Genomic DNA, 56,765 nt, shown 5'->3' on the forward strand with positions numbered 1-56,765 from the left:
GGCCCAGCGACACGCGCACCAGGATTTCCTGCTGCTTCATCACACGCTGGCCGTCTTCTTCCTTGTAGGAAGGGTTGCGGCCACCGTTGACCACCACATGCACATCATCCAGATGCAGATCAATTTTGGTCTGATCCAGATCGGCAATGCCCGCATAACCCACTGCGGCCAGAATGCGGCCCAGATTAGGGTCGGAAGCAAAGAACGCGGTCTTGACCAGAGGCGAATGAGCGATGGAGTACGCAGCCAGTCGGCATTCCTCTTCGTTCTTGCCGCCTTCAACCTTCACTGTAATGAATTTCGTAGCGCCTTCCCCATCACGCACAATAGCTTGAGCCAGTTTTTGTGCAACTTCCAGCAGCGCAGCCTTGAGCTGTTCGCCTTCGGTGCTGGTCAGCGACGCGATCTGCGCATTGCCCGCCTTGTGGGTGGCGATCAGCACAAACGAGTCATTGGTGGAGGTATCGCCATCAATGGTCACGCGGTTGAAGGAGCCATCGGCCAGTTGCTTCACCAGCGGCTGCAGCAACTCAGGTGCAATGACGGCATCTGTCGCCAAAAAGCCCAGCATGGTGGCCATATTGGGGCGAATCATGCCCGCGCCCTTGCTGATGCCGGTGATGGCGATGGTCTTGACACCAATGCTCACACTGCGGCTGAAGGCCTTGGGCAGCGTGTCGGTGGTCATGATGCCTTCGGCAGCCGTGCCCCAGTTATCGGCCTTGGCGGCAGCGATGGCTTTGGGCAGACCGGCGACAATGCGGTCCACGGGCAGCTCCTCCATGATCACGCCGGTGGAGAAAGGCAGAATCTCGCCCGCCTTCAGGTTCAGCTCCTTAGCCATCGCATCGCAGGTAGCGCGCGCATTGGCCAGACCTGCAGCGCCCGTGCCCGCGTTGGCATTACCGGTGTTGATCACCATGGCGCGGACGGCGGTAGTCGCAGCCAGATGCTCCTGACAAATCTGCACGGGAGCCGCGCAAAAGCGGTTCTGCGTGAACACACCAGCGACCGATGCACCTTCATCCAACAAGAACACCGTCAGGTCCTTGCGATTGGCCTTGCGCACACCGGCTTCGGTAATGCCGATGCGAACGCCATTGATCGCCAGCAGATCAGCAGCAACAGGGGCGGAGAGATTCACGGGCATTGCAATAGTCCTTGTGATTGAGAGAAAATGCGCTCCATTATCGGAACAATCGAGGGCACGCCGGGCTTTATTCGCATTGCCTATGTAAAAAGCCACGGCACAAATGCAAACACGGGCCTGAGCCCGTGTTGTAAGTGTCGCCTGCCCCTTGATCAACCACAGGCCCAGGCCAGAGGCACCAAGCAAGGGCCGCACTGCAGCGAAGCTGTCATCACCTTCCCGCGTAGCGAGAGAGTGGGAAGGCGCAAAGCGCCTCAGGGTTGATCAGGACAGCTTGCCGTGGCAAAGCTTGAACTTCTGACCGCTACCGCAAGGGCAAGGGTCGTTGCGGCCCACGTGCACGCCTTCTGGCAAGGCCAGAGGTTCGGCCAGCGTCATATCGTCCTCAATGCTCATGGCTTCGGTTTCCGAAGGCGAGGCATAGCTCATGTGTCCCAGACTCTGCGCACCACGCTCGTTCATGGCCACAGCGGCTTCGTCCATCTCTTCGGGTGAGCGCACCTGCACGGTCATCAGCACGCGCGTGACTTCGGTCTTGACCTGATCGATGAGCTGACGGAACAGCTCGAACGCTTCGCGCTTGTATTCCTGCTTGGGCTGCTTCTGGGCATAGCCGCGCAGGTGAATGCCCTGGCGCAGATAGTCCAGCGCCGCCAGGTGGTCACGCCAATTAGTGTCAAAGCTCTGCAGCAGCACAGCACGCTGGAATTGCGTGAAGTTTTCCTGACCGATCACAGCCACCTTGGCTTCGAACATGTCGTGTGCAGCCTTGACGACCTTTTCCAGAATCTCTTCGTCAGTAATGGATTCAGAGGCCGAGACTTCTTGCTGCAGCGGCAGCTCAATCTGCCACTCGCTGGCCAGTACCTTTTCGAGACCGGGGATATCCCACTGTTCTTCCATGGACTCTGCAGGCACGTAGTGACGCACCAGATCGGTAATCACGTCTTCGCGCATAGCGGCCAGCATGCCGCTCAGATCGGTCGAATCCAGAATGTCGTTGCGCTGTTGGTAGATGACCTTGCGCTGGTCGTTGGAGACGTCGTCGTACTCCAGCAATTGCTTGCGCATGTCGAAGTTACGGGCTTCCACCTTGCGCTGGGCCGATTCGATGGAGCGGGTCACGATACCCGCTTCAATCGCTTCGCCCTCGGGCATCTTCAGGCGATCCATGATGGCCTTGACGCGGTCACCCGCAAAAATCCGCATCAGCTGGTCATCCAGGCTCAGATAGAAGCGCGAAGAACCGGGGTCACCTTGGCGGCCCGAACGACCACGCAACTGGTTGTCGATACGGCGCGACTCATGGCGCTCGGTGGCAATGATGCGCAGACCGCCCAGAGCCACGACCTTGTCGTGAGCCACTTGCCAGTCGGCACGCAGCACTTCGAGCTTGCGCTGACGCTCAGACTCGCTCAGCGACTCATCGTTTTCAATGGCCGCGACTTCCTTGTCGATATTGCCGCCCAGCACGATGTCGGTACCACGACCCGCCATATTGGTGGCGATGGTGATCATGCCTTCGCTGCCAGCCTGGGCAATGATGTCCGCTTCGCGGTCATGCTGCTTGGCATTCAGCACCTGGTGCGGCAGGCCTTCCTTTGTGAGCAGATCGTCGATGATTTCGGAGTTCTCGATCGACGTTGTACCCACCAGCACGGGCTGGCCGCGCTCGTAGCACTCACGGATATCCATGATTGCGGCAGCGTACTTTTCCTTGGTGGTCTTGTAGACGCGGTCGAGCTGATCTTGACGTTTGCTGGGGCGATTGGGCGGAATCACCATGGTCTCCAGACCATAGATTTCCTGGAATTCGTAGGCTTCGGTATCGGCCGTACCGGTCATGCCCGACAGCTTCTTGTACAGACGGAAGTAGTTCTGGAAGGTGATCGAGGCCATGGTCTGGTTCTCGGCCTGAATGACCACACCTTCCTTGGCTTCCACGGCCTGGTGCAGACCATCACTCCAGCGACGGCCAGCCATCAGACGGCCGGTGAACTCGTCCACGATCACGATTTCATCGTTCTGCACCACATAGTGCTGATCACGGAAGTACAACTGGTTGGCACGCAACGCTGCGTACAGGTGGTGCACCAGAGAAATATTGGAGGGGTCGTAGAGCGACGAGCCTTCAGCAATCAGGCCGGCATGGCTCAGCAGGCGCTCAGCCGCTTCGTAACCCTGATCGGTCAGGTAAACCTGATGCGACTTCTCATCCACAGTGAAGTCGCCGGGCTTGGTGACTCCTTCGCCCGTGCGAGGGTCAGCCTCGCCTTCTTGGCGCACCAGATTGGGCACAATTTTGTTCATGGCCACATACATGGCCGTGTGATCTTCGGCAGGGCCAGAGATGATCAGTGGCGTACGGGCTTCATCGATCAGGATGGAGTCCACCTCATCGACGATGGCGTAGTTCAGCACGCGCTGCACACGATCATTGGGCTCATAAACCATGTTGTCGCGCAGGTAGTCGAAGCCGTACTCGTTGTTCGTACCGTAGGTAATGTCGGAGTTGTACGCCTGCTGCTTGTCTTCACGCGACAGGTTAGGCAGGTTGATACCGACCGACAGACCCAGGAAGTTGTACAGACGCGCCATGGTCCGGGCATCGCGGCTGGCCAGGTAATCGTTGACGGTCACCACGTGCACACCTTCGCCAGCCAGAGCGTTCAGATACACGGGCAGCGTGGCGGTCAGCGTCTTGCCTTCACCGGTACGCATTTCAGCAATCTTGCCGTAATGCAGCGCCATGGCACCCAGCATCTGCACGTCAAAGTGACGCATCTTCATGACGCGCTTGGAGCCCTCGCGTACCACGGCAAATGCCTCTGGCAGCAGGTCATCCAGGGCTTCACCCTTAGCGACGCGATCTTTGAACTCCTGCGTCTTGGCGCGCAATGCCTCATCGCTGAGCTTTTCGTACTCAGGCTCCATCGCATTGATGCGAGCGACTGTTTTACGGTATTGCTTGAGCAACCGGTCATTGCGGCTGCCGAACAGTTTGGTGAGGAAATTGGTGGCCATGCGTACGTAGGCACATTACTTCTTGCTTCAAATGCAACAAGCAATGTGTCCAGAATCCCTTGATTGTTGGTCTCAGATGGGGCCGTCCCAAAGACAGTCAAGAGCCACACACAAAAAGTGATGAAAACCTCTTGGCACGCCAAATACAGGAACAGGACCAAAAAATGATTCTAACCGCGCAAACCTGCCTTGGTTTTTCGCTGTTTTAGCGTCTGCTAAGGGATTGCGCTGGAACGTGGGAATAGCCAGCCCCACAGCCTTCATTCAGGGCTGGGATAAGCTTGGACCCACTCGTTGATCAAACTATCCCCAACCGTCAGCCCTTCGCATGACCATTGTTCGCCGCCATCACGCTGTTACCGCCATCAATGCCATGGAGTCTTCTCCCACATTGGCGCGCTTGGCTGCGCTAACACAGGACTCCAGTAACCGACTTAAAGCCGTGCTCCCACTAATCCCGCCAATGCTTCGCATGAGCTTGCAGGCCGGGCCTATTGAAGATGACAGCTGGTGCGTGATCGTGAAAAATAATGCCGCTGCCGCTAAAGTGCGCCAACTACTTCCAGCAATGGCCGCTCATCTGCGCACCAAAGGCTGGGACGTGAGAACCATCCGTATCAAGGTACAGACCCAATAAAGCTGTTTTAGAAGCAAGAAAACGCAAAAGGTCTCCAAAAAGACCTTTTTATTGTTTGAAGCAAAGAAAAAGCCCACATGCTTTCACATGTGGGCTTATCTATTTGGTGCCGGTTGTCGGAATCGAACTGACGACCTACCGCTTACAAGGCGGGTGCTCTACCAACTGAGCTAAACCGGCGAAGTCTGAATTCTAACGTAGAAAAATAGACCTAAAAGAAGAAACCCGAAAAATCTTGAATTTGGCAGTAAAAACTAGAAATTCTGGATCTCATGCATTCCTTTACTTCACGCGCGTCAGCGTGGGGCGACCACCTGCGGGTGGAGGGGTACGAGGCGTGTCATCGCCATCCGCCCCATCGGCATCTACCTTGACGGGAACCAACTGCACCACACGTTCATCAACTGCATGCTCTTGGGCAGACTCGGTGATCTGCTCAGCATCTTGCTCCGAAGCATCCGTGACTTTTTCGTCCTCATCGTCTTCCAGCTCATCACCTTCAGGCTGGAAAGCCATGCCTTGGCCAGTCTCGCGTGCATAGATGGCCATTACGTTCGCCACGGGAACCATGATGTCTCTGGGCTTGCCACCGAAACGAGCCTTGAATTCCACGTATTCGTTGCCGATCAGCATGCCGCTGGTAGCGTCATAGCTGATATTGAGCACGATTTGTCCGTCGCGCACAAACTCGATGGGCACCTGAGTCGTGCGATCCACGCGCACGGCAATGTGCGGTGTGAGTCCATTGTCGTTACACCACTCAAACAGAGCCCGCAGCAGATACGGACGGGTTGAAGTCGTTTCAGGGGCTGTCATATCGTTTCCTGACGAGTCAATTCCAAAAGATTGCGAAGACAAAAAAGCGGGCAGATGAAGGAACTTCCTTCAGCATGCCCGCTCGGCGCTCATGTGCAATTACTTGCGCATGACCTTTTCAGAAGGTGTCAGCGCTTCAATGTAAGCGGGGCGCGAGAAGATGCGCTCGGCGTACTTGAGCAGAGGGGCTGCGTTCTTGGACAGCTCGATACCGTAGTAATCCAGACGCCACAACAGAGGAGCGATGGCCACGTCCAGCATGGAGAAGTTCTCGCCCATGATGAACTTGTTCTTCAAGAAGATGGGGGCCATCTGAGTCAGGCGGTCACGGATATGGGCGCGAGCCTTCTCCAGAGCCTTTTCATTGCCCTTGACGTTGCGCTCTTCCAGCGTGTTCACGTGAACGAACAGCTCTTTTTCAAAGTTCAGCAGGAACAGGCGCACGCGGGCGCGGTCCACTGGGTCGCCAGGCATCAGCTGAGGATGTGGGAAGCGCTCGTCAATGTACTCATTGATGATGTTGGACTCGTACAAAATCAGGTCGCGCTCGACCAGAATTGGCACTTGACCATAAGGATTCATCACGGCGATTTCTTCGGGCTTGCTGAACAAGTCCACATCGCGGATCTCGAAATCCATGCCTTTTTCAAACAGCACAAAGCGGCAGCGGTGTGAGAAGGGGCAAGTCGTTCCCGAATAAAGCACCATCATGGTGGAGACTCCTAAAAATCAAAAAGAGTGGGTTGCCCACGGCACCCCACTCTGCACTAACACGGTTTGGTGCAGATGGCATCTGCACGGCAGCAAAACTTACTTCACGTCTTTCCAGAACGCAGCATTCAGGCGCCAAGCCACAAAGATGAAGAAGCCCAGGAAAATCAGAACACCCACGCCGATACGGGTACGAGTATTCTGGGCTGGTTCTCCCATCCATTGCAGGTAATTGACCAGATCGCCAACGGTCTGATCGTACTGCACTGCGGTCATCTTGCCAGGGGACACCTGCTCCCAACCCTTAAAGACTTGGGTCTTAGTGCCATGGTCGTCATGCTCTTCAAAGATGGCGCGGCGCTCGCCTTGCAGCTCCCATAAGGCATGCGGCATACCTACGCTTGGAAAGGCGAGATTATTCCAGCCTGTGGCCTTGGTGTCATCTTTATAGAAAGTACGCAAGAAGGTATACAGGTAATCGGCACCTGAACCACCCGAGCCTGCACGCGAGCGCGCAATCACGGTCAGATCGGGCGGATTGGCACCAAACCACTCCTTGGCCTCCTTGGGGTCAATCGCAGCCTTCATGGTCTCGCCCACTTTGGTGGTCGTAAACAGAAGGTTGTCCTTGATTTCCTGCTCGGTCAGGCCAATGTCCTTCAGGCGGTTAAAGCGCATGAAAGCGGCAGAGTGACAGCTCAGGCAGTAGTTAACAAAGATCTTGGCGCCATTTTGCAAAGACGCCATGTCCGTGGTGTTGACCGGCGCCTTGTCCCAGTGAATGCCGCCCTCGGAGGCGTGAGCGCCCCCCACGATACCCAAGGCCGCAACCAGGGTCAGAATCAGTTTCTTCATTCTTATTCTCTCCCGCTTCAGTGTGGCTTGAAAGTCACGCGATCAGGCACCGGCTTGGGTTCACCCAAGCGGCTCCACCAAGGCATGAGCAGGAAGAAGCCAAAGTAGAACAGTGTTCCGACCTGAGACACCTTTTCACCAATGGGCGATGGAGGCTGAACGCCCAGGTAGGCCAGGACCACAAAGTTCACTACGAACACTGCGTACACATACTTGTGCCAGCTTGGACGGTAGCGAATCGACTTGACCGGGCTGCAATCGAGCCATGGCAAGGCAAACAGGATGATGACCGCACCACCCATGACCACGACGCCCCAGAACTTCGCATCAATGGACAGCATCATCGCAATCGCGCCCAGCGCAACCACGGCAACAGCGCCCTTGGCAAAGCCCGGCAGACGCGACTTCAACACACCGAAGCCAGCACCCAGCACCACGCAAGCGATCAGAACGTACATCATCTCGCCAGTAATGGCACGCAACATCGAATAGAAGGGCGTGAAGTACCAGACAGGCGCAATGTGATTAGGTGTCTTGAGCGAGTCAGCGGGGATGAAATTGTTGTACTCCAGGAAGTAACCGCCGAACTCAGGCGCAAAGAACACCACGGCCGAAAACAGAAACAGGAACACAGTGACGCCAAAAATGTCGTGCACGGTGTAGTAGGGGTGGAAGGGAATGCCATCCAGCGGGTTACCTTTGGCATCCTTGGGTGCGTTGGGACCCTTGATCTCAATGCCATCAGGGTTGTTGGAGCCCACATCGTGCAGCGCCAGCAAGTGCGCAACCACCAGACCCAGCAGCACCAGAGGCACAGCAATCACGTGGAAACTGAAGAAGCGGTTCAGCGTCGCATCACCCACCACATAGTCACCACGGATCAGCAAAGCCAGATCAGGACCAACGAATGGAATGGCCGAGAACAGGTTCACAATCACTTGGGCACCCCAGTACGACATCTGACCCCATGGCAGCAAGTAGCCCATGAAGGCTTCAGCCATCAGCACCAGGAAGATGGCGCAACCGAAGATCCAGACCAATTCTCGCGGTTTGCGGTAAGAGCCGTACAGAAGCCCCCGGAACATGTGCAGATAGACAACGACAAAGAACGCTGAGGCACCTGTCGAATGCATATAGCGGATCAGCCAGCCCCAGGGCACATCACGCATGATGTACTCGACCGAAGCGAACGCTTTATCAGCGTCTGGCTTGTAGTGCATCACCAGGAAGATCCCGGTGACGATCTGGATCACCAGCACCAGCAGCGCCAGCGAGCCGAAGATGTACCAGAAGTTGAAGTTTTTAGGAGCGTAGTACTCCGACATGTGGACGCGGTAGGCGTCGAACGCTGTCGGAAAACGGTTCTCCATCCAGTTCATAGCCTTCGCTCCAGTGGTGGAGTTCGGGTCAATTTGCTTGAATTCGTGGGCCATTGTTCTTGTCTCCCTCAGGCAGCCTTGGTGTCTTCACCAATCAGCAGCTTGGTGTCGGACAGATACATATGCGGCGGCACTTGCAGGTTGTCAGGTGCTGGCTTGTTCTTGAACACCCGGCCGGCCATATCAAAAGTCGAACCATGGCAAGGGCACAGGAAGCCGCCCTTCCAGTCAGCTGGCAGCGATGGCTGGGGGCCGGCTACAAACTTATCGGTTGGAGAGCACCCCAGGTGAGTGCAAATTCCCACCACAACCAGAACTTCTGGTTTGATAGAGCGCACGCCGTTCATCGCATAAGGCGGGGTGAACTCCTCAGGGTGGCGAGCGGAGGCCGGATCGGCCAGCTCGGCATCCAGAGTCGGCAACTCCTTGAGCTGCTCGGGTGTGCGCTTGATGATCCACACCGGCTTTCCTCGCCACTCAACAGTGAGCTTCTCACCGTCCTTGAGGTTAGAGATATCAACCTCTACAGCGGCACCTGCCGCTTTGGCTTTTTCAGAAGGCTGAAAGGAGCTCACAAAAGGGACGGCTGTCGCCACACCGCCCACGGCACCAGCACATGCTGACGTGATGATCCACGTGCGCTTGCTGGAGTCGACTGGAGAGTCACTCATGGATTTCCTCGAAGTACATCGCTTGATTTGGGGTCAACTGGGAATTCTAGCGGCGGGGTCATGGTTATTCCAGCCCCAGTCCGACGTTGACAAGTGCCAAAGTCACGCAATACTGCGCTATCTCAAACTCTCAGTGACTGGAACTGCTTATGGGCATGATGCAAGAATTCCGCGAATTCGCAATCAAGGGAAACGTGATGGATCTCGCCGTGGGCGTGATCATTGGCGGCGCATTCGGCAAGATCGTGGACTCGGTGGTCAGCGACTTGATCATGCCTCTGGTGGGCCTGGTCTTTGGCAAGCTGGACTTCTCCAACCTGTTCGTCGTGCTGGGCACGATTCCGGATGGAATTCCGCGCACCCTGGACGCCCTCAAGAAGGCCGGCGTCCCTGTATTCGCCTATGGCAACTTCATTACCGTGGCTGTCAACTTCCTCATCCTGGCCTTCATCATCTTCATGATGATCAAGCAGGTGAACCGCCTCAAGCGCGAAGCGCCTGCCGCAGCAGAGGAAGCACCCACTACGCCTGAAGACATTCAACTGCTGCGCGAAATCCGCGACAGCCTGAATCGCAAGCAATAAACGCTAGCGCCCATGAAAAAAGCCTGCCGGAGTCACTGCGGCAGGCTTTTTTCATGCTCTTTGCGATCTGAATCCTCCAGAAGACCTCTTATCGACTAACGGCTAAGGCTGCGCGCCATATGCACGGCTTCGAGCAAACTGGCTGCATCAGCCACGCCCTGCCCGGCAATATCAAAGGCCGTTCCGTGGTCTGGACTGGTGCGAACCAGCGGCAATCCAAGGGTGACGTTGACTCCTTTTTCCACACCCAAATATTTGACTGGGATCAACCCTTGGTCGTGGTACATCGCCAACACAACGTCGAATTCACTGGGATTGGAAGCGGTGCTGCGGGCTCGCATGAACACGGTATCGGGGGCAAAAGGGCCAGCAACGTCCATGCCTTCAGCCTGCGCCTGCGCAATGGCCGGGGCGATGATCTCAATCTCTTCTCGGCCAAAAATACCGCCCTCGCCTGCATGTGGATTGAGCCCCGCCACTGCAATGCGAGGAGAACGGCCCAAACTTTTACTCAGCGCCTGATGCGTGATGCGCAGAGTTTGCAGAACCTGCGGCTGGGTGACCGCATTGATGGCATCGCGCAGCGACACATGGATACTGACCAGCACGGTGCGCAGCTCATCGTTGGCCAGCATCATGCGTACGGGCATCTGCTCAAGGCCCACGCCCGCATGGGCTGCCGCCTCGGCCTGCAGCAGCTCGGTGTGGCCGGGGAAGGTCACGCCCGCCAGATGCAGTGCCTCTTTATGCAAAGGTGCTGTCACCAGCGCTGCAATGTCGCCCCGCAAAGCCGCCTGTGCAGCCCAGACCACGCATTGCGCTGCCGCCTGCCCTGCCTCTGCTGAAATTTGACCATAAGGCTGCGGCCCGGCCAGCCCCGGCAGGCTCAGCAAAGGGATAGTGCCTTCGGGTACAGACCAGACATCGGCAGGTGCACCAATCACCGCGACAGTCTGGGCCATGCCCGGCTCGCCGTTGGCAGCTCTGGCCGCCAGTGCCGTGGCGCGGCGCAGCGTCTGCAACTCGCCCACCACAAAGCAGCCGCGCATGGCCTGCGGTGTTGCCTTGAAGGCCTTGGCAATGATTTCCGGGCCAATGCCTGCGCAGTCACCTTGGGTGATGGCAATGGCTTGGGCAGTTGTTGATTCAGAAGCAGACATATAGATCAAAATTGCTTGTAGCCCATTATTGATAAGCGCAAGCAGCTATCAAAATGATGAACACCCGTTCTTATGCAGGGTTGTCAATCTCAATAAACTGGTGCTCCAGCCCGCACTCGCTGGCCACATGTGCGGCCACAGCCGGTGCTCCATAGCGCTCAGTCGCGTGGTGACCTGCGGCGATAAAGCTCACGCCCATCTCGCGGGCCAGATGCATCTGGGGCTCTGAAATTTCGCCAGTCACGTAGGCATCCGCCCCCGCTGCAATGGCGGATTCAAAAAAGCCTTGTGCGCCACCCGTGCACCAAGCCAGCTTGCGAATCGGCTTTTGTACATCACCACTCACCAGCGTGGCCTTGCGCCCCAGCACTGTCTGCACATGCTCAGTCAGCGCTGTGGCATCGGCAAAGTCCACATCAGCGAGCCAGCCAAGATTTTGATCGCCAAATGCAGCTTGGCCTTGGACGCCGAGCTTTAAGCCCAGTTGCGCGTTATTGCCCAGCTCAGGGTGCGCATCCAGCGGCAAATGATAGGCAAACAGATTGATGTCATGGGCCATCAACAGGCGGATTCGCTCTTTGAGCCAGCCCGTGATGCGCCCATCCATGCCTTTCCAGAACAGGCCATGGTGTACAAAGATCGCGTCTGCCTTGGCCTCAATCGCCGCCTCGATCAAGGCACGGCTGGCAGTCACGCCGCTGACGATGCGGCGAATTTCGCTCTTGCCTTCAACTTGCAGGCCGTTGGGCCCGTAGTCTTTGAAGCGCTCAGGCTGCAGCAGCCCATTGAAGACGGATAACAGGTGGTTTCGCTCAATGCTCATGCAGCAATTGTGACCGACAGAGCATGGCCCTGAGTGCACTCAGCCAAGCACAAAAAGGGCAGCCAAAGCTGCCCTCTTGCAAGTTTCCGTGCGGCTTAAGCCTTCTTGGCTTGCCAGCCCTTGCAGGCCAGCGGCCAGAAGGCCATGAGGACACCCAGCACACCCATGGCTGCCACGTAGTGCGCAGGAGCCATCACATCGCGTTGCTGCCACACAGACACCAGCATGGGAGTCAGGCCACCAAACACGGCATAGGCCATGTTGTAGGCGAAAGACAGGCCGGTAAAGCGCACATCCGCAGGGAAGGCGCGCACGCCCACCACGGGCAGCAGCGAGATGGAACCGACAAAGAAGCCTACAGTGGCATAGGTGCAGATCAGCGAGGCTTCAGTACCGGGCAGGTTCAGATAGAACAGGTAGGCCGTCGCTGCCATGCCGCCCCATCCCAGAATCATGGTGAGCCTGGTGCCCAGCTTGTCGGACAGCCAGCCCCAGAACACGCAGCCAATGGTCAGCGTCACAGTGGCCACGGCATTGGCCTTGAGCGCCATTGCCGGTTCAATATGGAAGTTCTTTTGCAGATAACCGGGGGTCATCAGAACCACCACCACCACCGCAGTGGAGAGAATCCAGGTCATCAGTGCAACGACAACGCAGGCTTCGCGGTGGTCACGCAAGATGGTTTTGAGAGGCAGCTCGCGGTCAGCCGCCTTGCGTGCCTGGAGCTCCTTAAAGATAGGCGTTTCATGCAAAAACTTACGCATGTAGACCGAAACCAGACCAAACACGCCACCCAGAATGAAGGGGATGCGCCATGCCCAATCGTGGATTTCGCTCTGGCTATAGGTGCTGTTGAGCCACACACCGATGATGGAACCCAGGAAAATACCGCCGGTGATGCCAGACGTCAGCGCACCAATCGCAAAGCCATAGCGCTTTTCAGGTGCGTGCTCGGCCACAAAAATCCAGGCACCGGGCATTTCGCCGCCGATTGCGGCTCCTTGCAGCACACGCATGAGCAGCAGCAGAACAGGAGCGGCAATGCCAATAGAGGCATAGGTGGGCAGCAGGCCAATGATGAGCGTAGGCACGGCCATCAGGAAGACGGACAGAGTGAACATCTTTTTGCGACCCAGAATGTCGCCATAGTGGGCAATCAAAATGCCGCCAATGGGACGTGCCAGATAGCCGGCCGCAAAAATGCCCAGCGTCTGTAGCTGGCGCATCCACTCCGGCATTTCAGCCGGAAAGAACAGGCGGCCAATCACGTTGGCAAAAAAGACGAACACCACGAAGTCATAAAACTCCAGCGTTCCGCCCAGAGCTGATAGGCCCAGGGTCTTGTAGTCCTCCCGGTTCAGGGGACGATTCTTCGCAGCGGCCGGCGCGGTAGCCGGGGCAGCGTGGTCAAGCGTAGTCATGGTGTTTCCTAGATCGAACAGCAGGACAGCGCAGATAAGGCCGCAAATCACGGGTCAACGTGCAGAGGCAAACCGATTGAGGTGGATTCCTGATACGGAGCCACACCCATCTGGCACGAATGCCTTGTGGGCAATCACTTCAGAAAACGGCTACGTAAGCGCGGTCGAAATTCATTCTAGGGTTTACACGCACATCGACCGCTGGCGCAAAACTTTAGATAACAGTCCCCCTATGCCCCTGCTTCGTGCAGCACCTGACACTTTGGAGTAAGCAAATCAACAAGTTCAAGCGGAATCGCTGCACTGCGGCGACTTGCCATGCCGCACAATGTGGATTAATCCCCTCACTCTCCAGACCCATTACATGAAACGCACCTGGTTGCTGTTTTCGCAGGTAGTCACCGCCCTGGTTGCTATCTATTTTGTAGTAGCTACCCTACAGCCCAGCTGGCTTCAGCGCGGAAGCATCCGTAGCAATGCCGGCATTGCGCTGCTGCAGGCTCCATCGGCCCCGGCAGGTGAAGTTGCTCCCGGCAGCTTCGCGCCTGCTGCACGCAAGGCATCGCCGGCCGTTGTCAGTATCAATACCAGCAAGGCGGTGCGGCACCCTCGTGCCAACGATCCGTGGTTCCAGTTCTTCTTTGGCGAGCAAGGCCCACAGGAGCAATCTGGTTTGGGTAGCGGCGTCATCATTAGTCAAGATGGCTACATCCTCACCAACAACCATGTGGTGGAAGGTGCAGACGACATTGAAGTCACGCTGACCGACAGCCGCCAGGCCAAGGCCAAAGTGATTGGCACCGATCCAGAAACCGATCTGGCCATTCTCAAAATCGAGCTGGACAAGCTGCCCGTCATCGTTCTGGGCAACTCCGACCAGGTCGCCGTGGGCGACCGCGTGCTGGCCATCGGCAACCCCTTTGGCGTGGGCCAGACAGTGACCAGCGGCATCATCAGCGCGCTGGGTCGCAGCCAGCTGGGCATCAACACCTTTGAGAACTTCATTCAGACCGATGCGGCCATCAACCCCGGTAACTCCGGCGGTGCACTGGTGGATGCCAACGGCAATCTGCTGGGCATCAACACCGCCATCTATTCACGCTCGGGCGGTAGTATGGGCATTGGCTTTGCCATCCCTGTCTCCACCGCCAAGATGGTTCTGGATGGCATCGTCAAAGACGGCAAGGTCACCCGCGGCTGGATTGGCGTGGAGCCCAATGAACTCTCGCCCGAGCTGGCCGAGACCTTTGGCGTCAAGGCCGATGCGGGCGTCATCATCACCGGCGTGCTGCAAGCCGGTCCCGCCGCTCAGGCAGGTATGCGCCCCGGCGACGTGATTGTGAAAGTGGGCGAGACGGCCACCCGCAATGTCTCTGAGCTGCTGACCGCAGTTGCCTCCCTCAAGCCCGGCGAAGCCGCCAAGTTTGATGTGCGCCGTGCAGACAGCGAAGTCATGCTGGAGATCACTCCCGGGACCCGTCCTGCGGCCAACACGCTGCAGCAGCAAGGTCGCCGCCGCTAAGCGACTGGCTCACAACAATAAAAGCCAGCATCTTTCGCTGGCTTTTTCATTGGATTTTATGCATCAAATATGCCTCAAGCTCTTATGCATAAAGCGCTACTAGCTATCAAAAAAAAAAGCCCTTGAATTGCTTCAAGGGCTTTTTTCATGAGGCTTAGAAAACGATCAATTGCCGTCTGTGGGCTTATCGGCTGCAGCGCCTGTTTCACCTTCAGCCTCTGGGGCACGCGATGCCTTGCTGAACCAGCCTGCACCCAGAATGCCAATCTCATAAAGCAGGCACATGGGAATCGCCAGCGCCAGCTGAGAGATCACATCGGGTGGCGTGATGATGGCGGCAATCACAAAGGACAGCACCACAAAGTAGCCGCGGAAGGACTTGAGCTTTTCAATCTCGACCAGACCCAGTCGCACCAGCAGCATCACCACAATCGGCACCTGAAAGGCGGCGGCAAAAGCGATGTACAGCGACAGTATCGCTTCAACATACGAGGCAATATCAGGCGTAGCCGCGACGCTGGCAGGCGTGAAGTGCTGAATGAACTTGAACATATTGCCAAGCACAAAGAACTGCACAAAGCCAATACCGACATAGGCCAGCAAGCTGCCAAACAAAATCAGCGGCAGGGCAAACTTTTTCTCGTGGCTATACAGGCCAGGGGCCACAAAGGCCCAGACCTGATACATGAGCCAAGGCAGAGCCATCAGCACAGCCACCATCATCAGCACCTTGAGCGGCACAAAGAATGGCGAGAAAACGCCCACCGCAATCAGCTTTGCGCCGGGGGGCATGTGTTCTTTGATGGGTATGGCGATGAAGTCGATGAGTCCATCCGGGCCGGGCCAGAACATCAGCAGTGCAACGCAGATCAGAACGCCATAGAGGCTGTAGAGCACGCGATCGCGCAGCTCCATCAAGTGCTGCACAAATGGCTGCTCCGTGCCTGAGAGTTCGTCTTCTTTAGAGGGTTCGGACATGGTGCAAAACCGCGCCAGAGCCTGAACAGCTCTGCACGCTTGAAACAACAACGCCCGCAGACACGGGCAAGGGGCTACATACCAGAGGCAAACCTGCGCCCAAGATGGGCAACGGCCTCATGGCCGGCAGGCTGCAGCTGAGCATGCTCAATGGAACTTCTTGGGGCGAAAACGCGCCACGCGCGCCGCACCCGACTGAACTTTGCTACGCACTCCAGCGCGCGACTTGTACCACTGGGGCACGGCACCGCGCTTGAGGCGCCAGTTCTTGCGCGGATGGCTGTAGCTGGGCACCACGGCGCTACTCGTATCAAAACCGGTATAGCCGCCGTCCGCGTCATAGGAATCAAACGACGAAGCCGAAGTCATGTGCGCGTCGTCACGCAGATCCTTGGTCGCATCGCCCCAGTCCTTTTCAAGGTCCGAGGCCTGATTGCGAACGCCGGATTCCACATCGCGTGCCGCGGTCTCGACCGTTTCCTTCATCTTGCGCAGCTCATCCAGCTCCATGGAGCGGTTGACTTCTGCCTTGACGTCGGACACATAACGCTGCGCCCGCCCAAGCATGGTTCCCACCATACGGGCCACGCGCGGCAGTTTCTCGGGACCGATGACCACCAGGGCCACGGCACCGATCAGCGCCATTTTGGACAGGCCAATATCAAACATCTAGATGTCAGTCCTGCAGCGTTCAGCTTTTTTGCTTGGCTTCCACGTCAATGGTGGCCTTGTCAGTGGCTTGCTGGTTGGCCACTTGGCCTGCGGCGGCGCTGGAATCAGCATTCGTTCCGCCTTCCTTCATGCCATCTTTAAAGCCCTTGACGGCACCACCCAGGTCGGAGCCGATGTTCTTGAGCTTCTTGGTGCCGAACACCAGAACCACGATGAGCAGCACGATCGCCCAGTGCCAGATAGAAAAAGAGCCCATGAGAATCTCCTAAGAATTGCAAACCATTTTAGACGGGGCTTTTGACAGATTCGTAACAATCACCCAAAAAGCCTGCTGCTGGCAACTCTATAGCCGCCCGGAACGCATCGTCCAAGATGCGAAGTTACGCAGTTTCTCAGCCTTTGAGCCAGGGGCGCGCACCGCCCATGACATGCAGGTGCAGGTGATGCACTTCCTGACCGCCCTCGGTGCCGGTATTGACCACGATGCGAAAGCCTCCATCAGGATAGGGATTGCAGCCTTGCTCCAGCGCCAGCCTAGGGGCCAGCGCCATCATGCGGCCCAGCAAAGGCGAGTCTTCAGCGCTCAGGTGCGCCATCGAGGCAATGTGCTTCTTCGGGATCATCAAAAAATGCACAGGTGCTGCAGGATTGATGTCGTGGAAGGCGAACACTTCTTCATCTTCATAGACCTTGCGCGAAGGGATCTCACCCTTGGCGATACGGCAAAAAATGCAGCTGGAATCGTAATCGTGGTTATGCATGGTCAATCTTGTATTCAATAAGGGCGCACCTGCACAGCAAGCAGCTCATGCTCTCGCATGCCCTTGATTCATGGACACCGGGCAATAGCCGTCTCACAGCGAGGTGCCGTCCCCCTTGGGGCAAGGCGCAAAGCGCCTCAGGGGGTTATCCTACATTTTCGTTGAAGCGCATTGTCTGCTTCACACCCAGATGCTCGCGGTTCTCCTGCAGCCACTGCTGGCCACGCTCGCGCCCCAAATCAAACAGCTTTCGCACCATGACCATGTCTGCACGCACCTTGCTGGATGCGCCAAAGGGCTTGAGCACCTCACCGCCATCAATGCGGTGCATGAGCACATGCTTGTAGCGGTCAGCATCCAGCCGCTTTTGCTCCAGCAGGCGCACCACAAACCCGATGGCCCGCAGCTCGGCCAACAGGCAAGCATTGAAGGTGATCTCGTTCATGCGATCCATGATGTCGCGGGCCGTGTCGGGCGACACATCAGACTCTTTGGGATTGATCTGCACCAGCAAGATATCGCGGCTCTTGGTCTCGTAGATCAGCGGGTACAGGGCCGGGTTGCCTGAAAAACCGCCATCCCAGTAGCGCTCGCCATTAATCTCCACCGCTTTGAACATCTGCGGCAGGCAGGCCGAAGCCATGATGGCGTCTGCCGTCACCTCCTCGCCCGAGAAAATCTTGCCCCGCCCCGTGCGCACATTGGTGGCGCAAACAAAGAGCTTGGGAACCGCCGTGGGGTGCGCGGGGTTAGCCAGCGTCTCAAAATCCACCAACCCAGTCAGCAACTGGCGCAGCGGGTTGATATTGAGTGGATTGGTCTGATAGGGCGACAGAAACTGATTGAGGATGCCCATGAACTGCTTGCTGCCAGGCAGGGGCGCAGCCCAGAACATCTTGCCCACGCTGCCCATGGTGCCCACACCTTCCCAGAGCTGCTTCAGGGCTTGGCGAGCCAGTTGGCGACCCAAATGTCGGGCGTCGTCCACCTTCTTTTCCTGCGCGGCGGCCTGGGCAAAGCCGTGGGCCAGCACCACGGCGTTCATCGCGCCGGCACTGGTGCCGCTGATGCCCTCGAAGATCAGGTTGTCGTCTTCCAGCAACGCATCCAGAACCCCCCAGGTCAACGCGCCATGCGAGCCGCCTCCTTGCAAAGCCAGATTGATGGTGTGAGAGGTTTCTGAAGCCATTGAACAATCCTGTGAAGCGTTGATAACCCATATCGCGAGCTTATTCAGCCTCTATAGCATCGCACAGACGCTAGAGGCCTATCTGCGTGTCAGCCTGAGTCTGTTGCAGTGCAGCAAAATTCCCTGAAAAAACAAAAAAGCCCCTGCCAGAGAGCAGGGGCTTGGTATCGAATCAGCGCCAATCAGACCTGAATCGCGCGATTTTTGTTCATGGCGATCATGCCGCTGACAATGCGGTAGAGGAACCAGATGGAAATCACTACCCAGGCCGGGTTGAAGATCAGCAGGCCCAACAGGAAGAACGGGAAGGTGATGGCATACATCACCGCCGCCCAGAGAACGCTGCGCAGGCGCCAGGAAAAGTGACTCTCCTGCCAGGTACCGCGCGCATCATCGCGCTTGACCAAATCAATGATGACCGCAATCAGCAAGATGAACACACTGACCTGCGCGCCAGGCAGAACGGCGGCCACAGCCACCAGCAGATGCAGCAAATAGCTGACCCAGCCCCAGGCCTTGAGGCCTTCAATCTCGGCAGAGTTGCTGCTGTGTACGTCAATGATGTCACGATCGTCATTCATCAGGCGTTCCCTTTCTCCTGCGCGGCGCGTTCAGTCGCCTTGCGCAAGGCTTTTTCTTCAAGACCGCTGGTGCCTTCACGGCGCTCCAGCTCGGCCACCACTTCGGTGGGCGTCAGCCCATAGTGAGACAGCGCAATCATGGTGTGAAACCACAAATCCGCAACCTCATAAAGGATTTTGCCTTTGTCGGCCCCTGCATCTACATCCTTGGCAGCCATGACAACTTCGGTCGCCTCCTCGCCAATTTTCTTCAAAAAGGCGTCCGGGCCTTTGTGCAGCAGGCGGGCGACATAGCTCTTCTCAGGATCGCCACCATTGATGGTTTTACGGCTTTCGATGACAGCGGCCAGACGGGCCAGTGCGCCTTCAACCGAGGCGGTGTTTTGTTCAGACATGGCTTTATTTGTAGATGGAAGCAGGATCTTTCAAGACCGGATCAACAGCAAGCCATTGCCCATCCTTGAAAACGCTGTAGAAGCAAGAGTGGCGACCGGTATGGCAGGCGATTCCGGGATCATGCCCCTCTTGCGTAATTTTGAGCAACACCACGTCGTTGTCGCAGTCGATGCGGATTTCATGCACGGTCTGCACATGGCCGGACTCTTCGCCCTTGAACCACAGCTTGTTGCGTGAGCGGCTGAAGTACACGGCGCGCTTGAGCTCGGCCGTTTTCTCCAGTGCCTCACGGTTCATCCAGGCAAACATGACCACATCGCCGCTGCCTTGCTCCTGCGCAATCACGGGCACCAGCCCTTGCGCATCCCATTTGACTTGATCGAGCCAGCTCATAGCAGACCTTTGTTTTGTATAGCTGCTAGCGCAGGCCAGCAGCCAACCTTAAACACAAAACACATCAAAAGCCGCTAGTAACCTGCGCAAGCCGCTCTCAAAATTCATTTACAGGCGTACGGGAATACCGCGTGCGCGCATGCATTCCTTGGCCTGCTGCACCGTGTATTCACCGTAGTGGAAGATGCTGGCAGCCAGCACCGCATCTGCGCCGCCAATGGTCACGCCATCGGCCAGATCTTCCAGGTTGCCCACGCCGCCCGATGCAATCACGGGCACACCCACGGCATCGGCCACGGCACGGGTAAGCTTCAGGTCAAAGCCGCTTTTGGTGCCATCGCGGTCCATGCTGGTCAGCAAAATCTCGCCCGCCCCGCGTTGTGCCATTTCAGCAGCCCAGCGAACCACATCCAGACCCATATTCTTGCGGCCACCGTGGCTGTACACATCCCAGCCCGGACCCATGGGCGTGCCGCCCGGGCCCATGCGCAGCTCGTCTTCAGGCGTGCGGCGCTTGGCATCAATGGCCACCACAATGCACTGCGCGCCGTATTTATCGCTGCAGGCGTTGATGGTGTCGGGGTTGGCAATGGCGGCGGAGTTAAAGCTGGTCTTGTCTGCACCGGCATTGAGCAGGCGGCGCACATCTTCCACCGTGCGCACGCCGCCACCCACCGTCAGCGGGATAAAGACTTGCGAAGCAACGGCTTCGATGATGGGCAAGATCAGATCGCGGCCATCGCTGGTGGCGGTGATATCCAGAAACGTCAGCTCGTCCGCGCCCTGCGCGTTGTAGCGCGCGGCGATTTCCACCGGGTCGCCCGCATCGCGCAGCTCCATAAAGTTGACGCCCTTGACCACGCGGCCGCCGGTGACGTCAAGGCAAGGAATGATGCGTTTGGCAAGCATGGACGAGTCTCGGTGTATCTAAAAACAGAGGGCAAAGATACCACGGCCTCATCATCTCTCTGAGCGATTCCCGATGTCGAACACCATTGCCCCTATTGCAAAACCAATGTAGTGTTTGGTCACCAATATGTGAGGAATGCAAAAAAACTAACACTTCAAATCTACCCACCTAAACCTCTAGAGTCTCAACGAAAACTCATTGATCAATAGAATAAAACTATTAATTATTGACAAACGCCACCCGTTGAAAGGAATGCTCTGTGAATGCTTTGCTGCGAAGCTGTCTGATCTGCTACGCCCTCGTTGCCTCCATGTGGGCCCAGGCGGCCGCACCTTCGGTAGCGGTGTATTACGGCAAAGACGCCTCCATGAGCGAGCTGGCCTTGTTCGATATCGCCGTAGTCGAAGCAGAGCAAGGCTACGACCCCGTCAAGTTCCGCAGCACCTGGCCCTCCAGCGAGCTTTACGCCTACGCATCGGTGGCAGAGGCAGGAGATGAGCGCGCTTATCTGAAAAAAATCCCCTCGGCCTGGAAGATGGCTCGCAACGGCGCCTGGAAATCGGTGGTGATTGACCAGACACCAGAGCCGTGGCCCGCTTTTTTTGCGGATGAAGTCATTGGCCCGCTTTGGCAAAAAGGCTTTCGCGGTTTCTTTCTGGACACGATGGATTCATACCGTCTGGCCGAGAAATTTAACGAAGCCGAGCAGCAGGACGGCTTAGTACGCGTCATCAAGACACTGAACGAGCGCTTCCCCGGCATCAAGCTGATACTGAATCGCGGCTTTGAGATCGTTCCGCGCGTCAAAGATCAGATCCAGATGGTGGCTGCAGAGTCTCTATTCCGCGGCTGGGATGCCAACCTCAAGCGCTATATCGATGTCCCGGCCAAAGACCGTGAATGGCTGCTCGCCCAGCTCCAAACCATTCGCGAACGCGACAAGCTCCCCGTCCTCGCCATCGACTACGTGCCGCCCAATGACCGCGACGCCATGCGAACCACCGCCAAGCAGATTGCCGACCTGGGCATCATTCCTTGGATTAGCGACTCGTTGTTGTTTACTTTGGGCATGGGCACCGTGGAAGCACAGGCTCGCCACATCCTGATTCTCTATAACGGCGCCGACTACCCGACACTGAATGAGGCGTCGGCACATCGTTTTGTGGAAATGCCGCTCAATTACTTGGGCTACATCGCTGATTACGTCGACGTACGCAAGCCACTTCCGCAGAATATTTCGAGTGATCGCTACGCCGGAATCATCACTTGGTTTGGTGGAGCCATCCCGGATCAACGAGTCAAGGACGTTCGCCAATGGCTGGCAAACCAGTCACGGCAAAAAATGCCGATTCTGGTGCTCAATACTCCAGGCTTTCCCATTGACCGCACACTGCCGTTCGATGTGCGCAGCTCCGAGGCGATCCCGGCCCTGCCACTCAAAAAAGCCGAACAAGCCAGCATGTACGGTTTTGAAATGCAGCCTCTTTCGCCACCTATCGATTACGAAGGCTGGACTCTGAACGCGGAGGCTCTGCAAAAAAGCCAACAGTTGCTATCTTTTGACGACGCCAAGGGAAAGCGTTTTGTCTCTGCCGCCATCACTCCTTGGGGTGGCTTCGTCCTCATGCCATATCTGGTGGAGGAGGTGCCCGGCACGGATCAGTCACGCTGGGTGATCAACCCCTTTGCGATGCTGAAGCAGACACTGCGACTGGCTGATTTTCCCGTGCCGGACGTAACCACGGAAAATGGCCGGCGCCTGCTGCTCGCCCATGTGGACGGAGATGCCTTCCCCTCCAAGGCAGAAGTTCCCGGATCGCCATTTGCAGGCGAGATGCTGCGCCGTGAAATCCTTGAGCGATACCGTATTCCTCACACCATCTCGGTCATCGAAGCCGAAATATCGCCCCAAGGTCTATACCCGCAGTGGAGCAAGCAACTGGAGAGCATCGCCAAGCAGATTTTCGCCATGCCTCATGTCGAAATTGCCAGCCACTCTTATTCGCACCCGTTCTTCTGGGACCGCACCGTCTCGCGAAAGGAAGAAGGCAAGGAAGTTGACCTGAACCTTCACATTCCCGGTTACGTGATGGATTTGCATCGAGAAATCAATGGCTCAGTCGACTACATCCAGAAAAATCTGGCCCCCCCGGGCAAGCCTGTAAAAGTCTTTCTCTGGTCGGGCGATACCGCCCCCAGTGCAGAGGCCCTGGCCATCTCGGATGCTGCAGGACTTCTCAACATCAATGGCGGCGACACCTCCATCACGCGCAACAATCCATCGCTGACCGAAGTCAGAAGCTGGGGGATTCGCAAGGGCGGGCATCTTCAGGTTTATGCCCCCGTCACTAACGAAAATATCTACACCAACCTCTGGCATGGCCCGTTTTACGGTTTTGAAAAGGTCACTGAAACCTTTGCGATGACTGACACTCCGCGACGCCTCAAAGCCATCAATATTTACTACCATTTCTACTCAGTCAGCAAAGTCGCAAGCATCAAGGCCTTGCATACCGCCTACAAATGGGCACTGAGTCGGCCAGTTCATCCGGTTTTCGCATCCGAATATGTGCGCAAAGTGCATGATTTCTATGAATTTGCAGTAGGCAAGGATGAGCAAGGTTGGCGCATGCGTGGCCCCGGCCAGCTGAGAACCTTGCGACTGCCCAGTACCTTGGGTACTCCTCTCATGCAGGACAGCGTCAATATCGCCGGGTATCAAGAAGGCCCGGACGGCTACTACGCGCACATGGCTTTCAACTCCGCTCAGATGCAGACCCAGCCGAATGCTGCTCCGTCCAAGCAACCTTATCTGGTGGATGCCAATGCACGCATCAGCGAGTGGAAAGCCCAGGCTGACGGCAGCGTGATCTTTAGCCTTCAGGGGCACCTTCCCCTCGAATGGCGCATGTACCTTCCACAAGGCTGCAGCCTGACCGCCGTTCAGGGTGCCGCTCCGACCAGTGCGGCCACAGATCGATCTTTCATCCGCTCCTTCAAAAGTCCTCAAAACAGTGCCGAACTCAAAGCCCAATGTCGCGCGCTCTGATCGTCCGTCGACGATCCCCTTATGGCTGATCGCGCTGCTTGCGGTGCTGATCAGCGGTGCCCTGTGGCTGCTTTTCCCCAAAGAGAGCCTCGAACGTCAGCTGGCGAATACTCTTGACGATTCCGAGTTGTCGCTGAACTATTTGACGAACCTGCTGAAGAGCGACCCAGGCAACGAGCACCTGCAGGCTTTGCTGATAGCCAAGCAGCAACGCCAGATAGAAATCAAGCGAGCCGCCGAAGAAGCCAGCCGGCAGGTCCTCCCCAGCGCGGCTGAAATGGCGTGGAAACGCTGGCAAGAGCTTTATGTACGTTACCAGGAAGCCGAGAAGCTCAGCTCCAAATCCACACGGCAAATTGAGCAGTTACGCCCCGAAGTACTGCAAGCTTTGCGCGGCATTCCACGACAAGGCTTGAGCCAGGAACAGATGCTTTACCTCGCATCCTCCTCGCTGGTGCTGCACGACATCCCATTGGCAATGAACCTGTACGAGGAACTGGCCGCACTACACCCGGAAGCTGATTCCAAATCCAAGGTCTACGCCGATGCCTCGCGACAACTTCTGGGCTTCTCCGAATACGAGAGTGCCTCGCAACTGCTGCAAAAAGCCAGCAAGACTACGCAAGACTCCAAGCAAGCACGCCAGTACCTGATTGAGGCCTTGCAAGTGTTGCAGTCCGGCAACCGGGCCAAAGACGCATTGGCATTGGCCGAGTCCAATGCCGATATTCTGGGCAATGACCCAGAAACACTGCGAAAGCTGATTGATCTGGCCCGTGCAGCAGGCCAGCCCGCAGCCGCCGAAAAGTATGTCAAGCAATTGCTCAAGTTCTCGCTTTTGCAGCAATGGCAAGGTCTTGAAACCGATGTTGTCGCCTTCAGCATTGCCCCCACGCAAGCCTTTGACGACGGTGCATGGTCGCTTCAGCCTGTCATGTGGCAGTACGCTGGATGGTCAATGCAGAAGACGGCAGCCGCCACAGAAAAACCCAAATCGCCAGCACCATTGTTAGCGTTTGACGACAAGACTTATAAGCTGGCTTACGACGTCTTCCTGGAGAACAAAAATCTGGAGGACGCTTGGCGCATTGCACAGGCAGCCGTCAAACAGGCGCCTCAAGACGCAGCATGGCGCGAACGTCTGGCCAAGGTATCTGAATGGCTAGGTCGCCCTCAAATTGCCTTGGATAACTGGTTGTTTATTGCACAGTCCACGCAGCGTGAGGATGCGTGGCAGTCTGTGCTGCGTTTGTCTCCAGGCCTGTTTGACAACAACGCGCTGGCCGCGGGCATCAAGCATCAATTAACAAAGCGTCCGAATGACCACGCGCTGCTGCTATCACTGATCCAAGCATATGAGCGGCAAGGCAACCCTCAGCTTGCCATCGATTATCTGCAGCGCCATACCGAGACCCCCGAATCTCTGGCGGCTTTGGCACAACTGGCCACGCGCGCAGGGCAGAACAAGCTCGCACTGTCGACCTGGAAGCGCCTGCTGCAAGACCCGGCGCAACGGACTCCAGCCAATGTCATGCCTGCCGCATCCATTGCTCTGCTCGAGGGAGAACCTGACCTAGGCCTGCGATGGCTGGAGGATTCTCAGTCACGCGTGCCTCCGCAAATGCAAGACGAGGCCGACTACTGGCGCTTCATGGGCAGCCTCGCACAAAGACAGCGTGATGAGCGTGTAGCAACACTGGCCTATCGCAAGCTATTGGATACGTCGAGTGCCGATATCAGTGACTACGACGCGCTGATCAACATCATGCTGCGCAACAACCGCGAGGAAGCTGCCCAATTGTCTCTGCGCGCTTGGGAGAAATTTCATGACCTGCGTCACCTGACCCAAGCGTTCTATTTACTGGAAGACAAAGATGATTGGTCACAGTTGGGCAATCAACTGAGGCAGGCCTTGGCGACTCCAGAAACCGCTGAGCGCCTGAAAAAGCAGCCGGCATTCTTTCATGTTCAGGGGCTGTATTACGAGCGAACAAATCGCCCCGCGCAAGCTCGTGAAGCCTTTCTGAGCGGATTAGCCTTAGCCCCGGACTCCACGCAGCTGCAGCAAGCACTGCTCTGGCTTTTGATTGACACGCAGGATGCCGCATCGCTCAAACCATTGCTCGCACGCGTGGAGGAAGTCTGGGCCAAAGATCCAAGTATGCACAGCGCACTGGCTGCTGCCAATCAAAGCCTGTCCAGACCCGCCATCGCTTTGCAGCGCTATCTTCGCCCTCAAGCCCAAGATCACCATGATGACTTTTTGTGGATGATGAATTACGCAGATGCGCTGGAGCAGAACCAGCAAGCTGACTTGGCTTGGCGGTTGCGCCGCAAGCTGTGGATTCGCCAACTGCAACAAACATCTCTCCCCCCTCAAAAGAGTCCAGTGCGCGAGTGGTTGACGCCACAGGGGCTGAACAAGGTTCAGCAACAAGCCCGTAACCGCTTGCTCCTGAACCAGTCTTATGGCGATGACGAGTTGGTACTCCTGCGTGAGCTGATGCGTATGGACCTGGCCTCTTCCGAGCGCAAAGAGTACTCAGCAGCAGCCGCTGAACTAGCCATCGCCTGGTTGCAGGACAAGGGCGAATACGCCGCAGAGCGCGGCTACCTCTGGCAGCAATACGCTCGCAGTCGCAGCAAGCAGGCCAATGCCCCCTTGTGGGCTCAGATTACTGCGGCCCTGGCTGAAAAAGATACCGCTCAGGCAGGTGCACTGCTGGAGCGCCACGGAGAGAATCTTCCCCGTCACGATCACGTCAATGCTGCCGTGATGGTTGGAGATCTGCGCCTCGCGCAAACCGTCGGCTTTGAGGCCATGGTGAATCAACCCGATGACGATGAGCAGCACAGCAGCCTGACCGAGCAGCTCTTGGCAGTCAGTCCCTTTGCCGAATATGGCTTGACTCAACGCCACCTAACGGGCATCAATGAAACAGAGCAGTCACTGAGCTGGCACCTGCCGATCAACTCGCGATGGGCGCTGGAAGTGGATAGCGATTACATCAGGCGCACAGTCAACAACCGCGACTTCATCCAGCAACCTTCCTCTGAACATGCCATTGGACTAAGGTTGCGTCGCATAACGCAGAGCTCGACCACAGATTTTCTGATAGGTGAACGTCGCAGTCTTGACACCTACCACCCTGTGCAGGCCTCGCATAGTCGATCTTTTGGCAATCGCTGGACGCTTCGGGGCTCGCTCGGTAAAGATCTGAGCATGCAAGATTCGCTGGCCATGCGCATGGGCGGCATGAAAGACCGAGCCTCAATGGGGACCACATATCAGCTCTCGCGGCAAGATCAGCTGGGGCTGGAGTTTGCAAGCGAACGCTATTTCGTTCAGACCGGGGCACGCGTAGGGTCTGGCCGGCACACCACGCTTCAATACACGCACACCTACCGAAGCGAAGCCCCGAACATTGAGTTTGGTGCCTTCACCTCGTGGCATAGCTACAGCCGCACAGACCCTGCGTTGCTGACTGGGCGTGATGCCAGCATTCTTCGCTACCTGCCCAATGAGACAACCCCCAGTATTGATTACCTGCTACCCAACAATTTCCGATTCTCGGGGCTACAGATATCCACCAATATGCGCTATTCGCAAGACTACACGCGCAGCCTGCGCCCCTTTGCCAGCCTCGCGTTGACGAATCACAGCCTCAACGGCTCCGGGTATGACTTTCGACTGGGTGTCGCCGGCAGTGTCCTGGGCTCTGACCACCTGATGGCTGCTATCAACTTTTCCAAATCCGGTCTCAACACTACCGGCACCACCCGTGAACTGCAGCTCATCTACCGACTTCACTATTGAGACTTTAAGGAGCCAACTATGAATTCCCTCCCCACCTTCGCATCACGCATCCGCATGCTCGCTGGTGTCAGCCTCCTGAGCCTCCTGACTGCCTGCTCCACCATCGACCGGGGCAGCTCTCCCAGCCTCGTTAAAGATGCGTCCTGGGCCGTTCTACCGTTTGACAATCACACAGAAACGCCTATGGCCGGCAGTCGCGCCGAAAGCATTGCCACAGCCTTGCTTCATGCGCGCGGTGTGGGTTCAGTCAAGCGCTATACCGGTGATGCTCAACAGGAGTCATTGTTTGACGGCCAGAACGGAAAACGCCGCGAAGATGCGTTGAGCTGGGCACGTAGCGAGGGGGTTCGCTACGCATTGCTAGGTGCAGTGGATGAATGGCGCTACAAGGTAGGAGTGGATGGCGAACCTGCCGTCGGCGTGGCGTTAGAAATTGTTGATGTCAGCGAAGGAAAAACCGTGTGGAGCGGTGCAGGTGGCAAAAGCGGTTGGAGCCGCGAAGCTTTATCCGCCGTCGGCCAAAAATTGATCCGGGATTTGCTGGGCACCGGCATCGCCAACGCACGCTAAGAATCGGTTCAATCAGGACAGCAGACTATGCATTCTCAAGAAATACCTGTAACCGCCAATGCAGCCGACTCAGTACAAAGAATCCGAACCTCCGATGAGTTCAAAGGCTCCCCACTTGGCAAGCTCACGGTAGTCAGCGAGAAGCCTTGGGTCATCGTTGCCGAAACTGTCCTGATTCCCGCATTCGCCCTGCTCCTGGGCTATCTCGTGAATCGCCCGGATCCTTTGTGGATTAATGCGGATTTTCCGTGGGCCTGGTTCGCACCCATGATTATTGCCCTGCGCTACGGCCCTATTGCGGGCCTTTTCTCGGCAGGCATTCTTCTGCTGGGGTGGGCTGGTTTGAATCAGCAGGATTTCAGCCAATTTCCACAGCAGTATTTTCTCGGCGGCCTGATCATGGTCATGATCGTCGGCGAGGTATCCAGCGTCTGGCGCAACCATCTGCGCAGAGCACAGACGGCTCGTCATTATCAGGATCAGCGCCTGGAGCAACTCGTTCGCCAGCACTATCTGCTGCGCCTGTCGCATGACCAGCTGGAGCAGCAATTGATTGGTCAGCCTGTCTCCATGCGCGACGCACTGCACCAGCTGCGCGACCTCAAGGGCACGACCAGTGATGCGCAAACGCTGCTGAACTTGCTCTCCCAGTTCTGCCAAATCAATGTGGCGAGCATTGTGCCTTTTCGCAGCGGCCGCCTGAGCGATCAAAGCATCGCTCAAATTGGCGGTGCCCGATCCATCAATCAAGATGATGCGCTGGTTCAGCAAGCCCTCTCCACACAATCTCTGTGCCATATCTCTCGCAGCTTGAAAGATGGCCAGAACACCAGCTATGTCGTTGCCGCCCCCCTGCTTGATCTCTCGGGTGAGATGTACGGCATGCTGGTCGTGGAAGAGATGCCCTTCTTCGCCCTGCAAGAAGAGACTTTGCAAACCGTCAACCTTTTGCTGGGCTACTACACCGACAGCATTGCGGCCAACAATCTCGCCCAGCCCTTGTTGCAAGTACACCCAGAGTGCCCACCCCAGTTCGCCTTCGAGTTGCAGCGCATGGAGCATGTGCTCCAATCGAGCCAGCTGCCCAGCATCGTCCTGGCACTACAGCTCTCACCCAAAGCCATCGCGTTGGACATGCCTCAGTTCATCATGCGCATGGAACGCATGCTGGATCAATCCTGGCTCCTTGAGGGCCGTGAAAAATCCGTGCTGGCCATCCTCATGCCGCTTGGATCCTTCGCTTCCAGCGAAGGCTTTCTGAACCGCCTCTCAACCCGACTCGAGCAACGAGGCTTTCACTCTATCGAGGAGGCCGGGATTATTCCCCACACTCTCCCGATTCAAAAAAATGGTTCCATGCGGGTTCTTGATGAGATTGTCAGAATCGCCCATGCCTAACATCCTGTTTTTCATCTCAGCCGTTCTGCTTGAAATCCTTGCATGGAGCGGCCTGCAGCTGTTCAACAAGGCTGCAGACAGCGTACTGATGACTTACTTCATCGTGCACGCTGTGGCTAGCATTCTTTTTGCATTCAGCATGCGCCCCCTGATCCTCGCATCACACCGGCTGCGCGAGCACCGACTGGCCTTGCTCGGTCTTGTTGCCCTGGTGTCGTTCACTATCCCCATTGCAGGAGCGGCAGGCTGCCTTATCGCAACTCTTGTCCTGTATCGCTACCGAAATCAAGATTCATTCACGAAGTTCCCTTCGGTGACTTTGCCTGAATTTGATCAGCACCAGTCCAGCAGCAACAGCCGCAGACCTTCGGGACTGAAAACGTTTTTGTCCAATCAAAGTGTTCCGACTCCATCGCGCATGCGCGCCATGGTGGCATTGAGCAATGTCTCTGGCCGACTCGCATCGCCCATGCTGCGAACAGCCCTCAGTGACTCCAACGATGATTTGCGCCTGCTCGCATACAGCATGCTTGACAACAAAGAGCAGCAAATTAGCCAAGCTATTCATGATTCGCAGCAAGCTCTGGAGCGCGCACATAAAAACGAAGGTGTCTCTCCACTCGGACCTCAAGGCATTCAGGCGTCTTGGGCTCTTTCAGATCTTTACTGGGAAATGATTTACCAAGGCATCGCTCAAAGCGATGTCCGTGAGCACGCAATCGCCCAGTCTCTGCATTACTGCCTTGCCGTTCTGCAGGAGCAGCCCGACAACGCATTGCTCACCCTGCGCAAAGGCAGGTTGATGCAATTGCGTAAAGACTACAAGCAGGCACAAGACGCCTACGAAGCCGCACTGGAGCAAGGACTGCCTGCAGCTCGCGTCATTCCCTATCTGGCTGAGATTTATTTTCTGCAGCACGACTATTCAAAAACTCAGCGACTCATGCAAATGCTTGACCCCGCTCAAGCCCCGCAAAACCTGCGATCCAGCATGAAGTATTGGAGTGCTGCATGAACGCCCCCATCCCCAAAACCCAGCAGGCCGATATTGCGCTGCTGCTGGAAGGCACCTACCCGTATGTCAGCGGAGGCGTCTCCAGCTGGGTACAGCAAATTTTGCAGGCATACCCGCAATACAAGTTCGCGATCGTTTTCCTCGGTAGCAAGCGTGAAGACTATGCAGAGTTTCGCTACAAATTACCTGCCAATGTCGTTCATTTCCAGGAACACTTTCTCTACGATGGTCTGAGCAGCACGGAAGAACCAGTGACTGTCAAAGGCAGTGCGCAAGAGTTCGAAAAAATCAGAAAATTCCTGTCCTCTCTTGCAACCTGCGACGAATCGAGGGAAGCCAGGCAGAAAATCCTGGATGAAATGCTGGCTATCACGCAAGCAATCCGTCCCAACGGCGGCATACCGCTGGACGATTTTCTGCACAGCGAAGAAGCCTGGAACCTGATCCGGGACAGCTACCGGCGCCACTGCACTGATCCGTCCTTTGTCGATTTTTTCTGGACAGTGCGCATCATGTTCAAGCCCCTGTGGCTACTTTCAGAAATTGCCGAAAACCTGATTCCCGTACGTATTCTGCATACCGTTTCCACCGGCTACGCTGGCTTTCTGGGAGGGCTGTTGCACCACCAGCGCCAGTTGCCCCTGATTCTTTCGGAGCACGGCATCTACACCAAAGAACGACAAATCGACTTGCTGAAAAGCTCCTGGATTAGGGACAACCGCAACCTCTTTCAGCGCGACCCCATGGAGGTCTCGTTCTTCCGTCAGATGTGGATTCAGTTCTTTGAATGGATGGGACGCTTTTGCTACAACGCCGCCAACCCCATCATTGCGCTCTACGAAGCCAACCGCCTGCGCCAGATCAGTGATGGCGCCGAAGCCAAGCGCACACGCAACGTACCCAATGGAATACGCCTCGAACGATTTGTGCCCTTGCGCAGCATGAGAGCCGCGACGACTCCACCGGTGCTGTGCCTGATCGGCCGTGTCGTTCCCATCAAGGACATCAAGACCTTTATCCGCTCCATGCGCCGCATCGTAAACAAGCTGCCTCAGGCTCAGGCCTGGATTGCAGGCCCTACGGATGAAGATCCCAGCTATGTGCAGGAATGCAAAAACCTGGTCGCCAGCCTCAGCTTGCAAGATCACGTCAAATTCCTGGGCATGCAACGCATCGAAGACCTGATGCCTCTCGTGGGTCTTGTCGTCCTGTCTTCAGTCAGTGAAGCACTCCCCCTCGTCATCCTTGAAGCTCAGGCCTCTGGTGTCCCCGTGGTCAGCACCGATGTGGGCTCCTGCAGTCAGTTGATCAACGGCCTCGACGAAGCCGACCAGGCTCTGGGCAGTTGCGGCCGCATTGTTGGTATTGCCAACCCTGAAGCACTTGCCGATGCGTCGCTGGAGTTGCTGACGGACTCTCAGAAATGGCAGGAAGCCAGCGCTGCAGGCATTGCCCGTGTGGAGCGCTACTACACCGACGACTTGCTCTTTGATCGTTATCGCCAGATTTACGACAACGCGCTCGACTCATCTCGGGAGGCCCACTAATGGCTGGCATTGGATTTGAACTGCGCCACATGCTGCGCAAAAACACGCTGTCCAGCGTGCTGCAGGCCTATGCATACGCAGGCGTGATTGGCTCAGGCCCCTGGGTTTTTTCCATCATCGGCGTCCTGCTGGTGGGGATCTTCAGCGTTGGCGTGATTGCACCGCCGCTGCTTATCACACAGTTTCAGACCTCCGTCACCTATCTGGTGGCGTTCAGCCTGATTCTGACGGGACCGGCTCAGCTGGCATTTACACGCTTCATCTCAGACCGCCTTTTCCTCAAGCAAGACAGCGTCGTTCTGCCCAATCTGCACGGGCTGCTGCTGGTGATTGTGGCGCTTGCGGCCATGTTCGGTGGCATTACGCTGTTCACCTTGCTGAGTGAGCAAAGCTTTCTGTACCGCATCCTGATGCTGGCGAGCTTCACATTGATGTGCATGGTCTGGACCATGGCCGTGCTGCTATCGGGCCTCAAGCAATACAAGGCCATCACGGCGCTGTTTGCCTTTTGCTACGCGCTGATCGTGGTACTGGCACTGCCACTGCGTCACTGGGGGCTTGAGGGTCTGCTAATCAGCTTTATCTGCGGCCATGCACTATTGGTTGCAGGTATGTGGTCGCTCATTTTGAAAAGCTTCCCTCTGCCCGAGCGCTGGATCTCCTTCGATTTCAGCAAGCGCTCGATGATCTTCCCCTCCCTGCTTGCCATTGGTCTGCTCTACAACATGGCGATTTGGATGGACAAGATCATGTTCTGGTATTTCTTACCAACATCCCAGCCCATCATTGGCGGCCTGCGCGCCTCGTTGATTTACGACATTCCGGTCTTCCTCTCCTACCTCTCCATCATTCCAGGAATGGCAGTATTTCTGGTGCGCATTGAGACGGATTTTGTGGAGTACTACGATAAGTTTTTCAATGCCGTACGTGAAGGCGGCTCTCTGGAATTCATCGAGTCCATGCGCAATGAAATGGTTTACTCCATTCAGACAGGCCTGAGTGAAATTGCCAAGATTCAAACCATTGCCGTTCTGGTGACTTTTGTCGCTGGGCCAGCCTTGCTTGAGCTGCTTGGAATCTCTCAACTTTACCTGCCACTATTGCATGTCCAGGTGGTCGGAACCGGGCTGCAGGTCGGTGTCATGGCCGTGCTTAATATTTTTTTCTACCTCAATGAGCGCCGCATCATTTTGATGCTCTGCACCTTGATGCTGGTACTCAATATCGCGTTCACCGCCATTTCTCTGGCACTTGGCGCGGCCTTCTACGGCTATGGCTTCACGCTAGCCATGCTAGTGACTTTGTGTGTAGGACTGGTGTGCCTCACACGCTCCATGGACAGACTGGAGTACAGAACCTTCATGCTGCAATAAAGGTGGCATAAAAAAGCCCTTGGCCCGGTGCAAGTTGAACAGGCCAAGGGCTTTTTAATTTCAAAGAGGTATCAGTAGCTCTTCAGCGTTTGTGCAGCCTGCCAGCACTGGCCGGGCGCCACAACCACGGCGGCATTAATGGCCGCGGCTTCTACACACAGCATGTGCTGCCAGCTGTCCGCTTCCATGTCTTTGAGCGTGGCGCAGAGCGCGGGGCCGGGGTTCCAGACCACGGTTTCGCGCCAAGGCTCGTCTTGCGCAATCTCCAGCCATGGCTGGCCTGCTGCCTGTAGCTGCAAAGCATCAGCCGCACGGGGATAGACGCGATCGGTCTCAGCGCCAAAGCGCACTGCGCCTTGCTGCGTGATGTGGGTATCGGGCACTACCGCTGCAGCATCCCAGTAGGTCAGGCCTTGCAGACCATGCAAACTGGCTTGCTCAACCTGCGGCACACGCAGGTAGCTGTGCAGGGCTGCGGTAAAAGACAAATCTTGCAGACCACGGTTATGCACAGCCAGTTGCACGCTCAGCGAACCGGGCTTGAGCTGCACCGTCAACAGCGCTTCAAAGGCATGCGGCCAGACGGCCCGCGACTCTTCGCTGTCCTTCAGTCGCAAAATGAGCTGAACGCCGTCCTCGCCCCAGGGCAAGGCGGCATCGGCCGACCAGTGGGAGACCCGCGCAAAGCCATGCTTGACCAAGGAGCCGCGCTGGTTGAACTGGGGAAAGCAGACGGGAATGCCGCCGCGAATGGCGGTCTGTCCGTCATGCGCCGCCTTGGAGCTGAGGAACAAGCGCTCCTCGCCACGGCTCACCCATGACAGCACCTGTGCACCTTGCAAGCTGACCAAAGCAGAATCGCCTTGGGCCAGCTTTAAAGCGATAGCAGGCAGCCCTTGCCAGTCAACGGCTTGGGCCTGAAAAGCTACATCAGTCACCCGCCAGCTCGTCGGCACGCTCTTGGCCTGCTGCGAAGTCCAGATCGCCGGTGTAAATAGCGCGACCGCAGATCACGCCCTCGATACCTTCGCTCTCTACCGCGCAAAGGGCTTCGATGTCCGCCATGCCCGCCAGACCGCCCGAGGCGATGACAGGAATCTTCAGCGCTTGGGCCAGCTTGACGGTGGCATCCACATTGATGCCGGTCAACATGCCGTCGCGGCCGATGTCGGTATAGATGATGGATTCCACGCCCCAGCCTTCAAAGCGCTTGGCGGTCTCGATCACATCCTGGCCCGTGAGCTTGCTCCAGCCATCGATGGCGACCTTGCCGTCCTTGGCATCCAGACCCACGATGATGTGGCCGGGGAAAGCGCTGCAGGCGTCTTGCAGAAAGCCGGGGTTCTTCACGGCAGCCGTGCCGATGATGAGGTATTCGATACCCAGATCGATATAGCGCTCAATCGTGTCCAGATCACGAATGCCGCCGCCCAGTTGCACGGGGATCTCGCCATCCACCGCCTTGAGAATGCTCTTGATGGCACCCAGGTTCTTGGGCTGGCCCGCAAAAGCGCCATTCAAGTCCACCAGATGCAAACGACGTGCACCGGCTTCAAGCCACTTGGTGGCCATGGCAGCGGGATCTTCGCCGAAGGTAGTGGACTGGTCCATATCACCCTGAATGAGGCGAACGCAGTGGCCGTCCTTGAGGTCGATAGCGGGGATGAGCAACATGATGGTGGTCTGCTAGCAAAGATGGCCGTCTGAGTTGGCCAGTGCATAAAGAAAAAACTTCAGGGCTTCCAGCCCAGGAAGTTGCGGAACAACGCCAGCCCCTGATCCGAGCTTTTCTCGGGGTGGAACTGGGTTGCGAAAATATTATCGCGTGCAACGGCACATGCAAAGAGGCCGCCGTAATCTGTCTCGGCGGCACAATGCTCGCCTTGTTGCACCTGCGCATAAAAGCTGTGCACAAAGTAGTAGAAGCTGCCATCAGGAATGCCCGCCCACAGCGCATGGGGCTGGCCGCCCTGCAGCTTTTGCGATACCTGGTTCCAGCCCATCTGCGGCACTTTGAAGCGGCTGCCATCGGCCTGAGTACGGTCTGCCAGATCAAACTTGCGCACATTGCCGGGGATCAGCCCCAGCCCTGGCACATCGCCTTCATCGCTGTGATCCAGCAGCATCTGCATGCCCACGCACACGCCAAACAGCGGCTTATTGGCAGCCGCATCCAGCACGGCGGGTTGCAGGCCGGACTCGCGCAGCTCGCGCATGCAGTCGGGCATGGCGCCCTGACCGGGCAGGACCACGCGGTTGGCGGCGTAGACCACATCAGGGTCGGCTGTGACGACCACATCCCAGCCAGTATCGGCAGCAGCCGTGCGCACCGCCTGCGAAACCGAGCGCAGATTGCCCATGCCGTAATCGACGACTGCCACGGTGTTGTTCTTCAAATTCATAGCATTTACCGCTTGTGAATAGTAGCGTTCAACATGGTTTTATATTCAAATCCATATTGAACAGGCGCTAGCCGCTCTTGTTTACAGAGCACCCTTGGTCGATGGAATCACGCCCGCCATGCGCTCATCATGCTCCAGCGCAAAGCGCACGGCGCGAGCGAAAGCCTTGAAGATGGTCTCGCACTGGTGATGGGCATTGAAGCCCTTCAAATTATCGATGTGCAGCGTAACGCCCGCGTGGTTCACAAAGCCCTGGAAGAACTCATACACCAGCTGTGTGTCGAGCTGACCAATGCTGCCGGAGGTGAACTTCACATCCATGTGCAGGCTGGGGCGGCCCGAGAAGTCGATGACGACGCGCGAGAGCGCCTCGTCCAGGGGCACATAGGCGTGACCGTAGCGGCGAATGCCTTTTTTATCGCCAATGGCTTTGGCAAAAGCCTGGCCCAGCGTGATGCCGATGTCTTCCACCGTGTGGTGGCCGTCGATGTGCAGGTCACCCTCGCATTCGATGTCCATGTCGATCAGGCCGTGGCGGGCAATCTGATCCAGCATGTGGTCGAGAAAACCGATGCCCGAGTTCAGGCTGGCCTTGCCCGTGCCGTCGAGGTTGACGCGCACCGCCACGCGAGTTTCCGCCGTGTTGCGGGTGACTTCTGCCGTGCGGGGCAGCGGCGCTGCGGTGGAGGGAACGATATTGCTCACAGGGATTCCTTCAATGCCGCCAACATCTGGGCGTTTTCTTCGCGGGTGCCTACGGTCAGGCGCAGGCAGTTATTCAGCAGTGGGTGCATGGCCGATACGTTTTTGACCAGCACGCCGCGTTGTTTCATCTCGGTTTGCGCTTTACCGGCATCGGCCACGCGCAGCAGCACCATATTGGCTTCAGACGGCCAGACTTTTTCTACACCTGTCATGGCGACCAGCGCATCGATCAGCGGCTGGCGTTCAGCGCGAATGGCGGCGGCTTGCTCGGCGTACAGCGATTCATGCTCCAGCGCAAAAATGGCCGTTTCGCAGTTCAGCACGCTGATGTTGTAGGGCGGCCGCACCTTGTCCAGCTCGTTGACGATGGCGGATGGGCCAATCAGATAACCGAGGCGCGCACCGGCCAGACCAAACTTGCTGAGCGTGCGCATCAGCAGCACATGGGCGTTGCGTGCGGGGTCGGCCTTCATGCGGGTAACCCAACTGCGGCTGGCGAAGGGCTGATAGGCCTCGTCCATGATGACCAAACCGCCAATTTGCGCCACGGCATCAATCACGGCCTGCACCTTGTCCTCGGCCCACAGCGTGGCCGTGGGGTTGTTGGGGTAGGCGATGTAGGTGATGGCGGGCTGGTGCTCGGCAATGGCGGCCTGCATGGCGGGCACATCAAGGTCGAAGTCTTCGGTCAGCTGCACGCCCACAAAGTCCAGACCCTGCAGCTTGGCAGACAGCGGGTACATCACAAAGCCGGGCATGGGTGCCAGCATCTTGGCGCGTGCATCGCTGCAAGGCTGGGCCGTGGCCAGCGCCAGCAGCGTGATGATTTCGTCCGAGCCATTGCCCAGCAGCACCGAGGTCCCCGCAGGCGCGCCAGCGTAATCGGCCAGCATTTTTTTCAGCACTTCCTGGCGCTCGCCGGGGTAGCGATTGATTTCGAGTGCGCCCAGATGCTCGCCCAGCTTCTTCTGCAGCTCCAGCGGCAGACGGTAGGGGTTCTCCATCGTGTCCATCTTCAGCAGGCCTTGCGCGGGCTGAATATGGTAGCCCTGCATGGCGCGCACATCGGCGCGAATGCGTTGCAGGGCCTTGGATTGGATGTCTTGAGCAGTCATGGGATTCACTCTTTCACACAGGGCTTGCGTTGGCCAATGCAATCATGCATTTCAGGCACTCAAGCCTCAAGATTCGGATTAGCCGCTTGCTGCAGCGGGTGCAGCACCGTCACGCCGCCAAACTCTGCGCCGTGGGGCAGGTACAGGCTCAGCATCTGGTTGCAACCGCTGTGCTGGGCACAGGCCACAGCCAGACAATCGCCAAAGTCCAGCGCGTGGCGGGCTTGCACAGCCCAAGCGGTTTCCAGCGTGGCGGCGTCGGTTTTCCAGGGCGTCCAGGTCTGATAGCGGCGAATGGCGGCGCGGGCATCGCCCTGCGGCATAGGCACAGCGGCGGTCGTGGCCTGGTCATAAAACTCAACCAGCGCCTGATTGCTGGTGCGGCCGCTGCGGCTGCGCCACAGCAAATCCAGCCATTCCAGCGTGGCGGCGTACAGATCGCCACCGGCAGCATCTTCCGCCGCAATCAGCACGGAGGTATCAACAAAAACGGGGTTCATGGAGCCACCCCAGCTTGAATATTATTTGAGCCTGTAGCGCGCGTGCTGCTTGCGCTACGCGCTATGAGTTTTGCAGGCTCGGTAGCGCTTTGGTTCCAGCTGCGCTCATCCGTGCGCCATGCCAGATAGGCACGCTCATAGGCGTCCTCGCGCTGCATCATCTCGGCCATGAAGTCACCCAGCATGCGCGAGACACTGCTGCCGCGCCGCGCCGCTTCAATGCGGGCCCAGTCAAGCACGCTGTCTTCGACGGTGATGGTGACGTTCTTCATGGCTTGAATGTTACACGAAATTCGTGCAGCACGAAATTCGTGTTGATCAACATAGCCATCAACTACGCATGGAACAGGCTATCGCCCCCACTTGTCGCAAGGCCTGCAGATGCTGCGGCGTCCAGTCTCCCCCCAGACCCAAGCGTATTCCTTGCTTGAAGCGCCCTGCAGCGCCAAACAACGCACCGGGTGCTATCAGAATCTGCTGCGCCAGGCAAGCTTGATGCAAGGCCGCAGCATCCAGCTGCGCGGGCAACTCCAACCACAGCAGCAGGCCTCCGGGTGGGTCGCTGACCCTCGTGCCTGCCGGAAAGCTCTGTGCAATCACCTGCCGTGCCTGCTCCATCCGCGCAGCAATGGCGGCGCGCAGCTGACGCATGGCGGCGTGGTGACCGGCCTGCGAGATCAGGTCGGCCAGCGCCAGCTCCAGCACTGCCGACTGGCCGCCAGCCTGCATCTCTTTGATGTGGCGCAGCCTGTCCGTCCAGCGCCCCGCTTCCAGCCAACCCAGCCTCAGACCCGGCGCCAGCGTCTTGGAAAATGAATGGCAGAGCATGACCTGCCCCGTGCTGTCATAGGATTTGATGCTGCGGCGCATGGCATCGCCTTCGGCCAGATCGGCGTAGATGGCATCCTCAATCACAGGCAGGTCGTGCTGCACAGCCAATTGAACCAAGCGCTTGCGCTCGGCCTGAGGCATGCAACTGCCCAACGGATTACTGAGCGTGGGCACCAGCAGCAGCGCTTTGACGGGCTGGGTGTCCAGAGCCAGCTGCAGCGCATCCAGCGAAATGCCGTGGCGCGGGTGACAGGGAATTTCCAGCGCTTTCAGCTGCAAGGCCTGCAACACCTCGAGAAACGAGAAATGCGTAGGCGACTCCAGTGCCACCACATCACCGGGCTCGGTAACTGCGCGCAGACACAGGGCCACGCTGTCCATGCAGCCGCCAGTGATGAGAATGCGTTCTGGATCGAGACTGCAGCCCAGTCCCAGGGCATAACGCGCCAATGCACGCCGCGCTTCTTCATGCCCGTCCGAAGCGGGATAGGTGCACAGCAGGTGGCGGTGCGTTTGGACCGAGCGCGTGACAGCGCGGCGCACACGGTCGGGGTTGAGCAAATCAATGCCGGGGGTACCGCTGCTGAAGGACACCATGCCCTCGGGCTGCTCACGTCCCAGAACGCGCTGCCCCAGCCAGTCCAGCGAGACGGCCTGCGGGCGACGCATGGGCCGGGCAATCTTGGGCTCCGGCAGTTGCACAGCTCGCGGCGCAACAAAAAAACCGGAGCGTGGCCGCGCAGTGATCTGCTGTGCATCTTCCAGCCAGTGGTAGGCCTGCACCACCGTGGTCTGCGCCACCCCGTACTGCCGTGCCAACATGCGAACGGACGGCAGCTTTTCCCCATGTGACAGTGCCCCTTGTCGTATGGCCTGGCTCAGTCGCCCGGCGATCTGCAGGTAGCGCGGTGTGGATGCATCGAATTCCATAGAGCGTCATTCTGTACTGCCTACATTCAAGCCATACAGCACAGATGAATTGCAGTACAACCAGTACAGAAGGGCTGCAGCCCTCATCTGTACTCGTTCACATTCTGCCGCGCTGTGGTTGGTGAAATGCCTGCTCATTTTGCACAGTCAGGGGCATGCACTCAGCCCTTACTCCCAAGCCCTGGAACACCTTGCCTCTACCCGCTTCCGCAGCGGTGCGGACGCTGCACATCCACGCCGGCCAAAGCCTCTGGTTGCAGACGCAGAGCGGCATCGTCTGGCTGACCTGTGAAGGCCAACTGGCAGATAGCTTTCTGCACCCCGGCCAATCACTGCGCATTGCCGGGCCTGCCAAGCTACACCTCGGGGCCCAAGGATCACAAAAATCTCAGGGTGCCAGCCTGCGCTGGTGCGATGCCGCTGTCGCGCCGCCACCAGCTCTTGCTGCATCTACGACACCAGCCTGACGCTGCCGGCAGAAAAGGCTCGATAAGGTCGAGTCTCTGGCAGGAACGCCACGCACCTTAGCGTCGGTACTGCGGTGGCGGTGCGTACTGACGGCCATCGGCCGGGAAGGCGCTGGGGTCACGCGGATCACGCAGCTCCACCTCTGGCGCACGGCGACGAGGCAGATCGGGGTCGCGTTCATCCAGTCGCACCTCAAACAGCGCCGTGCCAATCACGCCCACATTGCGGGCATCCCCCGCTGGTGTGTTGTTGGCATACGCACGCCCCTTAGCCGAGAAGCGAAAGGCGGCTACTTCGCGGTCACTCTTGCGAAAGCCGTCAATTACCAAGCGCTCACCGGGGCGCAGCAAATAGCCTGCGCTCTGAATGCTGCCGGGCTGACCGCTCAGCACATCCAGCCCGTCCACGGTGGCGACGACTTCGTAATAGCGTTTGCTGCGGTTGGTGTAGACCAGCTCATAACGCTCCCCGTTGCGTCCGGCCACATGAAAATCCTTGGCGCCACGGCTGGAGAAAATGCGCAGCGCAGCACCATTGCCGCCTAGCAGCTGCAGCTCCACATCACCATCGGCCAGCAATGCATTGGTCTGCTGCTCCGCATCACGACCCAGCGCACGGCGAATGCTGTCTTCATCCGAATAGCGCATTTGCCCCATGTCCAGCGGGCGATCTGGCGTCAGCCGTGATGCCTGCACCGCCTTGGTGACCGACTCGCGCCCCTCGCCCCATTGCGTACCCAAGGTGGACTGTGCCTTGGCTGCTTGTGGCGCAGCTATAGGGGCACTGGAGGTCTCGGCCATTACAGCGGTCTGGCTGCCACTATGGTTTCCCTCGCTCGGAGGCGGCATGCTGCAAGCCGCCAGACCCGCTGCCACCAACAACCCCATCAGCGAACGCCACCAGCGCACACGCCACATTGCCATATTTGAACCCATGAACTCGCTCCTTGCTTTTGGATGAATGCCCGCCAGTGTCGCTGCAAAGCCCACAGACATGAGTCATCCAACACCTTGAAAGCCACTCTGACACTTCAAACTGCAAACGATGGACACAAAAAAGCCGCGTTCTGTGACGCGGCTGGGTTCGGGGGCTGAAACGGCTTTACTTCAGGCGCATCTCAGCCGCACGGGCGTGACCCTGCAGGCCTTCACCATAGGCCAAGATCGCAGCCGTCTTGCCCAGCACCTGGGCACCGGCTTCGCTCACTTCAATGATGGAGCTGCGCTTTTGGAAGTCGTACACACCCAAAGGCGACGAGAAGCGCGCCGTGCCGCTGGTGGGCAACACGTGGTTTGGGCCTGCGCAGTAGTCGCCCAACGACTCAGACGTGTACGCGCCCAAGAAGATCGCACCGGCGTGCTTGAGCGAAGGCTCCCAGCGGTGCGGGTCACGGCTAGAGACCTCCAGATGCTCAGGCGCAATCCGATTGCTGATGGCGCAGGCCTCTTCCATGTCACGCGTCAAGATCAGCGCACCACGGTCGTTCAGGCTCTTGGCGATGATGGCCTTGCGGGGCATCTCTGGCAGCAGGCGATCAATTTCGCGCTGCACGGCGTCGATATAGGCGGCGTCGGGGCACAACAGAATGGACTGTGCCAGTTCATCGTGCTCGGCCTGACTGAACAGGTCCATGGCCACCCATTCCGGCGGCGTGGTGCCATCGGCCAGCACCAGAATTTCAGAGGGGCCAGCAATCATGTCGATGCCGACGACACCGAACACACGCTTTTTGGCGCTGGCGACGTAGGCATTGCCGGGGCCGGTGATTTTGTCCACCTTAGGCACGGTGGCCGTGCCATAAGCCAGCGCGGCTACCGCCTGCGCACCACCAATGGTGAAGGCACGCGTTACGCCAGCCACGTATGCAGCAGCCAGCACCAGCGGGTTCTTTTCACCCTTGGGCGTGGGCACGACCATGATGATCTCGGGCACGCCGGCCACATGGGCGGGGATGGCGTTCATCAGCACGCTGCTGGGATAGGCTGCCTTGCCGCCTGGCACGTAGATGCCTACGCGGTCCAGTGGCGTGACTTTCTGGCCCAGCAAGGTGCCGTCTTCGTCGCGGTAGCTCCAGCTTTCACCGTTGGCTTTTTTCTGGGCCTCGTGGTAGCTGCGCACACGGCTGGCGGCCGCTTCCAGCGCTTCGCGCTGCTCGGTGGGCAGGCTGTCGAAAGCAGCTTTCAGCTCTTGCTTGGTCAGCTCCAGAGCGCTCATGGATTCAGCGGTCAACGCGTCAAAGCGGGCCGTGTACTCCAGCACGGCGGCATCGCCGCGCTTTTGCACATCGGCCAGGATGTCGGCCACGCGCTGCTCGATCGCTGCGTCCGTGTCGGCCGACCAATGCAGACGCTGTGCAAAATCATGCTCAAATGTGGCATCAGCGGTTGATAGACGGGCGGGAGCAGCTACGAATTCCATAGTATTTACCAGTGGGGAAAATCAGTTGTTTTTGGCGGCGACGGCTTGCGCAAACGCATCAATGATGTGGCGCAGCGGAGCTTGCTTGAGCTTGAGCGAGGCCTGGTTGACGACCAAACGCGAGCTGATGTCAATGATGGACTCCACCTCGACCAGATCATTGGCCTTGAGGGTGTTGCCGGTGGAAACCAGGTCAACAATGGCGTCGGCCATGCCGGTCAGCGGTGCCAGCTCCATCGAGCCGTAGAGCTTGACCATGTCCACGTGCACACCCTTTTGCGCAAAGAAGTTGCGCGCAATCTCGGTGTACTTGGTGGCAATGCGCAGGCGCGCACCTTGCTTGACGGCGTGCTGGTAATCAAAACCATTGCGCACAGCCACGCTGACGCGGCACTTGGCGATCTGCAGGTCCAGCGGCTGGTACAGGCCCTGGCCGCCATGCTCGATCAGCGAGTCCAGGCCGGACACGCCCAGATCCGCACCGCCATACTGCACATACACAGGCACATCAGACGCACGCACCAGCACCACGCGCACATCGGGACGGTTGGTGTCAAAAATCAGCTTGCGCGACTTTTCCACGTCTTCCGTCACCTCGATGCCAGCGGCAGCCAGCAAGGGCACGGTTTCTTCAAAGATACGGCCCTTGGAGAGAGCAATAGTGATCGTCATTCTGAAACTCTCTCGATATCAGCGCCCAGTGCACGCAGCTTCTCTTCCATGCGGTCGTAGCCACGGTCCAGGTGATAAATGCGGTCCACCAGCGTTTCACCTTCAGCCACCAGACCGGCAATGACCAGACTGGCAGAAGCGCGCAGATCGGTCGCCATCACGATGGCACCAGACAGGCGCTTACCGCCTTCGATACTGGCCACGCGACCATCGGTGATGATGCGTGCGCCCAGGCGCACCATCTCATTGACGTGCATGAAGCGGTTTTCAAAGATGGTTTCGGTCACCACGCTGGTGCCTTCGGCCACCAGATTCAGGGCCATGAACTGGGCCTGCATATCGGTGGGGAAGCCCGGGTACTCGGTGGTGCGGAAGCTCTGCGCCTTCAGCTTGCCATCAGAGCTCACCTTCAGGCCGCCTTGCACAGACTCCACCTTGACGCCCGCTTCTTTCAGCTTGTCGATGACCGCTCCCAGGTGGTCGGCTCGTGCATGGCGCAGCAGCGCCTCGCCACCGGTGGCCGCCACGGCGCACAGGAAGGTGCCCGCTTCAATACGGTCGGCCACCACGTCGTGCTCGCAGCCGTGCAGCTTGTCCACGCCCTGGATAGTGATGCGGCTGGTGCCCTGACCCGTGATCTGGGCCCCCATCTTGATCAGCATCTCGGCCAGATCGCTGATTTCGGGCTCCATGGCAGCGTTTTCCAGCACGGTCTCGCCATCCGCCAGCGCGGCAGCCATCAGGAAGTTCTCGGTGCCGGTCACGGTCACCATGTCGGTGGTGATGCGCGCGCCCTTCAGCTTTGTCCAGCCTTCAGGCAGGCTGGCGTGCATGTAACCGTTTTCCACGGTGATGACGGCACCCATGGACTGCAAGCCCTTGATGTGCTGATCCACCGGGCGCGAGCCAATCGCGCAGCCGCCGGGCAGCGACACCTTGGCCTTGCCAAAGCGGGCCAGCAGCGGGCCCAGAGCCAGCACCGAGGCGCGCATGGTCTTGACCAGCTCGTAAGGGGCTTCGGGCATCAGGCTGTCGGGGGCGACAAAGCTGATGCCGCCGCGCTCGCCATGGGTCTCGGTCGTCACACCCATGTTGTTAAGCAACTTACGCATGGTGGCCACGTCATGCAGACGGGGCACGTTGTGCAGGTGGACGGGCTCGTTGGTGAGCAGTGCTGCGCACATCTCAGGCAGAGCGGCGTTTTTGGCGCCAGAAATCAGCACTTCGCCCTGGAGGGGACGACCACCGTGGATCTTGAGTTTGTCCATGGCTACAAGCCTTGATATGTTTATGTAAGAAAAACGCCTCTAGCGCATATTGGTAAGGCGCTAGCAGCTATCAAATTTGAATTTTTGCTGACCTCAGGCCTGGGCAGCAGCCCACTCAGCGGGCGTAAATGTCTTCATCGACAGCGCATGGACTTCATCCGTCGCAATGCGGTTGCCCAGCGTGCCATAGACCATGCGCTGACGGCCCAGCGGGCGCTGACCTTCAAAGCTGGTCGAAACGATGGTGGCAAACCAATGTCGGCCATCGCCTTCCAGTGCAATATGCTCGCAGGGCAGGCCGGCGGTGATCAGGTCTTTGAGTTGGTCTGCAGTCATGAGTTAGCCTTTAAGCGCAGGGCTGGCGAAACCGGTTATTGTCTCGCAAGCAGCCATGCGTGAATCCTGAAATCAGTTACGAATCTTGTAGCCAATGCGCAGCAGATGCACGGCCAGCGCGCTCACGGCCAGCCAGGCTCCGCCCACAATGGCAAAGCTCAGCCAGGGCGAGACATCGCTCTGCCCAAAGAAGCCGTAGCGGAAACCGTCGATCATGTAGAAGAACGGGTTGACATGGCTGACCGCCTGCCAGAAGCCGGGCAGCGAATGCACGGAATAGAACACGCCCGACAGAAAGGTCAGCGGCATGATCAGAAAGTTCTGAAACGCAGCCATCTGGTCGAACTTTTCGGCCCAGAGTCCGGCGATGACACCCAGCGTGCCCATCAGCGCACAGCCCAGAAAGCCGAAGACCAGAATCCACAGCGGCGCGGCAAAGTCGGGCACGGCAAAGAACAGCGTGACCACGAACACGCCAAAGCCCACCAGCAGGCCGCGCAGAATCGCCGCGCCCACATAGGCACTGAACCAGGCCCAGTGCGACAGCGGCGTGAGCAGCACAAACACCAGCGAGCCCATGATCTTGCTCTGCACCAGGCTGGAGGAGCTGTTGGCAAACGCGTTTTGCAACATGCTCATCATCACCAGCCCGGGAATCAGAAACGCGGTGTAGGGAATGCGGTCGTAGACCATGACGCGGCCGTCGAGCACATGACCGAAGACCAGCAGATACAGCACGGCCGTGAGCACAGGGGCTGCAACGGTCTGAAAGCTCACCTTCCAGAAACGCAGCACTTCCTTCTTGAGCAGGGTTTGCCAGCCGTTCATGCCACACCTCCAGCCGCAGCTGCTGTCATAGAGCCTTCATTCATGATGTGGATGAACACATCTTCCAGATCTGCACGGCGAATTTCCACATCTTCAGGCGTCACGCCGCCCTGGCGCAAAGCGGCCAGCAACTGCTCCACATCGCCTGCATGGGCTGCAGGAATCTGCACGATTCGGCCCGTAACCCGGGCGCGATCGGCCACAGCCTTGGGCAAGGCGCTATCAGTCTTGAATTGAAGAACGTTGCTGGAAGCCGATTTGAGCAGCTCGCTCATGGGCGAAAGCTTGATGATCTCGCCGCGCTTGAGCATGGCCACGCGGCTGCACAGCGCCTCGGCCTCTTCCAGGTAATGGGTGGTAAGCAGGACCGTGTGGCCCTGCTTGTTGAGCTTGGCGATGAAATGCCAAAGCGTCTGGCGCAGCTCCACATCCACACCCGCCGTGGGTTCATCGAGCACGATGATGGGCGGTTTGTGCACCAGCGCCTGCGCGACCAGCACACGGCGCTTCATGCCGCCAGAAAGCTGACGCATATTGCTGTGCGCCTTGTCTGTCAGGCCCAGGCTGTCGAGCAGCTCGTCAATCCAGTCGTCATTGTTTTTGACGCCGAAATAACCAGACTGAAACTGCAGCGCCTCGCGCACATTGAAGAAGGGATCGAACACCAGCTCCTGAGGCACGATGCCCAGTTTGCGGCGCGCATCCGAGAAATTGGCCTGAACATCGCTGCCCTGCACCAGCACACGCCCGCCAGAGGCGCGTGCCAGTCCAGCCAGAATGCTGATCATCGTGGTCTTTCCCGCGCCATTGGGGCCGAGAAGACCGAAGAATTCACCTTCCTCGATATCCAGGCTTACGGAATTGAGCGCCTGAAAATCCCCCTTAGGGGTTCGGTAGGTCTTGGAGACTGATTGGAATGAGACTGCGGGCATGTAGCCCATGATTCTAGAGCTTGCCTGCCGCTTGTGCCGCAGCGGGGCTTAGCGATCCACAGGGATTCGCCAGCCAACCCTGCTAACCCTGCTTGATGGCAGCGTCTGCGCCCGGCACAAGGGGCGGCAGCAACAAATTATCAACCCCATACAGGGTGGCCATGGACTGCAGCCCCTTGGGCAGGCCGCTGACGATCAGCTGCTTTCCCACTTCCTGCGCCGCGCGGCGGCAGGCCAGCAGCACGGCCAGAGCCGCAGAGTCAAAAACCTTGACGGCGCTGGCATCCACCACCACCTGCGAGTCTGCATGGCCTATGACCAGAGGTCGCAGACGCTGCAGGCAATCACGCCCCTGACGGTAGGTCAGTTCCTTGGGCAATTGCAAAGAGTTGGTAGCAGACTTGGCCATGAGGACTAAAGCTTTACGCTTATTTAGTGACGTTCGCAGGCATCGAGCTGCGCGACGCCAGAGTCTTGATCAGGCCATCGATGCCATGGGCATTGATTTCCTGCGAAAACTGGTTGCGGTAGGTTTCCACCAGCCACACACCCAGCACATTGAAGTTATAGAGCTTCCAGCCTTCTGGGTGCTTTTCCAGACGAAAGTCCAGCTGCACAGGCTCGCCACGACCATTGACCTGAGTGCGCACCAGCACATCGGTGTCACCAGCAGCCATGCGCAGAGGCTTGACGGTGATGGTCTGGTCGCCCACTTGCGACAGAGCCCCCGAGTAGGTACGAATCAGCAGTGCCTTGAATTCATCTTGCAGCTTCTGGCGCTGATCAGGCGTGGCTTGACGCCAAGCAGGACCCACGGCAGCCGAAGTCATGCGGCGGAAGTCCACATAAGGCATGACCTTTTCGTTGACCAACGCATTGATCTTGCTGGAATCACCATTGCGCAGCGAAGGATCTTTCTTGATGGTCTCCAGCACATCGGCCGAGACGCGCTTGACCAGTAGATCAGGCGTTTCATCAGCAGCCTGAGCTGGCAGACCCAGATTCAGAACCAGCATGGCACCAGCGGCCATGCCCCATACGCGACGAGTAATTTTCATTGATTTCTCTCCTGGGCCTGCCAGTGTCACCGCACTTGCCCAGCCCGTGGACATTCTTTGTAAGCAGCTGCAGAGCAGTTTATTGACCTTCCGGTGGCAGCTTGCCGGCGTTGTCATCATCATAATTTTCAAGACGACCATCCCCGCCAGACACCGCGCCGCCAATGCGTGAGCGCAGATACACATCGCGTATCAGGCTGTACTTGTCGAGAGCAACAGAGTCCAGCACATCACCGGCCGTGAGCAGTTCGGCACGTCGGTTCACGACACGCAGAGCATATAAGCTGTTTCGCCAGCGCACATCGTCCATGGTATTGGCAGGGTAGCCGAAGGCATCAACCACCATGCCACTGGCATCACGCACGGTGGATGGGCCCCAGAACGGCAGCATCAGGTACGGACCGGTTGGCACGCCCCAACGGCCCAGAGTCTGACCAAAGTCCTGCTTCTTGCGCTGAATGCCGGCTTCGCTGGCAATATCGAACAGACCGCCAATACCGAGCACTGTGTTGACGCTGAAGCGCACCATGGAGTTGTAAGCGCCCTCGCCTTGGCCCTGCAGCACGTTGTTGACGAATGACCAGGCATCGCCCAGGTTGTCGAAGAAGTTGGTCACGCCATCTCTGGCAAGGCGCGGTGTCACGGTCTGGTAGGCCGTAGCGACGGGCTTGAAAACGGCGCTATCCAGACCTTCGTTGAAGGAATAAATGCTACGGTTCATGGACTCCAGCGGGTCGGCTGGATTGGCCGGACCTGTGGCCGTGGTGGTGGCGCAACCGGTCAGCAAAGCCGCTGCAGAAACGCTAGCTACCAGCGCAGTACGTTTGAGGGCTTGCGCCTTGTTTGACACCAATTTCGTTTGTGGGCTTGTTATCGTCATCATTCTTTCGCTCCCCCATTCGTTGCGGAGCCACCGGAGTCACCGCCTTGCTCGGCCTTGCCATAAAGGAACTGGCCAATGAGGTTCTCCAGCACCACCGCGGACTGCGTTGCTGTCACGCGATCACCGGCCTTGAGGTTCTCTTCGCTGGCACCCGCCTCAATACCAATGTACTGATCTCCCAGCAGGCCGCTTGTCAGAATTTTCAGCGAGCTGTCTTTGGGGAAGGCATAACGGTTTTCCATGTTCATGGCCACATCGGCCTGAAAGGTCTGATCGTTAAAGGTGATGGATTCCACGCGACCCACGACCACACCGGCGCTTTTGACTGCGGCCTTGGCCTTGAGGCCGCCGATATTGTCAAAGCGTGCGGTCACCGGATAGGTTTTCTCAAAATTCAGGCTGAGCAGATTTGCCGACTGCAAGCCCAAAAAGACCAGAGCCAGAGCGCCAATCAGCACAAACAGGCCAACCCAGATATCGCTTTTCTTTTGCTGCATGATTTTTTACCTTTGATCTGGCTGTGCAGCCTCAAATACTGAACATGGTTGCGGTGAGCAGGAAATCCAGGCCCAGCACGGCAAGCGAAGCGACGACCACCGTTCTTGTGGTCGCTCGCGAAACCCCTTCGGGCGTGGGACTGGCGGCATAGCCCTCCAGCAGCGCCACAAAGGTCACTGCCACGCCAAAGACAAAGCTCTTGAGCACGCCGTTACCCAGGTCGGTCCACCAGTCAACGCCCTGCTGCATCTGGCCCCAGAAAGCGCCGCTGTCGACACCAATCATCACCACACCCACCAGCCACCCACCCAGTACGCCGACTGCGCTGAACACCGCTGCCAGCAAAGGCATGGTGATCAGGCCAGCCCAGAAGCGGGGTGCCAGAATGCGTTTGACAGGGTCAACCGCCATCATTTCCATAGCAGATAGCTGTTCGCCCGCCTTCATCAGGCCGATTTCAGCCGTCAAAGCCGTGCCGGCACGACCGGCGAACAGCAAAGCTGTAACGACGGGGCCAAGCTCGCGCAGCAGACTCAGTGCGACCATCATGCCCAGCGCCTCGGCCGAGCCATAGCGCTGCAGGATGTAATAGCCCTGCAGGCCCAGTACAAAGCCCACAAACAGGCCAGAAACACCAATGATGGCCAGCGAGTAATTGCCCAGAAAATGAATCTGATCGCCAATCAGGCGCGGGCGCTTGAGCGCCGGGCCCAGCAAGGTCAGCAGACGCCAGAACAGACGCGCGCCTATGCCCATATTGATCAGCTGGCCGCGCACAGCCGCGCCAATGCGTGCGATAAAGTTCATGCACGCCTCCCGCTGCCAAAGTCTTCATCGGCGCTGACGCCGGGATAGTGAAACGGCACAGGCCCGACAGGTCTGGCATTGATGAATTGCTGCACCAGTGGATCAGTGCTGGCGCGCACCTCATCGGGTGAGCCCTGAGCGGCGACCCCGCCAGCGCCCAGAATCACCACATGGTCGGCCACGCGGAAGGTTTCTTCCAGATCGTGAGAGACCAGAATCGAGGTCAGGCCCATGGCGTCATTGAGCTGACGAATCAGCTGCGCCGAGGTGCCCAGAGAAATCGGGTCCAGACCGGCAAACGGCTCGTCATACATGATGAGTTCAGGATCCAGCGCAATCGCCCTGGCCAGCGCCACACGGCGCGCCATGCCGCCAGACACCTGCGAAGGCATCAAATCGCGTGCACCGCGCAGGCCCACGGCATGCAGCTTCATCAGAACGATGTCGCGAATCAGCTCTTCGGGCAGGTTCGTGTGCTCGCGCAGCGGGAAGGCCACGTTTTCAAACACGCTCATATCGGTGAACAACGCACCGAACTGGAACAGCATGCCCATGCGACGACGGGCCGCGTAGAGCTGGGCGGCATCCATGGTGGTCACATCCTGGCCATCAAACAGCACCTGCCCTTGCTGGGCATGGTTTTGACCGCCAATCAGGCGTAGCACCGTGGTTTTGCCGCCGCCCGAGGCCCCCATCAGCGCCGTGACCTTGCCACGCGGCACTTGCAGGGAGAGATCGCGCAGGATGACGCGCTCACCATAGCCAAAGGTGACATTGCGCAATTCCACAAAGGGTGCGTTAGGTGACATGCGTGAGGAGCAAATGAGAGATGGCAATCGAGTATTGTGCCGGTAAGCACGGCAAAAAGCCCGGGTTAGCCCGAAGTAAACATTCATCAACGAATGTTTATTCGAACACCTTTATGCCTGACAGAGCCCTCACTCCTATTTCAGGAGCTACCAACGCTTGTTATAAAAGCACTAGCTGCCATTTTTGCCATATGAAATCACATAGACAGTTGTAACGTTTTTACAACATGTTGTGCAAAAATGCCTTGGTCCGCTCGTGCTTGGGGGCTGCGAAAAACGCTTCCGAAGGACCTTGTTCGACGATGTGACCACCGTCCATGAAGATCACCCGGTTAGCCACCTCGCGGGCAAAACCCATTTCATGGGTCACCACCAGCATGGTCATGTGCTCTTCGGCCAGCTCGCGCATGGTGCGCAGCACTTCGCCGGTCAGCTCGGGGTCGAGCGCCGATGTGGGCTCGTCGAACAGCAAAATATCAGGCTCCATGGCCAGCGCACGGGCAATGGCCACGCGCTGCTTTTGACCGCCGGAGAGGTGATTCGGGTAGGCATCGCGCTTGGCAGCCAGGCCCACCTTGGCCAGCAGAGCTTCGGCCTTGGGGATGATTTCCTCGCGCGTCATGCCCTTGACGATGACGGGTGCCTCAATGATGTTCTCCAGCACCGTGAGGTGGGGGAACAGATTGAAGGACTGGAACACCATGCCCATCTTGCGGCCGATCTTGCGAATCTCGGCATCGCTCACATACTGAGCCTTGGCCTCGCCTTCGGATTGGGCCAGCACTTCACCTTCGATGGTGATGGTGCCCCGGTCAATGGTTTCCAGATGGTTCAGGCAGCGCAAAAACGTGCTCTTGCCCGAGCCTGAGGGGCCGATCACCGCCACCACTTCGCCACGCAGCAAATCCACCGAGACGCCGCGCAGCACTTCGTTGCTGCCAAAGGCCTTGTGAATGCCTTGCGCAGAAATCATTACGTCAGAGGTAGACGTCATTACAAACTCTCCATAGCGCCCGGCGCAGAAAACTGGCACGGCTCTACCGGCAAGATGCCGGGCAAGAGCCGCCTTGCGGCGCAGCCGCACAGGCGGTCACGCTTCATACTTGGCATACTTCTTCTCAAGATGCTGGAAGCCCCAAGTCAGCACCAGTGTCATGAGGAGATAGAAAGCCGCAGCCACGATGAACGGGGTGAAGCTGAAGTCACGCTGCACCACGCCGCGCGCCACGCGCAGCAAATCGTTCAGCGCCAGCACATAGATCAGCGATGTGTCTTTGACCAGCGTAATGGTCTCATTGCTGACGGGCGGCAGAATGCGGGCCCACATCTGAGGCAGCACAATGCGGCGCATGGTCTGTGCATAAGTCATGCCCAGTACCTTGGCGCCTTCATACTGGCCGCGGTCCACGGACTTGATGCCCGCGCGAAAGATTTCAGCAAAGTAGGCGGCGTAGTTCAACGCAAACGCGACCACGGCAGCAGGAAAGTCGGGCAGGCGCACGCCAATCACGGGCACAAAGGGCAGCGCGAAATAGACGAACAGCAACTGCAGCATCAGCGGCGTGCCGCGCATCAGCCAGATATAGGCACCCACAGCGCTACTCAGTGGCTTGATGCTGGAGATGCGCATCAGCGCCAGCGCCAGCCCCATGGGGATGGACAGCATCAGCGTGATGAAAAACAGCTTGAGAGTGACAAGGGCACCAGCCGACATGGGCCCCAAGAGCGAGATTACATATTCCATCAATTGGCCTTCAGTGTGGCACCGCAGCTATCAAAAGCCCGCCACAGGCACAGGGCGTGCACCGGAGGGAGTGTTTACCACCATCTTCCAGCACCGCATTGTCGTCGCAAAAAAAACCGGCAATGCCAGGCATTGCCGGTGCAGTACGCTAAAAAAGATTAGTGCTTGATAACGTCAGCGCCAAACCACTTCTGAGCGATTTCGGCGGCCTTGCCGTCCTTCTTCATTTCTGTCAGCACGTCGTTGACCTTGTTGCGAGTGGCTTCGTCGTCCTTGCGGAAGCCCACGCCATAGTCTTCGGTGCCGAAGTCTTCGGACAGAACCGTGTAGTTATCAGGCTTCTTGTTGACGTAGTAACGACCCACGACTTCGTCCACCACCACCACGTCCAGACGGCCTGTTTCCAGATCCATCATGGCGGCGATGTTGTCACCGAACAGCTTGGTTTGCTTGAACTTGTCGGACAGTTCCTTGTCCTTGGTCATGGCGGTCACAGCGCTGGAGCCTTCCTGGGCGCCAACAATCTTGTCAACCATGTCAGCCTTGCCCTTGATGGGCGAGCCGGCCTTCACGATGATGATCTGCTTGTTCACCATGTAGGGGTCGGAGAACAGAATCTTTTCCTTGCGCTCTTCCAGAATGGTCAGGCCATTCCACAGAGCGTCAACGCGCTTGCCCAGCAGCTCGGCTTCCTTGGCGTTCCAGTCGATTGGCTTGAATTCCACTTCGATGTTGGCGCGCTTGGCCACTTCACGGGCCATATCGATGTCAAAACCAACCAGCTCGTTCTTCTCGTCACGGAAACCCATGGGAGGGAAGTTGTCGTCCAGACCCACCACCAGCTTGGTAGCAGCAGCCACAGGAGCCGGTGCAGGAGCTGCAGCAGGGCTGGATGCGGGTTCATTCTTGCCGCAGGCAGCCAAAATGGCAGTCAGGGCCACGGTGGCCAGCAGGGTACGTTTTTTCATGGCGTCGAAAAGAGTGAAGTGAAAAAAACCGAGGAGCATTGACGGCACTCGCTTACCCCAACATCGCTGAAGCCAGGCCGGGCTGCCGCCAGCGCCGAATCCTCTATTGTCGCGCAGACCGGCCACGGCGTCACCCGCGCGCAGCAAAACCATGCGCTGGCTTTCAGAAAATCACGACCATGCCGCCCATACAAAGCTCCAACACCAGCCAACTCCCCCCAGCCCTGCAGCAGGCCTACCGCGCAGCACTCTACCGGGTGGATGCAGAGGGAGCGACCTCTCAAACCCTACGCGTGGGTGAGCGTAGTGACTGGCTGCATCAGCAGCTGAGCCAGCGATCAACGCCAGCCGCCTGCTACCTCACGGCCTGCAATCCTTGGGGAGTCGTCTTAAGCGATGCGGCCAATGCAGAGCGCATGACCGCCCTGCGCCAAGCCTTAGATTCAAACGGATGGCAATACCTGAACGGCTGCGGCCAGGACGCAAAAAGCCAGTGGCGCGAAGATAGCCTGCTGATCTGGGGCATGGATGCCGCCACCGCCCTGCTCTGGGGCCAGCAATGGGAACAAAACGCTGTTTTGTGGAGCGCAGCAGATGCCGTGCCGCAGCTGCTATGGCTGCGCTGACTTTATTTTGATAGCTGCTTGCGCCTGCTATTGCTCAAAATAATCATCAAACACTGCCAAAGCGTCTTCAACATAAGCGGTGGCCGCTATGAAAAAAGGCATTCCTAAGAATGCCTTTTTTAGAATTTTCCTGATTAACGGGGCAGCTCGCTCGCGCCCATCAGGAACTCATCAACCGAACGTGCAGCCTGGCGGCCTTCACGAATGGCCCAGACCACCAGCGACTGACCGCGGCGTATGTCACCCGCCGCAAACACCTTGCTCACATTGGTGGCGTAGCCACCGATGAAGTCCGTACTAGCCTTGACATTGCCGCGTGCATCCTTATGGACGCCAAAGGCTTCGAGCACGGGCGAGACAGGATGGACAAAGCCCATGGCCAGCAGCACCAGGTCAGCGGGCCAAACCTTTTCAGTGCCTGGCACTTCGGTCAGCTTGCCGTCCTTGAACTCCACCTGCACGGTGGTCAGGCTCTTGACCTTGCCCTTGTCGCCCGTGAACTCCTTGGTGGAGATGGCGAACTCACGCACCACACCTTCGTCGTGACTAGAGCTGGTACGCAGCTTGATTGGCCAATAAGGCCAGACCATGGGCTTGTTCTCCTGCTCAGGCGGCATGGGCATGACTTCAAACTGCGTCACGCTCTTGGCGCCGTGGCGGTTGGAAGTGCCCACGCAATCAGAGCCAGTGTCGCCACCGCCGATGACGATGACATGCTTGCCTTCGGCACGGATCTGGCCCTTGAGCTTGTCGCCGCCGTTGATCTTGTTTTGCTGAGGCAGGAACTCCATCGCGTAGTGCACGCCATCCAGCTCACGGCCGGGCACTGGCAGGTCACGCGACTGCTCGGAGCCGCCAGTCAGCAGCACGGCATCAAACTCGGCCTTGAGCTGCTCGGGGCTGATAGTTTCCTTAGCCCAGTTAGTGACCTTGGAATCCTTACCCAGTCCGTCCTTGCCCGCAATCAGCACGCTGGTGCGAATCTTCAGGCCTTCGGCTTCCATCTGCTCCACACGGCGGTCGATCAGGCCCTTGTCCAGCTTGAAGTCGGGGATGCCGTAGCGCAGCAGGCCGCCCACGCGGTCGTTCTTTTCAAACAGCGTCACATCGTGACCAGCGCGCACCAGTTGCTGGGCAGCGGCCATGCCTGCGGGGCCGGCACCCACCACGGCTACCTTCTTGCCGGTCTTGTGCTTGGGCAGCAGAGGCTTGACCCAGCCTTCGTTCCAGGCACGGTCGATGATGGAGTGCTCAATGGACTTGATGCCGATGGCATCGCCATTGATGTTGGCCACGCAAGCTGCTTCGCAGGGCGCGGGGCAGATGCGGCCGGTGAACTCGGGGAAGTTGTTGGTGCTGTGCAGCGTAGCGATGGCGTTCTTCCAGTCATCGCGATACACCAAGTCGTTGAAGTCCGGAATGATGTTGTTGACCGGGCAGCCGTTGTTGCAGAAAGGCGTGCCGCAATCCATGCAGCGCGCAGCCTGAACCTTGGCCTGGTCAGTCGTCAAACCGATGACGAATTCCTTGTAGTGCTTGAGGCGTTCCGCAACGGGGGCATAGCCCTCTTCGATGCGCTCGTATTCCATAAAGCCGGTGGTCTTGCCCATGATCTGTATTCCTTGAAATCTGTGTTCGCTTGCAGTGCGGTGGCAGCTGGCCGCCACCGCTTCAGGCCTTGTTACTTGGCTGCCACTGCTTCTTTTTGAGGAGCTGTCAACGCTTTCACTGCTTGCGATTGCGCCTTTTCAGCTTTCTGTTTGCGTTCAAAGATCTCGCCCAGAGCACGCTGGTACTCGGTCGGGAACACCTTGACGAACTTGGCACGCGCTGCGGCCCAGTTGTCCAGCAGGTCACGGGCACGCTTGGAGCCCGTCCAGCGGCTGTGCGCTTCCACCATATTGCGCAGTTGCTGATCGTCGCTCTGGCCACGGTGCCAGATGGCGGGGTCAATACGCGAGACAAACTCGTCGTGCGGCAACACTTTTTCCAGCTTCACCGAAGCGGTGTTGCAGCGCTCGGCAAACTTGCCGTCTTCGTCGTACACATAAGCCACGCCGCCGCTCATACCAGCCGCAAAATTGCGACCTGTCTTGCCCAGCACCACGGCCGTGCCGCCGGTCATGTATTCGCAGCCGTGGTCACCCACGCCTTCGACCACTGCCGTCGCACCCGATAGGCGCACGGCAAAGCGCTCGCCGGCCACGCCGCTGAAGAAGGCTTCACCGCTGGTGGCACCAAACATCACGGTGTTGCCCACGATGGTGTTGGTGGTTGTCGAGCCACGGAATTCATGGCTTGGGTGGACCACCACGCGACCGCCGGACAGACCCTTCCCCGTGTAGTCGTTGGCTTCGCCAGTAAGGTTCAGCGTGATGCCATTGCACAGGAAGGCCCCGAAGGACTGACCGCCAGTTCCCTCAAAGTGGATGCGGATGGTGTCGTCTGGCAGACCTTCGGCATGCTGCTTGGTCACCGCACCGGAGAGCATGGCCCCCACGGAGCGGTTGACGTTGCGCGCGACTTCCATGATGCGAACCTTCTCACGGTTTGCAATGGCGGGCT

At 57.9% G+C, this 56,765-nt stretch carries 57 protein-coding genes and 1 tRNA gene (2 of these 58 cut by a window edge); 12 read left to right on the plus strand and 46 right to left on the minus strand.

The genetic code is table 11. From position 1 onward, the window contains the following. A protein-coding gene (argJ, locus tag CLU84_RS16930; RefSeq protein WP_099738622.1) for a bifunctional glutamate N-acetyltransferase/amino-acid acetyltransferase ArgJ crosses the window boundary here: on the minus strand, positions 1 to 1,150 show its 5' portion. It extends 80 nt beyond the left edge of the window; 1,150 of the gene's 1,230 nt are visible here — the first part of the coding sequence; the start codon lies at positions 1,148 to 1,150; the stop codon falls past the left edge of the window. A gap of 264 nt (positions 1,151 to 1,414) precedes the next feature. Further along, a complete protein-coding gene (gene secA, locus CLU84_RS16935; RefSeq protein WP_099738624.1) occupies positions 1,415 to 4,174 on the minus strand; it encodes a preprotein translocase subunit SecA in 2,760 nt (919 codons plus the stop codon). A gap of 328 nt (positions 4,175 to 4,502) precedes the next feature. Here secA and CLU84_RS16940 point away from each other — a divergent pair, with 328 nt between their 5' ends. Beyond that, the gene (locus tag CLU84_RS16940) at positions 4,503 to 4,811 is read left to right on the plus strand and encodes a hypothetical protein (protein ID WP_099738626.1); all 309 of its coding nucleotides are present in this window, start codon (positions 4,503 to 4,505) and stop codon (positions 4,809 to 4,811) included. 104 nt (positions 4,812 to 4,915) lie between these two features. On the opposite strand, the gene CLU84_RS16945 is transcribed toward CLU84_RS16940, so the two are convergent. The 6 genes from CLU84_RS16945 to petA all read right to left on the minus strand — a co-directional run bounded on the left by CLU84_RS16945 (position 4,916) and on the right by petA (position 9,243). Continuing rightward, a tRNA-Thr gene (locus tag CLU84_RS16945) sits at positions 4,916 to 4,991 on the minus strand. Positions 4,992 to 5,093: 102 nt separating this feature from the next. Then, on the minus strand, positions 5,094 to 5,627 hold the full coding sequence (locus CLU84_RS16950; protein WP_099738627.1) for a ClpXP protease specificity-enhancing factor: 534 nt from the start codon (positions 5,625 to 5,627) through the stop codon (positions 5,094 to 5,096). 99 nt (positions 5,628 to 5,726) lie between these two features. Continuing rightward, on the minus strand, positions 5,727 to 6,338 hold the full coding sequence (locus tag CLU84_RS16955; RefSeq protein ID WP_099738629.1) for a glutathione S-transferase N-terminal domain-containing protein: 612 nt from the start codon (positions 6,336 to 6,338) through the stop codon (positions 5,727 to 5,729). A gap of 99 nt (positions 6,339 to 6,437) precedes the next feature. After that, positions 6,438 to 7,193, minus strand: a complete 756-nt coding sequence (locus CLU84_RS16960; protein ID WP_099738631.1) for a cytochrome c1 — start codon at positions 7,191 to 7,193, stop codon at positions 6,438 to 6,440. A gap of 17 nt (positions 7,194 to 7,210) precedes the next feature. Beyond that, a complete protein-coding gene (locus tag CLU84_RS16965) occupies positions 7,211 to 8,626 on the minus strand; it encodes a cytochrome bc complex cytochrome b subunit (RefSeq protein WP_099738633.1) in 1,416 nt (471 codons plus the stop codon). A 14-nt stretch (positions 8,627 to 8,640) separates the two neighbouring features. Then, positions 8,641 to 9,243 carry a ubiquinol-cytochrome c reductase iron-sulfur subunit gene (petA, locus tag CLU84_RS16970; protein ID WP_099738635.1) on the minus strand — a complete coding sequence of 201 codons (603 nt, stop codon included), beginning with the start codon at positions 9,241 to 9,243 and terminating at the stop codon, positions 8,641 to 8,643. A gap of 149 nt (positions 9,244 to 9,392) precedes the next feature. Between petA and mscL the strand changes: the two genes are divergently transcribed. Further along, positions 9,393 to 9,827 (plus strand): large conductance mechanosensitive channel protein MscL, encoded by a 435-nt coding sequence (gene mscL / locus CLU84_RS16975; protein ID WP_099738637.1) that lies wholly within the window; start codon positions 9,393 to 9,395, stop codon positions 9,825 to 9,827. Positions 9,828 to 9,922: 95 nt separating this feature from the next. On the opposite strand, the gene pdxA is transcribed toward mscL, so the two are convergent. The 3 genes from pdxA to CLU84_RS16990 form a co-directional block, all read right to left on the minus strand. Next, complete coding sequence (gene pdxA / locus CLU84_RS16980; RefSeq protein ID WP_099738639.1) at positions 9,923 to 10,987, minus strand: 4-hydroxythreonine-4-phosphate dehydrogenase PdxA; 1,065 nt, start codon at positions 10,985 to 10,987, stop codon at positions 9,923 to 9,925. Positions 10,988 to 11,057: 70 nt separating this feature from the next. Next, positions 11,058 to 11,810 carry a Nif3-like dinuclear metal center hexameric protein gene (locus CLU84_RS16985; protein ID WP_099738641.1) on the minus strand — a complete coding sequence of 251 codons (753 nt, stop codon included), beginning with the start codon at positions 11,808 to 11,810 and terminating at the stop codon, positions 11,058 to 11,060. 95 nt (positions 11,811 to 11,905) lie between these two features. Then, positions 11,906 to 13,231 carry an MFS transporter gene (locus tag CLU84_RS16990; RefSeq protein WP_099738643.1) on the minus strand — a complete coding sequence of 442 codons (1,326 nt, stop codon included), beginning with the start codon at positions 13,229 to 13,231 and terminating at the stop codon, positions 11,906 to 11,908. A gap of 364 nt (positions 13,232 to 13,595) precedes the next feature. Between CLU84_RS16990 and CLU84_RS16995 the strand changes: the two genes are divergently transcribed. After that, positions 13,596 to 14,753 carry a Do family serine endopeptidase gene (locus tag CLU84_RS16995; RefSeq protein WP_099738645.1) on the plus strand — a complete coding sequence of 386 codons (1,158 nt, stop codon included), beginning with the start codon at positions 13,596 to 13,598 and terminating at the stop codon, positions 14,751 to 14,753. A gap of 165 nt (positions 14,754 to 14,918) precedes the next feature. Here the strand turns inward: CLU84_RS16995 and tatC are convergent, their stop codons facing one another. From tatC to hisF, 9 genes are all read right to left on the minus strand, one after another. After that, a complete protein-coding gene (gene tatC / locus CLU84_RS17000; RefSeq protein ID WP_099738647.1) occupies positions 14,919 to 15,731 on the minus strand; it encodes a twin-arginine translocase subunit TatC in 813 nt (270 codons plus the stop codon). Between the two features lie 147 nt (positions 15,732 to 15,878). Beyond that, positions 15,879 to 16,400, minus strand: a complete 522-nt coding sequence (gene tatB / locus CLU84_RS17005) for a Sec-independent protein translocase protein TatB (RefSeq protein WP_099738649.1) — start codon at positions 16,398 to 16,400, stop codon at positions 15,879 to 15,881. A gap of 22 nt (positions 16,401 to 16,422) precedes the next feature. Next, entirely contained in the window at positions 16,423 to 16,659 is a 237-nt protein-coding gene (gene tatA, locus CLU84_RS17010; RefSeq protein WP_099738651.1) for a Sec-independent protein translocase subunit TatA, read from the minus strand. Between the two features lie 136 nt (positions 16,660 to 16,795). Further along, on the minus strand, positions 16,796 to 17,164 hold the full coding sequence (locus CLU84_RS17015; RefSeq protein WP_099738653.1) for a histidine triad nucleotide-binding protein: 369 nt from the start codon (positions 17,162 to 17,164) through the stop codon (positions 16,796 to 16,798). 145 nt (positions 17,165 to 17,309) lie between these two features. Further along, the gene (locus CLU84_RS17020) at positions 17,310 to 18,353 is read right to left on the minus strand and encodes a patatin-like phospholipase family protein (RefSeq protein WP_099738655.1); all 1,044 of its coding nucleotides are present in this window, start codon (positions 18,351 to 18,353) and stop codon (positions 17,310 to 17,312) included. Between the two features lie 182 nt (positions 18,354 to 18,535). Then, positions 18,536 to 18,934 (minus strand): hypothetical protein, encoded by a 399-nt coding sequence (locus CLU84_RS17025; RefSeq protein WP_099738657.1) that lies wholly within the window; start codon positions 18,932 to 18,934, stop codon positions 18,536 to 18,538. Continuing rightward, entirely contained in the window at positions 18,934 to 19,329 is a 396-nt protein-coding gene (locus CLU84_RS17030; protein ID WP_099738659.1) for a phosphoribosyl-ATP diphosphatase, read from the minus strand. Before CLU84_RS17030 ends, CLU84_RS17025 begins: the two co-directional genes overlap by 1 nt. Before the next feature lie 4 nt (positions 19,330 to 19,333). After that, a complete protein-coding gene (gene hisI / locus CLU84_RS17035; RefSeq protein WP_255409158.1) occupies positions 19,334 to 19,762 on the minus strand; it encodes a phosphoribosyl-AMP cyclohydrolase in 429 nt (142 codons plus the stop codon). 69 nt (positions 19,763 to 19,831) lie between these two features. After that, positions 19,832 to 20,632 carry an imidazole glycerol phosphate synthase subunit HisF gene (hisF, locus tag CLU84_RS17040; protein ID WP_099738663.1) on the minus strand — a complete coding sequence of 267 codons (801 nt, stop codon included), beginning with the start codon at positions 20,630 to 20,632 and terminating at the stop codon, positions 19,832 to 19,834. 260 nt (positions 20,633 to 20,892) lie between these two features. Here hisF and CLU84_RS17045 point away from each other — a divergent pair, with 260 nt between their 5' ends. From CLU84_RS17045 to pelG, 7 genes are read left to right on the plus strand one after another with little or no spacing between them, the layout of a single operon-like run. Then, positions 20,893 to 23,682 carry a bifunctional glycoside hydrolase 114/ polysaccharide deacetylase family protein gene (locus CLU84_RS17045; protein WP_099738665.1) on the plus strand — a complete coding sequence of 930 codons (2,790 nt, stop codon included), beginning with the start codon at positions 20,893 to 20,895 and terminating at the stop codon, positions 23,680 to 23,682. Then, positions 23,648 to 27,499, plus strand: a complete 3,852-nt coding sequence (locus CLU84_RS17050) for a tetratricopeptide repeat protein (RefSeq protein ID WP_099738667.1) — start codon at positions 23,648 to 23,650, stop codon at positions 27,497 to 27,499. The genes CLU84_RS17045 and CLU84_RS17050 overlap by 35 nt, the downstream gene beginning before the upstream one ends. 18 nt (positions 27,500 to 27,517) lie before the next feature. Beyond that, positions 27,518 to 28,069, plus strand: a complete 552-nt coding sequence (locus CLU84_RS17055) for a penicillin-binding protein activator LpoB (protein ID WP_099738669.1) — start codon at positions 27,518 to 27,520, stop codon at positions 28,067 to 28,069. Positions 28,070 to 28,096: 27 nt separating this feature from the next. Next, positions 28,097 to 29,467, plus strand: coding sequence for a PelD GGDEF domain-containing protein (locus CLU84_RS17060; protein ID WP_099738671.1), 1,371 nt, complete (start codon positions 28,097 to 28,099; stop codon positions 29,465 to 29,467). After that, complete coding sequence (locus CLU84_RS17065; RefSeq protein ID WP_099738674.1) at positions 29,460 to 30,482, plus strand: lipopolysaccharide assembly protein LapB; 1,023 nt, start codon at positions 29,460 to 29,462, stop codon at positions 30,480 to 30,482. The genes CLU84_RS17060 and CLU84_RS17065 overlap by 8 nt, the downstream gene beginning before the upstream one ends. Then, positions 30,479 to 32,029, plus strand: coding sequence for a GT4 family glycosyltransferase PelF (gene pelF, locus CLU84_RS17070; protein ID WP_099738676.1), 1,551 nt, complete (start codon positions 30,479 to 30,481; stop codon positions 32,027 to 32,029). The genes CLU84_RS17065 and pelF overlap by 4 nt, the downstream gene beginning before the upstream one ends. After that, positions 32,029 to 33,402, plus strand: a complete 1,374-nt coding sequence (pelG, locus tag CLU84_RS17075) for an exopolysaccharide Pel transporter PelG (RefSeq protein ID WP_099738678.1) — start codon at positions 32,029 to 32,031, stop codon at positions 33,400 to 33,402. Before pelF ends, pelG begins: the two co-directional genes overlap by 1 nt. A gap of 71 nt (positions 33,403 to 33,473) precedes the next feature. On the opposite strand, the gene CLU84_RS17080 is transcribed toward pelG, so the two are convergent. From CLU84_RS17080 to CLU84_RS17115, 8 genes are all read right to left on the minus strand, one after another. Continuing rightward, positions 33,474 to 34,340: a D-hexose-6-phosphate mutarotase gene (locus CLU84_RS17080; protein ID WP_099738680.1), complete on the minus strand. Its 867-nt coding sequence runs from the start codon at positions 34,338 to 34,340 to the stop codon at positions 33,474 to 33,476. Further along, complete coding sequence (hisA, locus tag CLU84_RS17085) at positions 34,333 to 35,076, minus strand: 1-(5-phosphoribosyl)-5-[(5-phosphoribosylamino)methylideneamino]imidazole-4-carboxamide isomerase (protein WP_099738682.1); 744 nt, start codon at positions 35,074 to 35,076, stop codon at positions 34,333 to 34,335. Before hisA ends, CLU84_RS17080 begins: the two co-directional genes overlap by 8 nt. A gap of 59 nt (positions 35,077 to 35,135) precedes the next feature. Then, complete coding sequence (gene hisH, locus CLU84_RS17090; protein ID WP_099738684.1) at positions 35,136 to 35,804, minus strand: imidazole glycerol phosphate synthase subunit HisH; 669 nt, start codon at positions 35,802 to 35,804, stop codon at positions 35,136 to 35,138. Between the two features lie 81 nt (positions 35,805 to 35,885). Then, positions 35,886 to 36,509, minus strand: coding sequence for an imidazoleglycerol-phosphate dehydratase HisB (gene hisB, locus CLU84_RS17095; RefSeq protein WP_369826873.1), 624 nt, complete (start codon positions 36,507 to 36,509; stop codon positions 35,886 to 35,888). Beyond that, positions 36,506 to 37,624: a histidinol-phosphate transaminase gene (gene hisC, locus CLU84_RS17100; RefSeq protein ID WP_099738687.1), complete on the minus strand. Its 1,119-nt coding sequence runs from the start codon at positions 37,622 to 37,624 to the stop codon at positions 36,506 to 36,508. The genes hisB and hisC overlap by 4 nt, the downstream gene beginning before the upstream one ends. Positions 37,625 to 37,683: 59 nt before the next feature. Continuing rightward, positions 37,684 to 38,124, minus strand: a complete 441-nt coding sequence (locus CLU84_RS17105) for a PIN domain-containing protein (RefSeq protein ID WP_099738688.1) — start codon at positions 38,122 to 38,124, stop codon at positions 37,684 to 37,686. Further along, the gene (locus CLU84_RS17110; RefSeq protein WP_099738690.1) at positions 38,121 to 38,396 is read right to left on the minus strand and encodes a hypothetical protein; all 276 of its coding nucleotides are present in this window, start codon (positions 38,394 to 38,396) and stop codon (positions 38,121 to 38,123) included. Before CLU84_RS17110 ends, CLU84_RS17105 begins: the two co-directional genes overlap by 4 nt. 58 nt (positions 38,397 to 38,454) lie before the next feature. Beyond that, positions 38,455 to 39,885 (minus strand): PLP-dependent aminotransferase family protein, encoded by a 1,431-nt coding sequence (locus CLU84_RS17115; protein WP_099738692.1) that lies wholly within the window; start codon positions 39,883 to 39,885, stop codon positions 38,455 to 38,457. Between the two features lie 155 nt (positions 39,886 to 40,040). Between CLU84_RS17115 and CLU84_RS17120 the strand changes: the two genes are divergently transcribed. Then, positions 40,041 to 40,352 (plus strand): DUF2917 domain-containing protein, encoded by a 312-nt coding sequence (locus tag CLU84_RS17120; RefSeq protein WP_099738695.1) that lies wholly within the window; start codon positions 40,041 to 40,043, stop codon positions 40,350 to 40,352. Positions 40,353 to 40,409: 57 nt separating this feature from the next. Here the strand turns inward: CLU84_RS17120 and CLU84_RS17125 are convergent, their stop codons facing one another. The 16 genes from CLU84_RS17125 to CLU84_RS17200 form a co-directional block, all read right to left on the minus strand. After that, entirely contained in the window at positions 40,410 to 41,288 is an 879-nt protein-coding gene (locus CLU84_RS17125) for a hypothetical protein (RefSeq protein ID WP_099739093.1), read from the minus strand. 166 nt (positions 41,289 to 41,454) lie between these two features. Further along, positions 41,455 to 42,771 carry a histidinol dehydrogenase gene (gene hisD / locus CLU84_RS17130; protein ID WP_099738697.1) on the minus strand — a complete coding sequence of 439 codons (1,317 nt, stop codon included), beginning with the start codon at positions 42,769 to 42,771 and terminating at the stop codon, positions 41,455 to 41,457. Between the two features lie 21 nt (positions 42,772 to 42,792). Next, positions 42,793 to 43,443, minus strand: a complete 651-nt coding sequence (gene hisG, locus CLU84_RS17135; protein WP_099738698.1) for an ATP phosphoribosyltransferase — start codon at positions 43,441 to 43,443, stop codon at positions 42,793 to 42,795. Next, entirely contained in the window at positions 43,440 to 44,711 is a 1,272-nt protein-coding gene (gene murA / locus CLU84_RS17140) for a UDP-N-acetylglucosamine 1-carboxyvinyltransferase (protein ID WP_099738700.1), read from the minus strand. Before murA ends, hisG begins: the two co-directional genes overlap by 4 nt. A 93-nt stretch (positions 44,712 to 44,804) precedes the next feature. After that, complete coding sequence (locus CLU84_RS17145; RefSeq protein WP_099738702.1) at positions 44,805 to 45,047, minus strand: BolA family protein; 243 nt, start codon at positions 45,045 to 45,047, stop codon at positions 44,805 to 44,807. A gap of 72 nt (positions 45,048 to 45,119) precedes the next feature. Next, entirely contained in the window at positions 45,120 to 45,875 is a 756-nt protein-coding gene (locus CLU84_RS17150; RefSeq protein WP_099738703.1) for an ABC transporter permease, read from the minus strand. Further along, a complete protein-coding gene (locus tag CLU84_RS17155) occupies positions 45,872 to 46,807 on the minus strand; it encodes an ABC transporter ATP-binding protein (protein WP_099739095.1) in 936 nt (311 codons plus the stop codon). The genes CLU84_RS17150 and CLU84_RS17155 overlap by 4 nt, the downstream gene beginning before the upstream one ends. A gap of 82 nt (positions 46,808 to 46,889) precedes the next feature. Further along, complete coding sequence (locus CLU84_RS17160) at positions 46,890 to 47,216, minus strand: lipid asymmetry maintenance protein MlaB (protein ID WP_099738705.1); 327 nt, start codon at positions 47,214 to 47,216, stop codon at positions 46,890 to 46,892. 19 nt (positions 47,217 to 47,235) lie between these two features. Continuing rightward, entirely contained in the window at positions 47,236 to 47,865 is a 630-nt protein-coding gene (locus CLU84_RS17165; protein ID WP_099738707.1) for a phospholipid-binding protein MlaC, read from the minus strand. A 79-nt stretch (positions 47,866 to 47,944) separates the two neighbouring features. Further along, complete coding sequence (locus tag CLU84_RS17170) at positions 47,945 to 48,748, minus strand: VacJ family lipoprotein (protein WP_099738708.1); 804 nt, start codon at positions 48,746 to 48,748, stop codon at positions 47,945 to 47,947. After that, positions 48,745 to 49,245 (minus strand): outer membrane lipid asymmetry maintenance protein MlaD, encoded by a 501-nt coding sequence (mlaD, locus tag CLU84_RS17175; protein ID WP_099738710.1) that lies wholly within the window; start codon positions 49,243 to 49,245, stop codon positions 48,745 to 48,747. Before mlaD ends, CLU84_RS17170 begins: the two co-directional genes overlap by 4 nt. A gap of 31 nt (positions 49,246 to 49,276) precedes the next feature. Further along, entirely contained in the window at positions 49,277 to 50,053 is a 777-nt protein-coding gene (gene mlaE, locus CLU84_RS17180) for a lipid asymmetry maintenance ABC transporter permease subunit MlaE (protein WP_099738712.1), read from the minus strand. Beyond that, complete coding sequence (locus CLU84_RS17185; protein ID WP_099738714.1) at positions 50,050 to 50,862, minus strand: ABC transporter ATP-binding protein; 813 nt, start codon at positions 50,860 to 50,862, stop codon at positions 50,050 to 50,052. The genes mlaE and CLU84_RS17185 overlap by 4 nt, the downstream gene beginning before the upstream one ends. Before the next feature lie 220 nt (positions 50,863 to 51,082). After that, on the minus strand, positions 51,083 to 51,835 hold the full coding sequence (locus CLU84_RS17190) for an amino acid ABC transporter ATP-binding protein (protein ID WP_099738716.1): 753 nt from the start codon (positions 51,833 to 51,835) through the stop codon (positions 51,083 to 51,085). 117 nt (positions 51,836 to 51,952) lie between these two features. Then, the gene (locus CLU84_RS17195) at positions 51,953 to 52,606 is read right to left on the minus strand and encodes an amino acid ABC transporter permease (RefSeq protein ID WP_099738718.1); all 654 of its coding nucleotides are present in this window, start codon (positions 52,604 to 52,606) and stop codon (positions 51,953 to 51,955) included. Positions 52,607 to 52,764: 158 nt separating this feature from the next. Further along, entirely contained in the window at positions 52,765 to 53,574 is an 810-nt protein-coding gene (locus CLU84_RS17200; RefSeq protein WP_099739097.1) for an amino acid ABC transporter substrate-binding protein, read from the minus strand. Positions 53,575 to 53,753: 179 nt separating this feature from the next. Between CLU84_RS17200 and CLU84_RS17205 the strand changes: the two genes are divergently transcribed. After that, complete coding sequence (locus CLU84_RS17205) at positions 53,754 to 54,200, plus strand: DUF3293 domain-containing protein (RefSeq protein WP_099738720.1); 447 nt, start codon at positions 53,754 to 53,756, stop codon at positions 54,198 to 54,200. Between the two features lie 134 nt (positions 54,201 to 54,334). Here the strand turns inward: CLU84_RS17205 and CLU84_RS17210 are convergent, their stop codons facing one another. Then, positions 54,335 to 55,810 (minus strand): glutamate synthase subunit beta, encoded by a 1,476-nt coding sequence (locus CLU84_RS17210; RefSeq protein ID WP_099738721.1) that lies wholly within the window; start codon positions 55,808 to 55,810, stop codon positions 54,335 to 54,337. Between the two features lie 71 nt (positions 55,811 to 55,881). Next, a protein-coding gene (locus CLU84_RS17215; RefSeq protein WP_099738723.1) for a glutamate synthase-related protein crosses the window boundary here: on the minus strand, positions 55,882 to 56,765 show its final stretch. 3,865 nt of this gene lie beyond the right edge of the window; the window shows 884 of its 4,749 coding nt (coding positions 3,866-4,749); the start codon falls outside the window, past its right edge; the stop codon is at positions 55,882 to 55,884.

Origin of the sequence: Comamonas sp. 26, from assembly GCF_002754475.1 — a bacterium.
Taxonomy (GTDB): domain Bacteria; phylum Pseudomonadota; class Gammaproteobacteria; order Burkholderiales; family Burkholderiaceae_C; genus Comamonas.

Coding starts and splice junctions, on each gene's coding strand:
- tatA (WP_099738651.1), bottom strand. CDS start 16,659: ATGGGCTCTTTTTCTATCTGGCACTGGGCGATCGTGCTGCTCATCGTG.
- secA (WP_099738624.1), bottom strand. CDS start 4,174: ATGGCCACCAATTTCCTCACCAAACTGTTCGGCAGCCGCAATGACCGG.
- petA (WP_099738635.1), bottom strand. CDS start 9,243: ATGAGTGACTCTCCAGTCGACTCCAGCAAGCGCACGTGGATCATCACG.
- CLU84_RS17020 (WP_099738655.1), bottom strand. CDS start 18,353: ATGGCTTCAGAAACCTCTCACACCATCAATCTGGCTTTGCAAGGAGGC.
- CLU84_RS16985 (WP_099738641.1), bottom strand. CDS start 11,810: ATGAGCATTGAGCGAAACCACCTGTTATCCGTCTTCAATGGGCTGCTG.
- CLU84_RS17065 (WP_099738674.1), top strand. CDS start 29,460: ATGCCTAACATCCTGTTTTTCATCTCAGCCGTTCTGCTTGAAATCCTT.
- CLU84_RS17170 (WP_099738708.1), bottom strand. CDS start 48,748: ATGATGACGATAACAAGCCCACAAACGAAATTGGTGTCAAACAAGGCG.
- CLU84_RS17125 (WP_099739093.1), bottom strand. CDS start 41,288: ATGGGTTCAAATATGGCAATGTGGCGTGTGCGCTGGTGGCGTTCGCTG.
- CLU84_RS17155 (WP_099739095.1), bottom strand. CDS start 46,807: ATGCCCGCAGTCTCATTCCAATCAGTCTCCAAGACCTACCGAACCCCT.
- CLU84_RS17105 (WP_099738688.1), bottom strand. CDS start 38,124: ATGAACCCCGTTTTTGTTGATACCTCCGTGCTGATTGCGGCGGAAGAT.
- CLU84_RS17160 (WP_099738705.1), bottom strand. CDS start 47,216: ATGGCCAAGTCTGCTACCAACTCTTTGCAATTGCCCAAGGAACTGACC.
- CLU84_RS17060 (WP_099738671.1), top strand. CDS start 28,097: ATGCATTCTCAAGAAATACCTGTAACCGCCAATGCAGCCGACTCAGTA.
- hisC (WP_099738687.1), bottom strand. CDS start 37,624: ATGACTGCTCAAGACATCCAATCCAAGGCCCTGCAACGCATTCGCGCC.
- CLU84_RS17165 (WP_099738707.1), bottom strand. CDS start 47,865: ATGAAAATTACTCGTCGCGTATGGGGCATGGCCGCTGGTGCCATGCTG.
- CLU84_RS16940 (WP_099738626.1), top strand. CDS start 4,503: ATGACCATTGTTCGCCGCCATCACGCTGTTACCGCCATCAATGCCATG.
- hisH (WP_099738684.1), bottom strand. CDS start 35,804: ATGAATTTGAAGAACAACACCGTGGCAGTCGTCGATTACGGCATGGGC.
- CLU84_RS17200 (WP_099739097.1), bottom strand. CDS start 53,574: ATGAAAAAACGTACCCTGCTGGCCACCGTGGCCCTGACTGCCATTTTG.
- CLU84_RS17055 (WP_099738669.1), top strand. CDS start 27,518: ATGAATTCCCTCCCCACCTTCGCATCACGCATCCGCATGCTCGCTGGT.
- mlaE (WP_099738712.1), bottom strand. CDS start 50,053: ATGAACTTTATCGCACGCATTGGCGCGGCTGTGCGCGGCCAGCTGATC.
- tatC (WP_099738647.1), bottom strand. CDS start 15,731: ATGTCCGAACCCTCTAAAGAAGACGAACTCTCAGGCACGGAGCAGCCA.
- CLU84_RS17185 (WP_099738714.1), bottom strand. CDS start 50,862: ATGTCACCTAACGCACCCTTTGTGGAATTGCGCAATGTCACCTTTGGC.
- CLU84_RS17025 (WP_099738657.1), bottom strand. CDS start 18,934: ATGAATGACGATCGTGACATCATTGACGTACACAGCAGCAACTCTGCC.
- murA (WP_099738700.1), bottom strand. CDS start 44,711: ATGGACAAACTCAAGATCCACGGTGGTCGTCCCCTCCAGGGCGAAGTG.
- CLU84_RS16955 (WP_099738629.1), bottom strand. CDS start 6,338: ATGATGGTGCTTTATTCGGGAACGACTTGCCCCTTCTCACACCGCTGC.
- CLU84_RS17210 (WP_099738721.1), bottom strand. CDS start 55,810: ATGGGCAAGACCACCGGCTTTATGGAATACGAGCGCATCGAAGAGGGC.
- pelG (WP_099738678.1), top strand. CDS start 32,029: ATGGCTGGCATTGGATTTGAACTGCGCCACATGCTGCGCAAAAACACG.
- mscL (WP_099738637.1), top strand. CDS start 9,393: ATGGGCATGATGCAAGAATTCCGCGAATTCGCAATCAAGGGAAACGTG.
- CLU84_RS17110 (WP_099738690.1), bottom strand. CDS start 38,396: ATGAAGAACGTCACCATCACCGTCGAAGACAGCGTGCTTGACTGGGCC.
- hisA (WP_099738682.1), bottom strand. CDS start 35,076: ATGTTGCTCATCCCCGCTATCGACCTCAAGGACGGCCACTGCGTTCGC.
- tatB (WP_099738649.1), bottom strand. CDS start 16,400: ATGTTTGATATTGGCCTGTCCAAAATGGCGCTGATCGGTGCCGTGGCC.
- CLU84_RS17120 (WP_099738695.1), top strand. CDS start 40,041: ATGCACTCAGCCCTTACTCCCAAGCCCTGGAACACCTTGCCTCTACCC.
- pelF (WP_099738676.1), top strand. CDS start 30,479: ATGAACGCCCCCATCCCCAAAACCCAGCAGGCCGATATTGCGCTGCTG.
- CLU84_RS17195 (WP_099738718.1), bottom strand. CDS start 52,606: ATGGAATATGTAATCTCGCTCTTGGGGCCCATGTCGGCTGGTGCCCTT.
- CLU84_RS16990 (WP_099738643.1), bottom strand. CDS start 13,231: ATGACTACGCTTGACCACGCTGCCCCGGCTACCGCGCCGGCCGCTGCG.
- CLU84_RS17030 (WP_099738659.1), bottom strand. CDS start 19,329: ATGTCTGAACAAAACACCGCCTCGGTTGAAGGCGCACTGGCCCGTCTG.
- pdxA (WP_099738639.1), bottom strand. CDS start 10,987: ATGTCTGCTTCTGAATCAACAACTGCCCAAGCCATTGCCATCACCCAA.
- CLU84_RS17190 (WP_099738716.1), bottom strand. CDS start 51,835: ATGATTTCTGCGCAAGGCATTCACAAGGCCTTTGGCAGCAACGAAGTG.
- CLU84_RS17150 (WP_099738703.1), bottom strand. CDS start 45,875: ATGAACGGCTGGCAAACCCTGCTCAAGAAGGAAGTGCTGCGTTTCTGG.
- CLU84_RS17015 (WP_099738653.1), bottom strand. CDS start 17,164: ATGCATAACCACGATTACGATTCCAGCTGCATTTTTTGCCGTATCGCC.
- CLU84_RS17115 (WP_099738692.1), bottom strand. CDS start 39,885: ATGGAATTCGATGCATCCACACCGCGCTACCTGCAGATCGCCGGGCGA.
- hisD (WP_099738697.1), bottom strand. CDS start 42,771: ATGGAATTCGTAGCTGCTCCCGCCCGTCTATCAACCGCTGATGCCACA.
- CLU84_RS16960 (WP_099738631.1), bottom strand. CDS start 7,193: ATGAAGAAACTGATTCTGACCCTGGTTGCGGCCTTGGGTATCGTGGGG.
- hisG (WP_099738698.1), bottom strand. CDS start 43,443: ATGACGATCACTATTGCTCTCTCCAAGGGCCGTATCTTTGAAGAAACC.
- hisF (WP_099738663.1), bottom strand. CDS start 20,632: ATGCTTGCCAAACGCATCATTCCTTGCCTTGACGTCACCGGCGGCCGC.
- CLU84_RS17145 (WP_099738702.1), bottom strand. CDS start 45,047: ATGACTGCAGACCAACTCAAAGACCTGATCACCGCCGGCCTGCCCTGC.
- CLU84_RS17205 (WP_099738720.1), top strand. CDS start 53,754: ATGCCGCCCATACAAAGCTCCAACACCAGCCAACTCCCCCCAGCCCTG.
- CLU84_RS16995 (WP_099738645.1), top strand. CDS start 13,596: ATGAAACGCACCTGGTTGCTGTTTTCGCAGGTAGTCACCGCCCTGGTT.
- mlaD (WP_099738710.1), bottom strand. CDS start 49,245: ATGCAGCAAAAGAAAAGCGATATCTGGGTTGGCCTGTTTGTGCTGATT.
- CLU84_RS16965 (WP_099738633.1), bottom strand. CDS start 8,626: ATGGCCCACGAATTCAAGCAAATTGACCCGAACTCCACCACTGGAGCG.
- CLU84_RS16950 (WP_099738627.1), bottom strand. CDS start 5,627: ATGACAGCCCCTGAAACGACTTCAACCCGTCCGTATCTGCTGCGGGCT.